Annotated in this window: 77 protein-coding genes, 1 pseudogene and 1 riboswitch (1 of these 79 only partly in view); of the genes and pseudogenes, 68 read left to right on the forward strand and 10 right to left on the reverse strand. The window is 45.8% G+C overall.

What is annotated here, in order from left to right; translation table 11 throughout:
* Positions 1-236 precede the first annotated feature (236 nt).
* Positions 237-415, forward strand: a riboswitch (Lysine riboswitch).
* An 87-nt stretch (positions 416-502) separates the two neighbouring features.
* From MC24_RS04065 to MC24_RS04115, 11 genes are read left to right on the forward strand one after another with little or no spacing between them, the layout of a single operon-like run.
* Positions 503-1480: an aspartate-semialdehyde dehydrogenase gene (locus MC24_RS04065; protein ID WP_038052827.1), complete on the forward strand. Its 978-nt coding sequence runs from the start codon at positions 503-505 to the stop codon at positions 1478-1480.
* A 4-nt stretch (positions 1481-1484) separates the two neighbouring features.
* Positions 1485-2195 carry a diaminopimelate epimerase gene (gene dapF / locus MC24_RS04070; protein WP_038052836.1) on the forward strand — a complete coding sequence of 237 codons (711 nt, stop codon included), beginning with the start codon at positions 1485-1487 and terminating at the stop codon, positions 2193-2195.
* Positions 2180-3064, forward strand: coding sequence for a 4-hydroxy-tetrahydrodipicolinate synthase (dapA, locus tag MC24_RS04075; protein WP_038052839.1), 885 nt, complete (start codon positions 2180-2182; stop codon positions 3062-3064). The genes dapF and dapA overlap by 16 nt, the downstream gene beginning before the upstream one ends.
* Positions 3061-3711 carry a 4-hydroxy-tetrahydrodipicolinate reductase gene (dapB, locus tag MC24_RS04080; RefSeq protein ID WP_011943767.1) on the forward strand — a complete coding sequence of 217 codons (651 nt, stop codon included), beginning with the start codon at positions 3061-3063 and terminating at the stop codon, positions 3709-3711. Before dapA ends, dapB begins: the two co-directional genes overlap by 4 nt.
* Position 3712: 1 nt before the next feature.
* Positions 3713-4414, forward strand: coding sequence for a 2,3,4,5-tetrahydropyridine-2,6-dicarboxylate N-acetyltransferase (gene dapD, locus MC24_RS04085; RefSeq protein ID WP_081953062.1), 702 nt, complete (start codon positions 3713-3715; stop codon positions 4412-4414).
* A gap of 15 nt (positions 4415-4429) precedes the next feature.
* Positions 4430-5635 (forward strand): aspartate kinase, encoded by a 1206-nt coding sequence (locus MC24_RS04090; protein WP_011943769.1) that lies wholly within the window; start codon positions 4430-4432, stop codon positions 5633-5635.
* Between the two features lie 9 nt (positions 5636-5644).
* Positions 5645-6805 (forward strand): diaminopimelate decarboxylase, encoded by a 1161-nt coding sequence (gene lysA, locus MC24_RS04095; protein ID WP_011943770.1) that lies wholly within the window; start codon positions 5645-5647, stop codon positions 6803-6805.
* Entirely contained in the window at positions 6806-7879 is a 1074-nt protein-coding gene (locus tag MC24_RS04100; protein ID WP_011943771.1) for a M20 family metallopeptidase, read from the forward strand.
* 14 nt (positions 7880-7893) lie between these two features.
* The gene (locus MC24_RS04105) at positions 7894-8304 is read left to right on the forward strand and encodes a Fur family transcriptional regulator (RefSeq protein WP_038052842.1); all 411 of its coding nucleotides are present in this window, start codon (positions 7894-7896) and stop codon (positions 8302-8304) included.
* Positions 8301-8693, forward strand: a complete 393-nt coding sequence (locus MC24_RS04110) for a hypothetical protein (protein WP_038052846.1) — start codon at positions 8301-8303, stop codon at positions 8691-8693. Before MC24_RS04105 ends, MC24_RS04110 begins: the two co-directional genes overlap by 4 nt.
* A complete protein-coding gene (locus MC24_RS04115) occupies positions 8690-9967 on the forward strand; it encodes a nucleotidyltransferase (RefSeq protein WP_081953063.1) in 1278 nt (425 codons plus the stop codon). The genes MC24_RS04110 and MC24_RS04115 overlap by 4 nt, the downstream gene beginning before the upstream one ends.
* On the opposite strand, the gene MC24_RS04120 is transcribed toward MC24_RS04115, so the two are convergent.
* Genes MC24_RS04120 through MC24_RS04145 form a run of 6 tightly spaced genes read right to left on the reverse strand, consistent with a single transcriptional unit; the run spans position 9937 to position 15889 of the window.
* Entirely contained in the window at positions 9937-11232 is a 1296-nt protein-coding gene (locus MC24_RS04120) for a 16S rRNA (cytosine(967)-C(5))-methyltransferase (protein WP_038052856.1), read from the reverse strand. The two genes, MC24_RS04115 and MC24_RS04120, sit on opposite strands and share 31 nt — an antisense overlap.
* Complete coding sequence (locus MC24_RS04125; protein ID WP_038052859.1) at positions 11229-11921, reverse strand: zinc metallopeptidase; 693 nt, start codon at positions 11919-11921, stop codon at positions 11229-11231. The genes MC24_RS04120 and MC24_RS04125 overlap by 4 nt, the downstream gene beginning before the upstream one ends.
* Positions 11922-11933: 12 nt before the next feature.
* Positions 11934-13154: a DUF1015 domain-containing protein gene (locus MC24_RS04130; RefSeq protein ID WP_012311099.1), complete on the reverse strand. Its 1221-nt coding sequence runs from the start codon at positions 13152-13154 to the stop codon at positions 11934-11936.
* Entirely contained in the window at positions 13109-13561 is a 453-nt protein-coding gene (gene ybeY, locus MC24_RS04135) for an rRNA maturation RNase YbeY (RefSeq protein ID WP_012311098.1), read from the reverse strand. The genes MC24_RS04130 and ybeY overlap by 46 nt, the downstream gene beginning before the upstream one ends.
* Complete coding sequence (locus tag MC24_RS04140; protein ID WP_038052861.1) at positions 13542-14918, reverse strand: HD family phosphohydrolase; 1377 nt, start codon at positions 14916-14918, stop codon at positions 13542-13544. The genes ybeY and MC24_RS04140 overlap by 20 nt, the downstream gene beginning before the upstream one ends.
* Positions 14915-15889, reverse strand: coding sequence for a PhoH family protein (locus MC24_RS04145; protein ID WP_038034553.1), 975 nt, complete (start codon positions 15887-15889; stop codon positions 14915-14917). Before MC24_RS04145 ends, MC24_RS04140 begins: the two co-directional genes overlap by 4 nt.
* 46 nt (positions 15890-15935) lie before the next feature.
* Here MC24_RS04145 and MC24_RS04150 point away from each other — a divergent pair, with 46 nt between their 5' ends.
* From MC24_RS04150 to MC24_RS04340, 39 genes are all read left to right on the forward strand, one after another.
* Positions 15936-16355, forward strand: a complete 420-nt coding sequence (locus tag MC24_RS04150) for a DUF1893 domain-containing protein (RefSeq protein WP_011943781.1) — start codon at positions 15936-15938, stop codon at positions 16353-16355.
* 121 nt (positions 16356-16476) lie between these two features.
* Positions 16477-16860, forward strand: coding sequence for a 30S ribosomal protein S12 (gene rpsL, locus MC24_RS04155; RefSeq protein ID WP_004081846.1), 384 nt, complete (start codon positions 16477-16479; stop codon positions 16858-16860).
* Positions 16861-16871: 11 nt separating this feature from the next.
* Positions 16872-17339, forward strand: coding sequence for a 30S ribosomal protein S7 (gene rpsG / locus MC24_RS04160; protein WP_011943782.1), 468 nt, complete (start codon positions 16872-16874; stop codon positions 17337-17339).
* Between the two features lie 5 nt (positions 17340-17344).
* On the forward strand, positions 17345-19432 hold the full coding sequence (gene fusA, locus MC24_RS04165; protein ID WP_011943783.1) for an elongation factor G: 2088 nt from the start codon (positions 17345-17347) through the stop codon (positions 19430-19432).
* A gap of 11 nt (positions 19433-19443) precedes the next feature.
* The gene (gene tuf / locus MC24_RS04170; RefSeq protein WP_011943784.1) at positions 19444-20646 is read left to right on the forward strand and encodes an elongation factor Tu; all 1203 of its coding nucleotides are present in this window, start codon (positions 19444-19446) and stop codon (positions 20644-20646) included.
* Positions 20647-20696: 50 nt separating this feature from the next.
* Positions 20697-21005 (forward strand): 30S ribosomal protein S10, encoded by a 309-nt coding sequence (rpsJ, locus tag MC24_RS04175; RefSeq protein ID WP_004081837.1) that lies wholly within the window; start codon positions 20697-20699, stop codon positions 21003-21005.
* 18 nt (positions 21006-21023) lie between these two features.
* Complete coding sequence (gene rplC, locus MC24_RS04180) at positions 21024-21647, forward strand: 50S ribosomal protein L3 (RefSeq protein WP_004081835.1); 624 nt, start codon at positions 21024-21026, stop codon at positions 21645-21647.
* Positions 21648-21667: 20 nt separating this feature from the next.
* Positions 21668-22375 (forward strand): 50S ribosomal protein L4, encoded by a 708-nt coding sequence (gene rplD / locus MC24_RS04185; protein WP_011943785.1) that lies wholly within the window; start codon positions 21668-21670, stop codon positions 22373-22375.
* On the forward strand, positions 22347-22649 hold the full coding sequence (rplW, locus tag MC24_RS04190; protein WP_011943786.1) for a 50S ribosomal protein L23: 303 nt from the start codon (positions 22347-22349) through the stop codon (positions 22647-22649). Before rplD ends, rplW begins: the two co-directional genes overlap by 29 nt.
* Before the next feature lie 13 nt (positions 22650-22662).
* Entirely contained in the window at positions 22663-23493 is an 831-nt protein-coding gene (gene rplB, locus MC24_RS04195) for a 50S ribosomal protein L2 (RefSeq protein ID WP_008194995.1), read from the forward strand.
* Positions 23494-23506: 13 nt separating this feature from the next.
* Positions 23507-23794 carry a 30S ribosomal protein S19 gene (rpsS, locus tag MC24_RS04200; RefSeq protein WP_008194997.1) on the forward strand — a complete coding sequence of 96 codons (288 nt, stop codon included), beginning with the start codon at positions 23507-23509 and terminating at the stop codon, positions 23792-23794.
* 11 nt (positions 23795-23805) lie between these two features.
* Positions 23806-24285, forward strand: coding sequence for a 50S ribosomal protein L22 (gene rplV / locus MC24_RS04205; RefSeq protein WP_038052863.1), 480 nt, complete (start codon positions 23806-23808; stop codon positions 24283-24285).
* 9 nt (positions 24286-24294) lie between these two features.
* Positions 24295-24924: a 30S ribosomal protein S3 gene (gene rpsC, locus MC24_RS04210; protein ID WP_011943788.1), complete on the forward strand. Its 630-nt coding sequence runs from the start codon at positions 24295-24297 to the stop codon at positions 24922-24924.
* 14 nt (positions 24925-24938) lie between these two features.
* Positions 24939-25367, forward strand: a complete 429-nt coding sequence (gene rplP, locus MC24_RS04215; protein ID WP_011943789.1) for a 50S ribosomal protein L16 — start codon at positions 24939-24941, stop codon at positions 25365-25367.
* Positions 25364-25564, forward strand: coding sequence for a 50S ribosomal protein L29 (gene rpmC, locus MC24_RS04220; protein ID WP_004081820.1), 201 nt, complete (start codon positions 25364-25366; stop codon positions 25562-25564). Before rplP ends, rpmC begins: the two co-directional genes overlap by 4 nt.
* 4 nt (positions 25565-25568) lie before the next feature.
* Positions 25569-25892, forward strand: coding sequence for a 30S ribosomal protein S17 (rpsQ, locus tag MC24_RS04225; RefSeq protein WP_008195006.1), 324 nt, complete (start codon positions 25569-25571; stop codon positions 25890-25892).
* Positions 25889-26257: a 50S ribosomal protein L14 gene (rplN, locus tag MC24_RS04230; protein WP_008195008.1), complete on the forward strand. Its 369-nt coding sequence runs from the start codon at positions 25889-25891 to the stop codon at positions 26255-26257. Before rpsQ ends, rplN begins: the two co-directional genes overlap by 4 nt.
* 12 nt (positions 26258-26269) lie before the next feature.
* Positions 26270-26587: a 50S ribosomal protein L24 gene (gene rplX / locus MC24_RS04235; protein ID WP_008195011.1), complete on the forward strand. Its 318-nt coding sequence runs from the start codon at positions 26270-26272 to the stop codon at positions 26585-26587.
* A gap of 13 nt (positions 26588-26600) precedes the next feature.
* Positions 26601-27155, forward strand: a complete 555-nt coding sequence (gene rplE / locus MC24_RS04240; protein WP_008195012.1) for a 50S ribosomal protein L5 — start codon at positions 26601-26603, stop codon at positions 27153-27155.
* A gap of 14 nt (positions 27156-27169) precedes the next feature.
* On the forward strand, positions 27170-27355 hold the full coding sequence (locus MC24_RS04245; RefSeq protein ID WP_008195018.1) for a type Z 30S ribosomal protein S14: 186 nt from the start codon (positions 27170-27172) through the stop codon (positions 27353-27355).
* Positions 27356-27370: 15 nt separating this feature from the next.
* Positions 27371-27775 carry a 30S ribosomal protein S8 gene (rpsH, locus tag MC24_RS04250; protein WP_008195021.1) on the forward strand — a complete coding sequence of 135 codons (405 nt, stop codon included), beginning with the start codon at positions 27371-27373 and terminating at the stop codon, positions 27773-27775.
* A gap of 13 nt (positions 27776-27788) precedes the next feature.
* Positions 27789-28343 (forward strand): 50S ribosomal protein L6, encoded by a 555-nt coding sequence (rplF, locus tag MC24_RS04255; RefSeq protein ID WP_038052865.1) that lies wholly within the window; start codon positions 27789-27791, stop codon positions 28341-28343.
* A 14-nt stretch (positions 28344-28357) separates the two neighbouring features.
* Positions 28358-28726: a 50S ribosomal protein L18 gene (gene rplR, locus MC24_RS04260; protein ID WP_038052869.1), complete on the forward strand. Its 369-nt coding sequence runs from the start codon at positions 28358-28360 to the stop codon at positions 28724-28726.
* Between the two features lie 14 nt (positions 28727-28740).
* On the forward strand, positions 28741-29277 hold the full coding sequence (rpsE, locus tag MC24_RS04265) for a 30S ribosomal protein S5 (RefSeq protein ID WP_038052871.1): 537 nt from the start codon (positions 28741-28743) through the stop codon (positions 29275-29277).
* Positions 29270-29473 (forward strand): 50S ribosomal protein L30, encoded by a 204-nt coding sequence (rpmD, locus tag MC24_RS04270; RefSeq protein WP_008195028.1) that lies wholly within the window; start codon positions 29270-29272, stop codon positions 29471-29473. The genes rpsE and rpmD overlap by 8 nt, the downstream gene beginning before the upstream one ends.
* Positions 29470-29913, forward strand: coding sequence for a 50S ribosomal protein L15 (gene rplO, locus MC24_RS04275; protein ID WP_008195030.1), 444 nt, complete (start codon positions 29470-29472; stop codon positions 29911-29913). The genes rpmD and rplO overlap by 4 nt, the downstream gene beginning before the upstream one ends.
* Position 29914: 1 nt before the next feature.
* Entirely contained in the window at positions 29915-31210 is a 1296-nt protein-coding gene (gene secY / locus MC24_RS04280) for a preprotein translocase subunit SecY (RefSeq protein WP_038052874.1), read from the forward strand.
* Positions 31207-31869: an adenylate kinase gene (locus tag MC24_RS04285; RefSeq protein ID WP_038052877.1), complete on the forward strand. Its 663-nt coding sequence runs from the start codon at positions 31207-31209 to the stop codon at positions 31867-31869. The genes secY and MC24_RS04285 overlap by 4 nt, the downstream gene beginning before the upstream one ends.
* The gene (gene map / locus MC24_RS04290) at positions 31866-32618 is read left to right on the forward strand and encodes a type I methionyl aminopeptidase (protein ID WP_008195037.1); all 753 of its coding nucleotides are present in this window, start codon (positions 31866-31868) and stop codon (positions 32616-32618) included. The genes MC24_RS04285 and map overlap by 4 nt, the downstream gene beginning before the upstream one ends.
* 1 nt (position 32619) lies before the next feature.
* Positions 32620-32844 (forward strand): translation initiation factor IF-1, encoded by a 225-nt coding sequence (gene infA / locus MC24_RS04295; RefSeq protein WP_004081789.1) that lies wholly within the window; start codon positions 32620-32622, stop codon positions 32842-32844.
* A 17-nt stretch (positions 32845-32861) separates the two neighbouring features.
* Positions 32862-32978, forward strand: a complete 117-nt coding sequence (gene rpmJ, locus MC24_RS04300) for a 50S ribosomal protein L36 (RefSeq protein ID WP_004081787.1) — start codon at positions 32862-32864, stop codon at positions 32976-32978.
* Positions 32979-32993: 15 nt separating this feature from the next.
* Positions 32994-33371 (forward strand): 30S ribosomal protein S13, encoded by a 378-nt coding sequence (rpsM, locus tag MC24_RS04305; RefSeq protein ID WP_004081785.1) that lies wholly within the window; start codon positions 32994-32996, stop codon positions 33369-33371.
* Positions 33372-33389: 18 nt separating this feature from the next.
* Entirely contained in the window at positions 33390-33782 is a 393-nt protein-coding gene (gene rpsK / locus MC24_RS04310) for a 30S ribosomal protein S11 (protein ID WP_008195042.1), read from the forward strand.
* Positions 33783-33794: 12 nt separating this feature from the next.
* Positions 33795-34424 carry a 30S ribosomal protein S4 gene (rpsD, locus tag MC24_RS04315; RefSeq protein WP_038052880.1) on the forward strand — a complete coding sequence of 210 codons (630 nt, stop codon included), beginning with the start codon at positions 33795-33797 and terminating at the stop codon, positions 34422-34424.
* 5 nt (positions 34425-34429) lie between these two features.
* The gene (locus MC24_RS04320; protein WP_038052883.1) at positions 34430-35440 is read left to right on the forward strand and encodes a DNA-directed RNA polymerase subunit alpha; all 1011 of its coding nucleotides are present in this window, start codon (positions 34430-34432) and stop codon (positions 35438-35440) included.
* A 3-nt stretch (positions 35441-35443) separates the two neighbouring features.
* Positions 35444-35839, forward strand: coding sequence for a 50S ribosomal protein L17 (gene rplQ / locus MC24_RS04325; RefSeq protein ID WP_038052886.1), 396 nt, complete (start codon positions 35444-35446; stop codon positions 35837-35839).
* Between the two features lie 54 nt (positions 35840-35893).
* Positions 35894-37177 carry a transcription termination factor Rho gene (gene rho / locus MC24_RS04330; RefSeq protein WP_038052889.1) on the forward strand — a complete coding sequence of 428 codons (1284 nt, stop codon included), beginning with the start codon at positions 35894-35896 and terminating at the stop codon, positions 37175-37177.
* A gap of 16 nt (positions 37178-37193) precedes the next feature.
* Positions 37194-38138 carry an ROK family protein gene (locus MC24_RS04335; protein ID WP_038052892.1) on the forward strand — a complete coding sequence of 315 codons (945 nt, stop codon included), beginning with the start codon at positions 37194-37196 and terminating at the stop codon, positions 38136-38138.
* Between the two features lie 4 nt (positions 38139-38142).
* The gene (locus MC24_RS04340; protein ID WP_008195052.1) at positions 38143-39009 is read left to right on the forward strand and encodes a DegV family protein; all 867 of its coding nucleotides are present in this window, start codon (positions 38143-38145) and stop codon (positions 39007-39009) included.
* Here the strand turns inward: MC24_RS04340 and MC24_RS04345 are convergent.
* The 3 genes from MC24_RS04345 to yihA form a co-directional block, all read right to left on the reverse strand.
* Positions 38945-39451: a DUF5317 domain-containing protein gene (locus MC24_RS04345; protein ID WP_008195054.1), complete on the reverse strand. Its 507-nt coding sequence runs from the start codon at positions 39449-39451 to the stop codon at positions 38945-38947. The two genes, MC24_RS04340 and MC24_RS04345, sit on opposite strands and share 65 nt — an antisense overlap.
* Positions 39448-40734 (reverse strand): HD-GYP domain-containing protein, encoded by a 1287-nt coding sequence (locus MC24_RS04350; RefSeq protein WP_008195056.1) that lies wholly within the window; start codon positions 40732-40734, stop codon positions 39448-39450. Before MC24_RS04350 ends, MC24_RS04345 begins: the two co-directional genes overlap by 4 nt.
* Positions 40735-41004: 270 nt before the next feature.
* The gene (gene yihA / locus MC24_RS04355) at positions 41005-41592 is read right to left on the reverse strand and encodes a ribosome biogenesis GTP-binding protein YihA/YsxC (protein ID WP_038052895.1); all 588 of its coding nucleotides are present in this window, start codon (positions 41590-41592) and stop codon (positions 41005-41007) included.
* Positions 41593-41641: 49 nt separating this feature from the next.
* On the opposite strand from yihA, the gene cobO reads away from it, so the two are divergent.
* The 18 genes and pseudogenes from cobO to rpoD all read left to right on the forward strand — a co-directional run bounded on the left by cobO (position 41642) and on the right by rpoD (position 51893).
* Entirely contained in the window at positions 41642-42154 is a 513-nt protein-coding gene (gene cobO, locus MC24_RS04360) for a cob(I)yrinic acid a,c-diamide adenosyltransferase (protein WP_038052897.1), read from the forward strand.
* A gap of 11 nt (positions 42155-42165) precedes the next feature.
* Positions 42166-43023, forward strand: coding sequence for a pseudouridine-5'-phosphate glycosidase (psuG, locus tag MC24_RS04365; RefSeq protein WP_038052900.1), 858 nt, complete (start codon positions 42166-42168; stop codon positions 43021-43023).
* A gap of 52 nt (positions 43024-43075) precedes the next feature.
* Complete coding sequence (gene rpmH, locus MC24_RS04370) at positions 43076-43210, forward strand: 50S ribosomal protein L34 (protein WP_038052903.1); 135 nt, start codon at positions 43076-43078, stop codon at positions 43208-43210.
* Entirely contained in the window at positions 43207-43560 is a 354-nt protein-coding gene (gene rnpA, locus MC24_RS04375; RefSeq protein WP_038052905.1) for a ribonuclease P protein component, read from the forward strand. The genes rpmH and rnpA overlap by 4 nt, the downstream gene beginning before the upstream one ends.
* On the forward strand, positions 43557-43802 hold the full coding sequence (gene yidD / locus MC24_RS04380; protein ID WP_038052908.1) for a membrane protein insertion efficiency factor YidD: 246 nt from the start codon (positions 43557-43559) through the stop codon (positions 43800-43802). Before rnpA ends, yidD begins: the two co-directional genes overlap by 4 nt.
* On the forward strand, positions 43793-45130 hold the full coding sequence (yidC, locus tag MC24_RS04385) for a membrane protein insertase YidC (protein ID WP_081953064.1): 1338 nt from the start codon (positions 43793-43795) through the stop codon (positions 45128-45130). Before yidD ends, yidC begins: the two co-directional genes overlap by 10 nt.
* Before the next feature lie 11 nt (positions 45131-45141).
* A complete protein-coding gene (gene jag / locus MC24_RS04390; protein ID WP_038052914.1) occupies positions 45142-45807 on the forward strand; it encodes an RNA-binding cell elongation regulator Jag/EloR in 666 nt (221 codons plus the stop codon).
* Positions 45785-46129 (forward strand): cupin domain-containing protein, encoded by a 345-nt coding sequence (locus tag MC24_RS04395; RefSeq protein ID WP_038052918.1) that lies wholly within the window; start codon positions 45785-45787, stop codon positions 46127-46129. The genes jag and MC24_RS04395 overlap by 23 nt, the downstream gene beginning before the upstream one ends.
* Positions 46130-46257: 128 nt before the next feature.
* Positions 46258-46572: a 50S ribosomal protein L21 gene (gene rplU / locus MC24_RS04400; protein WP_038052921.1), complete on the forward strand. Its 315-nt coding sequence runs from the start codon at positions 46258-46260 to the stop codon at positions 46570-46572.
* On the forward strand, positions 46569-46853 hold the full coding sequence (locus tag MC24_RS04405) for a ribosomal-processing cysteine protease Prp (protein WP_038052931.1): 285 nt from the start codon (positions 46569-46571) through the stop codon (positions 46851-46853). Before rplU ends, MC24_RS04405 begins: the two co-directional genes overlap by 4 nt.
* Positions 46843-47094, forward strand: a complete 252-nt coding sequence (rpmA, locus tag MC24_RS04410) for a 50S ribosomal protein L27 (RefSeq protein WP_004081742.1) — start codon at positions 46843-46845, stop codon at positions 47092-47094. The genes MC24_RS04405 and rpmA overlap by 11 nt, the downstream gene beginning before the upstream one ends.
* Before the next feature lie 4 nt (positions 47095-47098).
* Positions 47099-47650: an ECF transporter S component gene (locus MC24_RS04415; RefSeq protein ID WP_038052934.1), complete on the forward strand. Its 552-nt coding sequence runs from the start codon at positions 47099-47101 to the stop codon at positions 47648-47650.
* Positions 47643-48092 (forward strand): 50S ribosomal protein L13, encoded by a 450-nt coding sequence (gene rplM, locus MC24_RS04420; RefSeq protein ID WP_038052937.1) that lies wholly within the window; start codon positions 47643-47645, stop codon positions 48090-48092. Before MC24_RS04415 ends, rplM begins: the two co-directional genes overlap by 8 nt.
* 19 nt (positions 48093-48111) lie before the next feature.
* Positions 48112-48516 carry a 30S ribosomal protein S9 gene (gene rpsI / locus MC24_RS04425; protein ID WP_038052940.1) on the forward strand — a complete coding sequence of 135 codons (405 nt, stop codon included), beginning with the start codon at positions 48112-48114 and terminating at the stop codon, positions 48514-48516.
* 92 nt (positions 48517-48608) lie between these two features.
* Positions 48609-48773: pseudogene (locus MC24_RS10025) on the forward strand (IS200/IS605 family transposase); the annotation flags it as partial.
* Positions 48736-48819 (forward strand): helix-turn-helix domain-containing protein, encoded by an 84-nt coding sequence (locus MC24_RS10030; RefSeq protein WP_420794670.1) that lies wholly within the window; start codon positions 48736-48738, stop codon positions 48817-48819. The pseudogene MC24_RS10025 and the gene MC24_RS10030, both read left to right, overlap by 38 nt.
* A gap of 147 nt (positions 48820-48966) precedes the next feature.
* Entirely contained in the window at positions 48967-50664 is a 1698-nt protein-coding gene (gene dnaG / locus MC24_RS04430; protein ID WP_038052943.1) for a DNA primase, read from the forward strand.
* Between the two features lie 5 nt (positions 50665-50669).
* Positions 50670-51893 (forward strand): RNA polymerase sigma factor RpoD, encoded by a 1224-nt coding sequence (gene rpoD, locus MC24_RS04435; RefSeq protein WP_011943816.1) that lies wholly within the window; start codon positions 50670-50672, stop codon positions 51891-51893.
* A 15-nt stretch (positions 51894-51908) separates the two neighbouring features.
* On the opposite strand, the gene mfd is transcribed toward rpoD, so the two are convergent.
* Positions 51909-53694: the 3' portion of a transcription-repair coupling factor gene (mfd, locus tag MC24_RS04440; RefSeq protein WP_038052946.1), read on the reverse strand. It continues 896 nt past the right edge of the window; only the last 1786 of its 2682 coding nucleotides appear in the window; its start codon lies off the right edge, out of view — the gene reads right to left on this strand; its stop codon occupies positions 51909-51911.

Consider the following 53694-nt stretch of genomic DNA (forward strand, 5'->3'; position numbering starts at 1 on the left):
AAATTTTTCGTTACCGGTAATTGCATACTCTGTATCTACCTTCTGATGCTAAATACATACAACACCCACTTTGTGAATGATTGGAACTATCTTGGTTTGTATGCATAAAACACAATCAGTTTTGACAAATAAATTTCTATCTAACTTCAGATCCTGAATCATTGTCACTTCAAAGTTAACCTTTCCTTAATTGTCTTCGGTTTGAAATACTGATACAATTAAGCTAAAATAGTTACTGACCCGACGGAGGCGCGCCCGAGATGAGTAGGCTGTCCCATCAAGGGAGGAATCGGGGGCAGCTGAAAGGCGAGGGCGCCGAAGGGTGCAGGGTTCCTCCCGCTCTGCATGCCTGGGGGTATGGGGAATACCCATACCACTGTCACGGAGGTCTCTCCGTGGAGAGCCGATCGGGTCTGGAATCAGAAAAAGATTTCAGACCTGATTTGGCGTCTCTTCGGGGAGTGAAGAGACGCTTTTTTTATTATGTCAAGGAGGGATGAAGGTGAAAGTAGGAGTAGTTGGTGCTACAGGAGAAGTTGGAAGAACGATGGTGAAGGTACTCGAAGAATTCAACGTTCCCGTCACTGAGCTCAGGCTCTTTGCTTCGGAAAGATCCGTGGGTAAAGAAATTGAATTCAAAGGTGAAAAGTTCAAAGTAGAACTTCTCACGGAAGAATCGATGAAATGGAGGTGCGATTACCTCCTGTTTTCCGCGGGTGCCAGTGTTTCCAAAAAGTTCGCTCCTATTGCAGCTGAAAACGGAGTAACTGTTATAGATAACTCTTCCGCTTTCAGACTGGAGAAGGAAATCCCCCTCGTGGTTCCAGAGGTGAACGCCCATCTTCTCAAGGGATACACGGGAATAATAGCAAACCCGAACTGTTCAACAATCCAGATGATTCTCTCCATTTACAAGCTCCACGAAGTTTACGGAATTGAAGAGATCTTTGTGTCAACGTATCAGTCCGTTTCCGGAGCCGGTCACAAGGGAATCGAAGAACTTTTCGCTCAAGAAAGAGGAGAAAACGTGATGAAGGTCTTCCCGAAACCCATTCACAGAAACGTCATTCCTCTCATAGGTGATATGCAGGAAAATCTTTTCTCCCAGGAAGAGATGAAGATGGTGAACGAAACGCGAAAGATTCTGAACGATTACTCGATAAGGGTGTATCCAACAACGGTAAGAGTACCCGTTCTGTACGGACACTCTGAAGCGGTCATGGTGAGGTTCAAGAAACCTTACGAGTCTCTCGAAAAGGTGAGAGAAATCATAGCCTCTGGAGAAGACGTGGTGGTGACGGACGATCTCGTAACACCGGTGGATGTCGCAGGAAAGAACGAAACTTACGTTTGCCGCCTCAGAGCAGCCGATGAAAGATCTATTCTCTTCTGGAACGTGGCGGACAACATTCGTGTGGGAGCCGCGACCAACGCTGTCAGAATTCTTCTGAAGCACGCTGAGATGAACGGAAAGGTGTGATAGTGTGTGCTATTCGGCCAATGGGAACACCTTCCTCATAGTTGACAACACACAAAAGAGGATACCCGAAGAGAAAAAACCAGATTTTGTCAGGGAAAATGTGGGCGATCTAGATGGAGTCATATTCGTTGAGCTGGTCGATGGGAAATACTTCATGGATTACTACAACCGGGATGGGAGTATGGCTGCCTTCTGTGGAAACGGAGCGAGGGCCTTTTCTCAGTACCTCGTAGACAGAGGCTGGACTGAGGAAAAAGAATTCACTTTCCTTTCCAGGGCTGGAGAAATAAAGGTGATCGTTGACGACGGTATCTGGGTGAGGATGCCGAGGGTTTCAGAAAAGAAAGAGATGAAAGTGGATGGTTACGAAGGATATTTCATCGTTGTGGGTGTTCCGCACTTCGTTCTGGAAGTGAAAGACATCGACGAACTGAACGTGGAAAAACTCGGAAGAGATCTCAGACATAAAACAGGTGCGAACGTGGATTTCTACGAGGTGCTTCCCGATCGTCTCAAGGTGAGAACGTACGAAAGAGGAGTGGAAAGGGAAACAAAAGCCTGTGGAACGGGTGTTACGTCTGTTTTCGTTGTGTATCGAGATAAAACAGGAGCAAAAGAGGTGAAGATCCAGGTGCCAGGAGGCACTCTCTTTTTGAAGGAAGAAAACGGAGAAATCTTTCTCAGGGGGGATGTGAAAAGATGTTCAGAGGAGTAGGAACTGCCATTGTTACACCTTTCAAAAGCGGTGAACTCGATCTTGAGTCTTACGAAAGGCTCGTCAGGTACCAGCTCGAAAACGGTGTCAACGCATTGATCGTCCTTGGAACAACTGGTGAATCTCCAACCGTCGACGAAGACGAAAGAGAAAGGCTCGTTTCCAGAACTCTCGAGATCGTTGATGGGAAAATCCCGGTGATCGTGGGAGCGGGAACAAATTCCACCGAAAAAACACTGAAACTCGTTAAGCAGGCGGAAAAACTCGGAGCGAACGGTGTTCTCGTGGTCACCCCGTATTACAACAAGCCCACACAGGAAGGACTCTATCAGCATTACAAGTACATCTCTGAGAGAACGGATCTTGGGATCGTTGTTTACAACGTTCCCGGAAGAACCGGTGTGAACGTTCTTCCTGAAACCGCCGCGAGGATCGCTGCAGATCTTAAAAACGTTGTGGGAATAAAAGAGGCAAACCCGGACATAGACCAGATAGACAGAACGGTATCACTGACAAAACAGGCAAGAAGCGATTTCATGGTGTGGTCCGGCAACGATGACAGAACGTTCTATCTTCTCTGTGCAGGTGGGGACGGTGTCATTTCTGTTGTGTCGAACGTGGCACCGAAACAGATGGTGGAACTCTGCACAGAGTACTTCAACGGAAACCTCGAAAAATCGAGGGAGATTCACAGAAAACTCAGACCTCTCATGAAAGCGCTGTTTGTGGAAACGAATCCAATACCAGTTAAAGCTGCTTTGAATCTCATGGGATTCATAGAGAACGAGCTGAGACTTCCACTCGTACCCGCCAGTGAAAAGACGATGGAACTTCTCAGGAACGTGCTCAAGGAGAGTGGATTGCTATGAAGTACGGAATAGTTGGTTACTCCGGAAGGATGGGCCAGGAGATCCAGAAAGTCTTCTCGGAGAAAGGACACGAACTCGTTTTGAAGGTGGATGTGAACGGGATTGAAGAGCTGGACTCTCCAGATGTTGTGGTTGACTTTTCTTCACCTGAAGCACTCCCGAAAACGGTGGAGCTGTGTAAAAAATACAGGGCTGGACTCGTTCTGGGAACAACCGCCCTGAAAGAAGAACACTTCCAGATGCTGAGGGATCTTTCAAGAGAGGTACCCGTTGTTCAGGCCTACAACTTTTCCATTGGTATAAACGTTCTGAAGAGATTCCTCTCAGAACTCGCCAGAGTCCTTAAAGACTGGGATGTTGAGATCGTGGAGACGCACCATCGCTTCAAAAAAGACGCACCCTCCGGAACCGCGATTCTTCTGGAGAGCGCGCTGGGAAAGAGCGTTCCCATTCACTCCCTGAGAGTGGGTGGTGTCCCGGGAGACCACGTGGTCGTCTTTGGAAACATAGGTGAGACTATCGAGATAAAGCACAGGGCGATTTCGAGGACTGTTTTCGCTATAGGCGCCCTGAAGGCTGCAGAGTTTCTTGTGGGAAAAGATCCCGGTATGTACAGTTTCGAAGAAGTGATCTTTGGGGGTGAGTGAGTTGGACGCAAGAGAAATCATAGAAATGATAGCCAAAGCCAAAAAGAAAACTCCCATAGTCGCTTACATAAAAGGTGATTTGGCGGGCATAGATTTCTCCAGTTTCAAATTCTTCGGTGATGAAAAGTTCGGAATTCTCTTTGGAGAGTACGAAGATTTCAAAAAGCTTCTCGAAGAGCACAAGGAAAAAATAGAAGACTACCATCTCGAGGTGAAAGCGAGAAACTCCGCGCTCCCTCTGGCAGATCTCACGAAATACAAAGCAAGAATAGAACCGGGAGCGATCATAAGGGACATGGTGGAAATAGGGGAAGGCGCTGTGATCATGATGGGAGCTGTCATAAACGTTGGTGCAGTGATCGGTGAAGGAACGATGATAGACATGAACGCGGTCATTGGTGGAAGGGCGATCATAGGAAAGAAGTGCCACATAGGTGCCGGTGCGGTGATAGCGGGTGTTATAGAGCCTCCGAGTGCAAAACCCGTTGTCATAGAGGACGAAGTGGTCGTGGGAGCGAACGCTGTAATCCTTGAAGGTGTGACGGTCGGAAAAGGTGCGGTTGTCGCGGCCGGTGCGGTTGTAACGAAGGATGTTCCTCCCTACACGGTCGTGGCTGGTGTTCCCGCGCGTGTGATAAAACAAATAGACGAAAGAACAAAAGAGAAGACAAAGATAGTTGATGAACTCAGAAATCTCGAATGAATGGAGGTCTGGGAAATGAACGTGGTGGTTCAAAAGTATGGAGGAAGCTCCGTTGCCACACCGGAGAGAATAAAGAACGTTGCCCAGAGAATCAAGAAGAAAGTGGACGAAGGGTACAAAGTCGTGGTCGTTGTCTCCGCTATGGGAAAGACAACGGACAACCTCATAAAACTCGCAAAGGAGATCTCTCCAAAGCCGGATTCGAGGGAACTCGATATGCTCCTTGCAACGGGAGAACAGGTTTCCGCCGCGCTCCTTTCGATGGCCCTGAAAGATCTCGGAATAAAGGCCAAATCTTTGAACGCGTTCCAGGTGAAAATAAAAACCACTTCACATCACACGAGTGCTCGCATCGTGGATATAGACGACAGTGTGATCTGGGAAAATCTGAAAGATTACGACGTTCTCGTCGTAACGGGCTTTCAGGGTGTGAACGAACACGGTGATCTGACCACGCTTGGCCGGGGCGGTTCGGATACATCTGCCGTGGCGCTTGCAGCAAAACTCAGAGTTCCTTGTGAAATCTACAGCGATGTGGACGGGATATACACCTGTGACCCGCGTGTTCATCCGAGGGCCAAAAAACTCGCTTACATCACCTACGACGAAGCACTCGAGCTCACCGCTCTCGGTGCGAAGGTTCTTCACTCAAGATCCGTGGAAATAGCTAAGAAATACGGGATACCCATTTACTGTGCATCTTCTTTCACCGAAGAGGAGGGAACCATGGTGGTAGAAAGACTTCCGGAGTGGCTGGAAGAACCTGTTGTAACAGGAGCAACGATTTCTCATGGTCAGATAAAAGTTTCCATATCTTTCCTCCCAAAGGATGTGAAGTACATCACGGCCATCTTCGAGGAAGTTGGAAAGAAAGCCCTGAACGTGGACATGATTTCCCTTGTTCCTTCGAACGGCAAGATTTTCCTCTCCTTCACAATTCTCGAAGACCACAAAGAAGATCTGGACGAGGCGCTCAAAGAGGCTCTCAGAGACGTGGAAGGATGGAAATCCACCTACGAAGGAGGTTTTGCCAAACTCTCCATAGTTGGGGTGGGAATGAGAACGAGCCCGGGTGTGGCCGCCAGGTTCTTTGAAGCGCTGGAAAGGGCGGGTGTCACACCGGAACTTGTCACGACGTCGGAGATAAAGATCTCCTGTCTCGTCCCTGAAGAGAAAGCGGAAGAGGCACTGAAATCGGTGATCGAAGAATTCGAACTGTGAGGTGAAGAAATGGACATCTTGTGGAAAGTGGCAGAGATCCATGGGACACCCGCTTACGTGTACTTCGAGGAAACACTGCGAAAAAGAGCACGTCTTGTAAAAGAGGTCTTCGAGGGGGTGAACCTCCTTCCGACGTTTGCTGTGAAGGCGAACAACAATCCTGTTCTGCTGAGGATTCTAAGAGAAGAAGGTTTCGGAATGGACGTGGTGACAAAAGGAGAACTCTTCGCGGCTAAACTGGCGGGAGTTCCTTCTCATTCCGTTGTATGGAACGGCAATGGAAAGAGCGTGGATCAGATGAAACACTTTTTGAGAGAAGGCGTGAGGATCATCAACGTGGATTCGTTCGAGGAGATGGAGATCTGGAAGGAATTGAACCCGGAGGGCGTGGAGTATTTCATTAGGGTGAATCCGGAAGTCGACGCGAAGACACATCCTCACATCTCCACCGGCTTGAAAAAGCACAAGTTCGGAATACCACTGGAAGATCTGGACCTATTCATGGAAAGATTCGGATCAATGAACGTAAAAGGTCTTCATGTTCACATAGGATCACAGATAACACAGGTTGAACCCTTTGTGGAGGCCTTCGACAAAGTCGTCCGGGCTTCTGAAAGGTTTGGATTCGAAGAGATCAACATCGGTGGCGGCTGGGGAATAAACTACAGTGGAGAAGAACTCGACCTGTCCAGCTACAGAGAAAAGGTTGTTCCTGCCTTGAAGAGATTCAAAAGGGTCATCGTTGAAATAGGAAGGTACATCGTAGCACCTTCCGGGTACCTGCTTCTCAGGGTAGTACTCGTCAAAAAAAGAAGTAACAAAACGTTCGTTGTGGTCGATGGAGGGATGAACACCCTCATAAGACCGGCACTTTACTCCGCGTATCACAGGGTTTTCGTTCTTGGAAAACAGGGTAAAGAAGTGAGAGCGGATGTGGTTGGCCCTCTGTGCGAAAGCGGTGACGTGATCGCGTACGACCGGGAACTTCCAGAGGTCGAACCGGGTGACATCATCGTTGTGGAAAACGCGGGAGCCTACGGCTACACCATGTCGAACAACTACAACTCAACCGTACGTCCGGCTGAGGTGCTCGTCGGAGAAGGCGGAGAGATCTCTCTGATAAGAAGGAGAGAGACAGAGATGGACATCTTCAAAGACGTGGTGATGTGAATGAACGAGATCGAACTAAGACACATCCTTCATATGAATCCAGAGCCTTCTTTCAGGGAGTACAGAACAAAAGAGATACTCAGAAAAGCAGTGAGTGATATTGGATACGAGAAGATCATAGAAGTGGCCGGAACAGGCCTGGTGATAGAAAAGAAGGAAACGGAAGATCCGTACGTTGTTCTGAGAGCTGATATGGATGCTTTGCCCATAAAAGAAGAAACGGGTTGGGAGTTCGCATCGCGTAATGACTACATGCATGCATGTGGGCACGACTTTCACATGAGTGTCCTCTACGGTGCTATGAAGAGACTCAAGAACGTGAAAAAGAACTTTCTCTTTGTATTTCAGCCCGCCGAAGAAACGGGTGGTGGAGCAGAAGAGGTTGTGAACTTTCTCAGAGACAGGTACGAAATAAAAGCCGCTGTTGGGTTTCACGTGACTGACGAGTACGATGCCGGAACTGTGGCATCCCGACCCGGAGTGCTTTTTGCCTCAGCCACGGAATTCGATGTATACTTTAAAGGTGTCCCAGCCCATGTGGCGTTTGCCGAGAAGGGAAAAAATGCTCTGAAGGCAGCGGTTTCTTTTCTCAACTGGCTCTACAACAAAAAGTGGAACGCTCTTGTGGGGGTTGGCAAAATCTCGGGAGGACGAGCGAGGAACATCGTTCCGGATGAGGTAAAATTAGAAGGAACGATAAGATCAGAAGCGCTGAGAATAACGGAAGAAGTGATATCCGATATGGTAAAACAACTTGGGGAACTGAAGGAAAAAACGGGGGTTGATTTTGCTGTTGAAAGGGGCAGTGTCTATCCTGAAGTGAGGGTGGATCAAAACCTCTTTGAAACTCTCAGAGAAACCTGTCAGAGGTTGGGTTTTTCTTTCGTTGAATGTGAGATGAAGTGGACTGGAGAGGACTTTGGGTATTTCTCGCAGATCTTTCCTTCTCTCTCTTTCTGGTTTGGCGTGGGAGAAGGGGAGCGTTTTGGGCTGCACCATCCGCGTTTTTTGCCGAATGATAGGTATATACCCATGGCGGCGGATCTTTTGACTGGGCTCGCTATGGTCGTTTGAGGAGAGTGAACACTATGACCACAGAAGAGATAATTGAACGTTTGAAATCGAAAAAGGTAAAACTCACAACCCAGAGGATGGAAATTATAAAATTCGTATCCGAAATGAAGGAAGGCCATTTTGAGGCAAAGGAGCTTTTTGCCATCCTGTCAAAGAAAGTTCCTTCGCTTTCCATAGCCACTCTTTACAGTGTTCTTTACCTTCTAACGGATTTTGGTGTTGTTTATGCCTTCAGTGATGGTCAGAAAACGGTCTTCGATTTCAATCCGGAGCCACATGGGCACTTCGTTTGCAAAGAATGCGGAAAGATTGAAGACGTAGAAATAAAGGAACTGAAACTTGGAGAGATAAAAGGCAAAAGAGAAAAAATCGAACTGGTGATAAAAGGTGTCTGTGAGGAGTGTTTGAAGAAGGTGAAAGATTGAAGTACCTTGCGCAACTTTTTTCTCTCCTTCTCGTGATCATAGGAATTCTGGGTCTGGTTGTCTGGGCAGGATTGTACTTTCTGGCGCCTTACATTGAGGGATTTGTAGGAATAAAACTCCCGGAAAATATTTCGAATGTTCTTCTGGGGTGTTTTCTGCCAATACTCGGCTCGGGTGTTCTCCTCAACTTCTACATTTCTTCCGGGATCAAGTGGCTTGTTGTATTTGGCTTTGTTGTTCTTTCCGTTTCTTTTGTGAGCGAGATTTATGGGCTGTACATCCTCAGGGGGATCTTTTTGAAGATCGCTCCCGATTATCTTATCTTCCTTCTCTTCACAATGGTTTCCCTTGCCTATTTTCTCACGATCATCAGGAGGGATGAAGACTGAGGGTTCTCGGCGTTGTTGTGGAGTACAATCCGTTCCACAACGGACATCTCTATCATCTGACTTCGGCCAAAGATCTCGTGAAGCCGGACTACACGATCGCTGTGATGAGCGGTAATTTCTGCCAGAGAGGTGAACCAGCCGTCATAGATAAATTCGCGCGGGCAGAGATCGCTCTCAGAATGGGAATAGATGTTGTTCTGGAACTACCCGTTGTTTTTGCCACACAGGATGCCGGAGGATTTGCTTTCGGTGCGGTGAGCGTGTTGGATGCAACGGGTGTTGTCACAGATGTGGTCTTTGGAAGCGAATCAAACGACATCGGGTTTCTTCAAAGAGTGGCGCAAATTCTTTACGAGCAACCCGACGAATACCAGAAGTTTTTGCATGAAGAGTTGAAAAAAGGCTACTCTTTCCCCAATGCCAGGAAGTACGCTCTGATGAGGTATTTTTCCATGAAAGGTTGGAACGAGGAAGAAGTCCTGAGACTCGAAAAGTCGAACGATATCTTAGGGGTGGAGTACATTCATTCTGCTCTGAAGATAGGTTCTAACATCAGATTCCACACGATAAAAAGGGTAGGAGCGGAGGAGAAAGACACCAGCTTCAGGGGACGATTCTCCAGTGCAACGGCGATAAGAAACCTTATAAGAGAAGAAAGGTGGGAAGAAGTGAGAGATTCTCTTCCAGAAGATTCTTTTGAGATCCTCATGAGGGAGATAAACGAAGGGCGTGGACCCGTTTTCCTCGAGAACATGGGAGATTTTCTCCTTTCATTTTTCAGACTGAAAAACATGGAGTTCTTCGAGAGAATCCATGGTTTTTCCGAGGGACTCGAAAAGAGGTTTCACATCTGTGCCAGACAAACAGGATCTTACCAAGATTTTCTGGAGTGTGTCAAAGCCAAGCGTTTCACCTTTTCTCGAATAAGAAGACTCGCTCTCTTTTCGGTGTTCGAGGTGAACAAAGAATTCGTTGAAAAAAGCAACGCAAAGGGGCCTCAGTACATCAGGATCCTTGGATTCACAGAGAAGGGAAGGAAAATCCTTTCTCTCATGAGAAAGAAGGCAAAACTTCCGATCGTAACGAACATGTCCCTCTACAGGAAAGTTCTGGAGAAAACAGACCTACCAGTTGATAAACAACTCTTTTTTGAACAGATCGATCTCGACGTGAGGACGACGAACTTCTACTCGATGTTCTTTCCAGCGGTGGAACAGCGCTGTGGAGAACGAGACTTTTCCATTCATCCCATCTTTCTGAGAACGGAGACATAGAAGGGAATTATCGTCTCGTCAGGAAGCATCAGAAAGCCGTAACCATCCCAGATTCCTTCCACTTCGAATTCTTTCATTTTGTCTCTGGTATCGATCACTTCAACGTCTTTCCTCTCGGAGACGAATCTTTTCACCACTTCGGTGTTTTCTTCTTTCGTCACAGTACAGGTGCTGTAGAGGAGGATACCACCCTTTTCCAGAAGCTGCCAGGCCTGCTGTACCATCCTCAGCTGAATTTCTGAGAACTTCTTGAAATCCTCTTTGTTCACTCTCCTCAAAACCTCCGGATGGTTTCTTGCCGTACCCAGCGAAGTACAGGGAGCGTCCACCAGAATCCTGTCGAATGTGTCCTGTACGTACTCTGTGAGTCTTTCGGCATCGGCGATTTTTGTCTCTATCGAAGAGAGTTTCAGGCGTTTCGCGTGTTTTTCGACAAGCTGTGTCTTCTCTCTGCTTATATCAACGGCCAGTATCTTTCCCTGGTCTTTCACCAATTCGGCGATAGCGGTGGTCTTGCCACCCGGTGCCGCGCAGGTGTCCAGTACTCTCAGTCCGGGTTTCAGTTCCATGAAAAAGGGCACAAGTTGTGAAGACTCTCCCTGAACACTTGCGAGTCCATCCTTTATCACTCTGGAGTCGTTCATCGAAATTCCGAGTTTCCTTACAACCAGAGAAAACGGGGCGTGTTTCCCCGGAACTGCCTCCGTGCCCTCTTCGGCGAGAATTTTGATGACTTCCTCTTTAGTGGTTGCAAGTGAATTCACGCGGAGCATGACAGGGAGAGGTTCCTGGTTCCACTTCATAATTCTCAAAACTGCCTCTTCGGGAAGAAAAGATCTCCAGTAGTTCACGATCCACTCCGGATGTGAGTAGATGAGGTGAAGCTCTTTTGGTTCGGGAACAGTTCTCAATCTCCTCAGCACGGCGTTCACCAGTTTTTTGAAGTTTTCGCTCTTCACCAGTTTCACAGTTTCGCTGACCGCCGCGTAATCTGGAACACTGTTCATGAAGAGGAGCTGATAAGCCCCCATCCTCAACGCAACCCTGACAGCGGGTGGGATGTCTTTTTTCTTCAGAAGTTGGTTTATGTACCAGTCCAGAAGCTCTTCTTTCCTCACAACTCCCCACACGAGTTCTTTGAAGAATCTTCTATCTTTATCGTCCAAAAAAGAGAGGACGCTGTCCACGTCCTCTCTCAATATGAATTTTTCCTTCTCGTACTTTCTCAGAAGTCTGTAGGCGAGCAGTCTTACGTTTGTTTTCATCTTCTATCACCGAACAGACCAGCAAGTGCTATCATTCTGAGAAGCTGGAGAAATGCCATCAGTGAAGACGCGACGTAAGTGAGAGCCGCGGCACCGAGTACTTCTTTCACTCCCTTTAGTTCGTACTCCGGCATCAACATCGTTGTTTCAAGGAGCTTCACAGCACGCCTGCTGGCGTTGAACTCAACAGGAAGTGTGATGAGAGTGAAGAGTACCACTAAGGAGAACAAAAGAATTCCCAGTCTTATCAAAAACGGTGTCTGGAAAAAGAGACCAAGAATGAAAATGATCCAAGCAAGCTGAGAACCCGTGACGGCTGCTGGTACCATCAGATTTCTCAGTGCAAGCAGCGGGTATTTTTCTACGTCCTGAAGGGCATGTCCCACTTCGTGGGCTACAACTCCGAGTGAAGCAACGGAAACACCTCTGAAATTCTGTGGAGAGAGCCTGAGCACCTTCCGGTATGGGTCGTAATGGTCAGACAGGAAACCGGAAACGACCTCTATCTTCACGTTGTAGATTCCCGCGTTCTCAAGGAGTCTTTTTGCAAGTTCATATCCTGTGAGTCCAAGAGAGGACCTTACCCGTGAGTACTTGTTATAGGCAGACTGAACCCGTGCCTGCGCCCAGAGAGCCAGAATAATGCCGGGAATCAGAATGATGAACGTTGGCTCGAAAAAGAAGAACATCGTATCACCTCCTCAGCCGAACACGTGCACTACCAAACCACTCAAAAGTTTTGGCTCAAACCATGTTGATTTCGGCGGCATGATCTTTCCTTCATCTGAGACTTTCATAAGCGTTTCTATGTTCACCGGATACATCGCGAAGGCCACATCGAACTCTCCCTTGTCCACCATTCTTTCCAGTTCGCACAGGCCCTTTATTCCACCAACGAAGTCTATTCTCTCATCTTCGCGAGGATTGGAAATACCGAAGATGGGTTCCAGAACCTCACGCTGAAGAATGTTCACATCGAGGCTCTCAACGATTTCCTCCGGCACTCTTTTTGGAATCAGGACGTACCATTTTCTGTTGCCCACGTACATGGTTATTTCGTGTTCTCTGGATGGTCTTGCAGGTACCTTGTAGGATCTGTACGTTTCGAATTTTTCCTGGAGTTTTTCGAGTAATTCCTCTGGCGTGAGTTGAGATTTCACCACTCTGTTGTAGTCGAATATTCTGAGCTGGTTGTGGGGGAACGCTGTGGCCATGAAGTAATTGTGAGGTCCTTTTCCTATCTTCTCGTCCAGTATGTCGCTGACCCTGGCTGCAGCCGCTGCCCTGTGGTGACCATCCGCTATGTAGAGTTCCTCCACTCTCTCAAAGAGCTTCTTTATTTCATTCACTTCGTTTTCATTCTTGACAACGAAAAACTCATGGATGACATCGAGATCATCGCGTATTCTATAGACAGGCTCCTGAGAATCAGCAATTTCGGAGAGTTTTCTATCGAATTCTTCAAAGGCTCTGTAGAAAAGAAAGACCTGTCCTGTGTGTGCACGTGTTTTCAGAATGTGTTGAACTCTTTCCTCTTCTTTCTTTTTTCGGGTAAGCTCGTGTTTCTTTATTCTACCCTTTTTGTACTCCTCCACAGGAAAGAGCGCTACTATTCCTGTTTGTGTGTGGTCGCCCATCCTCTGACGGTAAATGTAGAACGCTTCTTTTTCTTCTTGAATAAGGATGCCATCCTCTATGAACTTTTCAAGATTTATCCTGGCTTTCTCCATGTCTTCGGGTGTAGGATCCATCTCTATTTCGTGTGTTTCTGCTTCAACGCGAGTTACTCTGAGAAAGCTGAGTGGGTTTTTCTTTATCGTTTCTTTGGCTTCAAGAAAGGAAACCACATCGTAGGGTTTGGCCACGAATTTTTCGGCTATCTCTTCCCTGGGTCTGAATCCTCTGAAGGGTTTGATCTCCATTCACCCCATACCTCCTCAACGTATTTTTTCTGTTTTTCGAACATCTCTTTGGAGTTTCTGTCTTCGAACTCGTGATCGTATCCTGCAAGGTGAAGTATCCCGTGGATCACCACTTCCAGCAATTCCTTTTCGAAGGTGTTGTTGAACTCCCTCGCATTTTCTTCTACGATCAGAGGACAAACGTAAATTTCTCCATAGACGTCTTCTTCCATGAGGGGAAAGGTGAGCACGTCTGTGGGAAGATCCTGACCTCGAAACTGCTGGTTGAGCTCCTTAATTTCATCTTCACTCACAAGAATCACGTTTACATGTACGTCTCCTATCTCTTTCTTTACGATTTCTTCGAGTTTTTCTTTCAAATTTTCGAGAAGTTTCGATCCTTTACCTTCACCCAGTATTCTTATCATTTATCTTTACCACCTTCTGAATTTTTTCTTCCTCGGGGTATTCAATTCTGGAACTGAACAGGTTCACGAGAACCTGAAGGAACGCGTCGGAAATCTCTTCGAGCTCACTCAGAGTGATGCCTGACTCATCGAGTTGCCTCTCAAAGAATATGGAAGATATGACATCTTCGACACATTCCTTGATCTGAGAAACAGAGGGTGATTTCAAGCTTCTTGAAGCGGCTTCCACGGAGTCGGCGAGCATGATAATGGCTGCTTCTCTGAACTGTGGCTTGGGGCCCGGATAGCGGAATTCCTCTTCGGGAATGTCCTCAAACTGTTGTTTCGCCTTGTAGTAGAAATACTTCTGCGATCTTGTACCGTGATGCTGGGGAATTATGAATTCAACGAGGAGGGGGAGTCGGTATTTTCTTGCAAGTTCCACACCGTACTTCACGTGCTCGTTCAAAACGAGGTGGCTGAGAGAGGGGGTTATGTCTTCGTGGGGATTTTTACCGTCTCTAATGTTTTCAGTGAAGAAGTGAGGGCGTTTCATCTTCCCTATATCGTGATAGTAAGCTCCTATTCTTGCCAGAATGGGGTTTGCGCCTATTTTCTCCGCTGCAGTTTCTGCTAAGTTTGCGACGATCACACTGTGATAATAAGTTCCTGGAGCTTTAATGGAAAGCATCTTGAGCAACGGATGGTTCAGATTTCCAAACTCTACGAGCCCAAGATTCGAGTAAAGGCGACTTGTGTATTCCACGTAAGGCAGTATTCCAAGAACCAGAATACCTGAAAAGATCGGATTCAAAATAGCAGCTACCAGGTCGTACGGCGTGTACTCGATTTTCAGTCCAAACTTCATGAACAGAGATGTTCCCATAAGAGCAAGAGATGTAAAGGCAGAAGATTTCACCACATCCAGTCTTCTGTTCGCTTTGGAGAGAGTCACTGCCGCAACAAAGGTTGTTGAAATGAACGGCAGAAGAAGAAAGATATCGTAACTCCATCGATACAGAGCAAGCAAAGCCATCAAAAATCCACTTGTTATGGCTATTTCTGGGGAAAAGAACACGAGTTCTATGAGGGCAACCGGTATGTATACAGGTGTCACGAAAGGGCCTATCTCCGGGAAAGAAAATCCAATGAAAGAAGCTCCGAGCAGGATCAGAGCCAGATGAGTATAGGTGAACACTTCACTGAGCCAGTACTTTCTGTAATATCTGGTGCTCATCTCCACCAGAGCGAACCAGACAACGAGGGCGACCAGTGCCTCAAAGGTGAAATTCAAAGGTCGGATTCCTGTACGAACGTGCACCAGCATCAGAGAAAGAATCACTGTAATCGTTACCAGGAGGAAACGCTTTCGATTCATGGCTTCCTCGACCTTTCGTACTCTTCGTAGGCCTTTATGATCTTCTTCACGAGAGGATGCCTCACAACATCGCTTTCGTTCAGATACACGAATTCTATACCAGAGATTCCTTCTAAAATTTTCTGACACTCTATGAGACCGGACTTTTCTTTCTCGATATCCACCTGGGTGATGTCTCCCGTTATGACCGCCTTGGAATTGAATCCGAGTCTGGTGAGGAACATCTTCATCTGCTGGTATGTGGTGTTCTGGGCTTCGTCCAGAATGATAAAGGAGTTATTCAAAGTCCTTCCTCTCATGTAAGCGAGCGGTACGATCTCTATGATGCCTCTTTCACGGTAGCTGTTGAATTTGTCCGGGGATGTGATATCTATGATGGCGTCGTAAAGAGGTCTGAGATAAGGTTCCACTTTTTCAGACAGATCTCCCGGCAAGTATCCAAGCTTCTCTCCGGCTTCAACGGCTGGTCTTGTGAGGATGATTCTGTTCACCTTTCCCATTTTCAGATAGTCTAAAGCAACGGCCACTGCCAGGTACGTTTTTCCTGTACCGGCTGGACCTATCACGAACACCACGTCGTTCTTTTCGACTGCTTCCAGATACTTCTTCTGGCCGAGTGTCTTCGGCTTCACTTTCTTGCCGATGATCAATCCTCTGCTGTCGTTTGAGAACACTTCTTTCACACTTTCTGAGTTCGAAACTCTCTCCACGAGATACTCGAACTCAGTCCAGTCCAGAAGGTGACCGTCCCGTGTTATGGATATGATCTCATCGAGCACCCGATGGGCTGCATCGACACTTTTCTCATCCATGCCTTTTATAAGAATCTCACTGTCTCTCACCGCGAATTCCACGTTGAAGAGTTTTTTCAGATACCTCGCGCGCTTGTCGTACTGTCCGAATATCTCCAAAACGGCCACATCTTCTGGAATTCTTATTCTTCTAACTGCAACCGTGGGTTTCACCTCCACACTGGTATACTTTCTAAGGAAATTATACTACGAGGAGCGTGGTGAAATGGAGGAAACTCTTTTGAAGACAGCTTTGAAAATCTTTGAGGAGAAGAAGCTGAGTTTGCTGGTTTATAACGGTCGGACGATCTTCGAAAGCAAAGGCAGTGGTCTAAAACCATTGATAGAACTCTACCGAAGCTTCGATAATCTGGAAGGAAGTCTGGTGATCGACAAGATGGTTGGAAAGGCTGCAGTTTCTTTTCTGTTGAAAATGAGACCCGACCACATCCACGCAAAAATTATAAGTGAGCCGGCTTTAAAATTACTGAATGGATACGGACAGTCTTTCAGCTACGATAAAAAGATACCTTTTGTCCTCGCAAGAAATGGCAAAAGTATGTGCCCATTCGAAAAACTGGTTCTGGAGATGGACAACCCGGAGGAAATCATAAGGATTGTTCTTTCAAAATTCACGTCACTTTAAATGAAGTTTTAAACTACTTATGATAAATTGATGAGAGGTGCTTGCTTTCTTTGTTGACAATATACAAATTGAAGAGTAAAATTAAACTTCGGCTTGGAGTAAAACGGAAGGGAGGATGAAGATGCCAACGATCAATCAATTAATCAGGTACGGCAGGAAACCGAAGAAGAAAAAGTCAAAAGCTCCTGCTCTTCAGGGAAACCCTCAAAAGAGGGGTGTGTGTATAAAAGTTTCTACGATGACACCGAAAAAACCGAACTCCGCTCTCAGAAAGATCGCAAGGGTGAGGCTTTCAAATGGAATAGAAGTCACTGCGTATATTCCTGGAATTGGTCACAACCTGCAGGAACACTCTGTTGTGCTCGTCAGAGGTGGTAGGGTCAAGGACCTACCTGGTGTCAGGTACAAGATCATCAGAGGGGCTCTGGACGCTGCAGGCGTCGAGGGAAGAAGACAGTCCAGAAGTAAGTACGGTGCGAAAAGACCCAAGGATCAGAAGAAGTGAGGTGACTGTGGGTGCGTAGAAGGAGAGCTGAAATAAGACAGGTACCACCTGATCCGGTGTACGGAGATGTGCTTGTTGCAAAGTTGATAAATAAAGTGATGTGGGATGGCAAAAAAACAACCGCTCAGAAGATCGTCTACGGTGCTTTCGATATCATCAGAGAAAAGACAAAGAAAGATCCTCTTGAAGTTTTCAGGCAGGCTGTAGAAAATGTGAAGCCTGTTCTTGAAGTAAGACCGCGAAGGGTTGGTGGTGCAACTTACCAGGTTCCCATCGAAGTTCAGGAACCGAGGAGGACCTCTCTTGCTCTCAGATGGATAGTTGAAGCTGCAAGAGCCAGAAAAGGAAGGCCAATGAAAGAGAAGCTGGCCGAGGAGATCATAGCAGCATACAACAACACAGGTACGGCCATTAAGAAGAAGGAAGACACTCACAGAATGGCGGAAGCCAACAGGGCATTTGCTCATTACAGGTGGTGATAAGTATGGAAAATGTGGAAGCGAGGTATGTTGACCTGGATAAGCTTAGAAATATCGGTATAATGGCCCATATCGACGCCGGAAAAACTACGACAACAGAGAGAATTCTCTATTACACGGGAAGGAAACACTTTTTGGGAGACGTCGATGAAGGAAACACAACCACTGACTGGATGCCTCAGGAAAAGGAAAGAGGCATTACGATACAGTCTGCTGCCACAACGTGTTTCTGGAAGGGCTATCGAATCAACATAATTGATACACCCGGACACGTTGACTTTACGGCCGAGGTTGAAAGGGCGCTCCGCGTTCTCGATGGAGCAATAGCTGTTTTCGATGCCACGGCGGGAGTCGAGCCTCAGTCAGAAACCGTCTGGAGACAGGCTGACAAGTACAATGTCCCGAGGATCGCTTTCATGAACAAGATGGACAAAGTGGGAGCAGATTTCTACATGGCCGTCGAAACTCTTGTAACAAAACTCAAAGCAAATCCCATTCCAGTACAGATGCCGATCGGTAGTGAGAAAGACTTCCAGGGTGTGATTGACCTCATAAAAATGAAGGCGATCTACTGGGTTAGCGAAGACGGATCGGTGTACGAGGAGAGAGAGATCCCAGAAGAACTCAGAGAAGAAGCGGAAATGAGAAGGGAAGAGATGCTTGAAAAAGTTGCAGAGCTGGACGAAGAAATTCTTGAAAAATACCTCGAAGGTGAAGAGATTTCCGAAGAAGAAATAAAGAGAATCTTGAGAAAAGCAACCATAGAAAACAGGGCAGTTCCCGTTCTCTGTGGAGCGGCGAAAGCCAACAAAGGAATACAACCGCTTCTGGACGCGGTTATAGACTATCTGCCGTCGCCCCTTGATCTTCCGCCGGTGAAGGGCTGGAGGGTTTCCGACGGAGAGATTGTCTACAGAAAACCCGATGAGAACGAACCTTTTACAGCTCTGGTCTTCAAAGTGCAGGTGGATCCATACATAGGAAAGCTCGTGTACTTCAGAGTGTACTCTGGAAGGCTGGAGAAAGGAAGTTACGTTTACAACTCCACAAAGGGCCAGAGGGAGAGAATATCGAGGATCGTCTTCATGCACGCAGACAAGAGAGAGGAAGTTGACTACGTCAGACCCGGTGATATAGCGGCAGGGGTCGGCCTCAAAGTTTCTCAGACTGGAGATACACTCTGCGACGAAAAAGAGCCTGTAATCCTCGAAAAGATCGACTTCCCAGAACCTGTTATTTCTCTTGCTATTGAACCGGCCACGAAAGCCGATGAGGAAAAACTCGTGAAGGCACTGCTTGCTCTCTCTGAAGAAGACCCCACTCTTCAGGTGAGGGTTGACAAAGAAACGGGAGAAACCATCATTTCAGGAATGGGTGAACTCCATCTTGAAATAGTTGTGGACAGGTTGAAGAGAGAGTTCGGCGTCAACGTGAGAGTCGGACAGCCTCAGGTGGCTTACAGGGAAACCATCAAGAGGCCTGCTGAAGCCGAAGGAAAATACATTAGACAGACCGGTGGTAGAGGTCAGTACGGTCATGTGATTCTCAGAATAGAACCCATACCCGAAGAGGAAGGAAAGAACTTCGAATTCATTGACAAGACGGTCGGTGGTGTGATACCGAAGGAATTCATGCCCGCTATCGAAGCAGGTATCAAGGAGGCTATGATGTCTGGGCCTCTTGCGGGATATCCCGTTGTGAGAGTGAGAGCAGTTGTGCTTGACGGATCTTACCACGAAGTTGACTCCTCAGAAATGGCGTTCAAGATAGCTGCTTCGATGGCATTCAAAGAGGCCATGAAAAAAGCGCAACCGGTTCTTCTTGAACCTATCATGAAGCTTGAGATCACTACACCGGAGGAATACATGGGCAACATCATTTCCGATCTCAATTCCAGAAGGGCTAAGATTGAATCTCTCGAAACAAGAGGACATTTGAAAATCGTTGTAGCGAAGATCCCGCTTTCTGAAACTTTTGGATATGCCACAGTGTTGAGATCGCTCAGTCAGGGTAGAGCGAGCTACATCATGCAGTTCTCGCACTACCAGGAAGTTCCGGAGAAAATCGCCGAGAAAATCATCAAGGTTGTTTAAGGAGGGAGAACATGGCGAAGGAAAAATTTGTAAGAACAAAACCGCATGTTAACGTTGGAACGATTGGACATATCGACCACGGAAAGTCCACACTGACAGCCGCTATAACAAAGTACCTTTCTCTCAAGGGACTTGCCCAGTATGTTCCTTACGACCAGATCGACAAGGCTCCTGAGGAAAAGGCAAGAGGAATCACCATCAACATCACACACGTTGAGTATCAGACCGAAAAGAGGCACTACGCTCACATTGACTGTCCTGGTCACGCGGACTACATCAAGAACATGATCACCGGAGCGGCTCAGATGGACGGAGCCATCCTTGTTGTCGCTGCAACCGATGGTCCCATGCCTCAGACAAGGGAACACGTGCTTCTTGCAAGGCAGGTTGAGGTTCCCTACATGATCGTCTTCATAAACAAGACGGACATGGTTGACGATCCTGAACTCATCGACCTCGTCGAGATGGAAGTGAGAGACCTTCTGAGCCAGTACGGTTACCCTGGAGACGAAGTGCCAGTCATAAGAGGTTCTGCTCTGAAAGCCGTCGAAGCTCCTAACGATCCGAATCACGAAGCTTACAAACCTATCCAGGAGCTCCTCGACGCTATGGACAACTACATTCCTGAGCCTCAGAGAGAAGTTGATAAGCCGTTCCTCATGCCTATTGAGGACGTGTTCTCAATCACAGGAAGAGGAACGGTTGTTACAGGAAGGATCGAAAGAGGAAGAATCAAACCCGGTGATGAAGTTGAGATCATAGGTCTCAGCTACGAAATCAGGAAAACCGTTGTTACAAGCGTGGAAATGTTCAGAAAGGAACTCGATGAAGGAATCGCAGGAGACAACGTTGGATGTCTGCTCAGAGGAATCGACAAGGACGAAGTTGAGAGAGGACAGGTTCTCGCAGCTCCTGGAAGCATCAAACCACACAAGAGATTCAAGGCTCAGGTTTACGTCCTGAAGAAGGAAGAGGGAGGAAGACATACACCGTTCACAAAAGGTTACAAACCCCAGTTCTACATAAGAACCGCTGACGTTACAGGGGAAATCGTAGGACTTCCTGAAGGTGTCGAAATGGTTATGCCTGGAGACCACGTCGAAATGGAAATAGAACTCATCTACCCTGTCGCTATTGAAAAGGGACAGAGATTCGCTGTAAGAGAAGGTGGAAGAACAGTTGGAGCTGGTGTGGTCACAGAAGTCATCGAGTGAGGGGGACGCTTCCCCCTCCTTTTTGAGAAAAGAGGGAGGGTGCTTAGAATATGCCTGGACAGAAGATAAGGATAAAACTCAAAGCCTACGATCACGAGTTACTCGACGAATCGGCGAAAAAGATCGTTGAAGTCGCTAAATCCACGAATTCCAAAGTGTCCGGTCCCATTCCCTTGCCAACGGAGCGGACACTCTATTGTGTCCTGAGATCTCCCATGAAACACAAGGACTCCAGAGAACACTTTGAAAAGAGAGTACACAAAAGGCTAATAGATATCATAGACCCATCTCCAAAGACCATCGATGCTTTGATGAGGATAAACCTCCCAGCAGGTGTCGACGTTGAGATCAAACTGTAATCCCTGGAGGTGTCTTTGATGAAGATGATAATTGGAAGAAAAATCGGTATGACGAGAGTATTCGTTGGAAATGATTCCGTTCCCGTTACAGTCATAAAGGCGGGGCCCTGTGTGGTTGTCCAGAAAAAAACCGTTGAGAAAGACGGATACAACGCTGTGCAGCTTGGATTCGAGAAGGCTAAGAAGGTCAACAAACCTCTCGCAGGACACTTCAAAAAATTCGGTGTGGAACCGATGAAAATACTCAGAGAGTTCAGAGTAGAAAATCCCGACGAGTACGAACCCGGACAGGTAATAAAGGTTGACGTGTTTGAAAAAGGTGAGTACGTGGACGTTACTGGCTGGACAAAAGGAAGAGGATTCGCTGGTGCGATGAAAAGATGGGGATTCAGCGGTGGACCGAAGAGCCACGGTTCCAAATTCCATAGAGAACTCGGTTCTGTTGGTCAGCACACGGAACCTGCCAAGATATGGAAAGGTAAGAAAATGCCCGGAAGATATGGAAACGAGAGGGTAACTGTCAGAAATCTTCAAGTTGTGGATATCGATCCTGAAAACGACCTTTTAGTGGTCAAAGGTGGAGTCCCTGGAGCGAGGGGCGGGCTCGTTTTGATCAGGAGCGCCAAGGCCCCGAAAAAGTAACAGTGGAGGAGGAATAAAAGATGGCTCAGGTGGATCTGTTGAATGTGAAGGGAGAAAAAGTAGGGACCCTGGAAATCAGTGATTTCGTTTTCAACATCGATCCCAACTACGACGTGATGTGGAGATACGTGGATATGCAGCTCTCCAACAGGAGAGCTGGAACTGCCTCTACGAAAACAAGAGGAGAAGTCTCCGGTGGTGGCAGAAAACCCTGGCCGCAGAAACACACCGGAAGAGCAAGACACGGTTCCATAAGATCCCCCATCTGGAGGCATGGAGGAATTGCACACGGACCTAAACCGAGAGACTGGAGCAAAAAGCTCAACAAGAAAATGAAGAAGCTCGCTCTGCGATCTGCTCTCTCTGTGAAGTACAGAGAAAACAAACTCTTCGTACTCGATGATCTGAAACTCGAAAGGCCGAAGACGAAATTTCTGAAGGAAATCCTCCAGAACCTTCAGCTTTCCGACAAGAAAACACTGATCGTCCTTCCATGGAAAGATGAAGGATACATGAATGTGAAACTCTCTGGAAAGAACCTTCCCAACGTGAAGGTAATAATTGCGGACAATCCGAACAACAGCAAAAATGGTGAGAAGGCAGTAAGAATAGATGGACTCAATGTTTTTGACATGCTCAAGTACGATTACCTTGTGCTCACCCAGGACATGGTTTCCAAGATAGAGGAGGTGCTCGGAAATGAAGCAGGAAAAGCTCTCACTGAATGATGTTCTAATCAGACCCATCATCACAGAAAAGGCTCTTATCCTCCGCGAACAGAGGAAATACGTATTCGAGGTCAATCCACTTGCAAACAAGAACCTGGTAAAAGAGGCTGTTGAAAAGCTCTTCAATGTCAAAGTAGAAAAGGTGAACATTCTCAACATGAAGCCCAAGCCGAAAAGAAGGGGTATCTTTGAAGGAAAGACCCGCAGCTGGAAAAAGGCTGTTGTAACTTTGAAGGAAGGTTACACAATCAAAGAACTGGAAGGCGAACACTGAGAGGGGTGAAGTCATGGGACTCAAAAGATTCAAACCGGTTACCCCGGGAAGGCGTTTTATGGTTATCTCCGATTTTTCGGATATCACAAAGACAGAACCTGAAAAGTCGTTGCTCGCACCTCTCAAGAAAACAGGTGGAAGGAATCATCACGGAAGAGTTACTGTAAGGCACAGAGGTGGCGGGCACAAGAGAAGATACAGAATAATAGATTTCAAGAGATACGACAAAGCTGGAATTCCTGCGAAAGTGCTGGCCATTGAATACGATCCCAACAGATCAGCCAGAATAGCGCTTCTCCTTTACGCTGATGGAGAGAAAAGATATATTCTGGCACCCAAAGGTGTGAACGTGGGAGACACTCTCATGAGCGGACCCGATGCGGAAATAAGGCCAGGAAACGCACTTCCTCTTGAGAAGATACCCGTCGGTACCCTTGTCCACAACGTGGAGTTCACACCGGGCAAGGGTGGTCAGATCGCAAGAGCAGCTGGTACATACTGTCAGATCATGGCGAAGGAAGGGAATTACGCTCTGCTCAGAATGCCTTCTGGAGAACTGAGAAAGGTACACATCAAATGCTACGCCACCGTCGGTGTTGTGGGCAACGAAGATCACAAGAACGAAGTCCACGGAAAGGCTGGAAGAGTGAGATGGCTCGGTAGAAGACCGCATGTCAGAGGAGTTGCCATGAATCCGGTGGATCACCCGCACGGTGGTGGTGAAGGAAGAGGTAAAGGTCACCATCCAACGAGTCCATGGGGCCTGCCAACCAAGGGCTACAAGACGAGACGTGGAAAGAGACCTTCTGACAAATTCATCGTCAGGAGAAGGAATGAAGCGTAAGGAGGTGAATTGAATGGGTCGTTCCAGTAAGAAAGGACCCTATGTAGATAAAAAATTACTCGAAAAGATCAGAAAACTCAACGAAACTGGTGAAAAGAAAGTTATCAAAACATGGAGCAGAGCCTCTATGATCATTCCTGAGATGGTAGGGCACACGATCGCAGTTTACAATGGTATGAAACACATACCGGTGTACATTACTGAAAACATGATCGGACACAGACTTGGAGAATTTGCACCAACCAGAAGGTTTGGAGGTCATGCCGACAAAAAAGCGAAAAAAGGTGAATTGAAGAAGTGAGGAGGGAAAGAATGAAGCTCCAGGTACCCAGAAGCAGTTTGAAGCGTTCAATTTTTCATAAAAAGAGAAAAGAGCTCCTGTCTTCTCTTCCGAAGATTGAAGCTAAGGCTGTGGCAAGATACATAAGGATCTCTCCAAGAAAAGCCAGAGCCATAGCAAACACAATAAGAGGGAAATCCGTCGAAGAAGCTTTCCAGATTCTTGCTTTTTCACCGAAGAAGGCCGCAAGAATAATGGAAAAGGTATTGAAGTCGGCTGTCGCGAATGCCGAAAATAACTTTGGGTTGAGTGTTGAGAATCTCTATGTTTCCGAGTGTTACGTTAACGATGGACCAAGGATGAAAAGGATCTGGCCCAGAGGAAGAGGCAGGGCGGATATCATTCAGAAGAGAATGTCACACATCACAGTTGTAGTGAGAGATCGCAGTAAAGAAGATGAATACAGGAAGGCTCTTGAGGAATTACAAAAGAAGATATCATCCGAAGAGTGAGGTGATACGGTGGGTCAGAAAGTGCATCCCCGCGGCTTCAGGTTGGGTCTGAGTGCCGACTGGCAAGCAAAATGGTTCAACGAAAAGAATTACAAAGAGTGGCTCCTCGAGGATGAAGAGATAAGAAAGTTCATAAAGAACAGGTATTACCATGCTGGGATTAGCGAGATATACGTAGAAAGACCTGACGCTGAAAGGATCAACATAACCGTGAAAACAGCAAGACCTGGAATCATCATAGGAAGGAAAGGTGCGGAGATAACGAGTTTGAGAGAGGAGCTGGAGAGGAAGTTCAACAGAAGGGTTGTTATTAATATTGAAGAGATAAAAACGCCCGAACTCGATGCACAGCTTGTTGCCGAGTCTATAGCTTCCCGTATAGAAAAGAGGGCATCTTACAAAGTGGCAATGAAGAGAGCAATAATGAACGCCATGAGAAAGGGTGCACAGGGAATAAAAGTGATGGTCGCTGGAAGGCTCGGTGGAGCTGAGATCGCCAGAAGAGAATGGTACCTCAGAGGAAGACTGCCTCTTCAGAAATTGAAGGCGATCATAGATTATGGAACGGCCACTGCGTGGACCAAGTACGGTACTATCGGCATCAAAGTGTGGATCTACAAAGGAGATGCTGATATCTAAGGGAGGTAATTGCCATGTTGATGCCAAGAAGGGTCAAATACAGAAAACAACAAAGAGGAAGAATGAAAGGAAAAGCCAAGGGAGGAACATTTGTTCAGTTCGGTGAATGGGGTCTCAAAGCACTCGAACCAGCTTGGATCACAGCCCAGCAGATAGAAGCTTGCCGAATTGCCATGCTGAGGGCTATGAAAAGATCCGGAAAGATCTGGATAAGAATATTCCCTGACAAACCTTACACGAAAAAACCACCTGAATCCAGGATGGGAAAAGGTAAGGGTAACGTTGAAGGATGGGTCGCCGTTGTGAAACCCGGGAAGATTCTCTTTGAAGTGGCGGGAGTCGATGAGGAAACAGCCCATGAAGCTCTCAGGTACGCTGCGAGTAAACTTCCCATAGCTACTAAGGTAGTTCCCCGTCACCATATTGGGGGTGAGGCAGTATGAAGGCTTCCGAACTCAGGAATTACACAGATGAAGAATTGAAGAATCTTCTCGAAGAAAAGAAGAGGCAGCTTATGGAACTCAGATTCCAGCTTGCAATGGGACAGCTGAAGAATACTTCTCTCATAAAGCTCACTAAAAGGGATATCGCAAGGATAAAGACCATTCTCAGAGAGAGGGAGTTAGGCATAAGGAGGTGAAAACATGCCAAGGAAACGTTTGACTGGAATAGTTGTGAGCGATAAAATGGACAAGACAGTAGTTGTTGCCGTTGAAAAACTCGTACAGCACCCGATTTACAAGAAATACGTGAAGAGGACGAAAAAATATCACGCACACGATGAAAGAAACGAGTGTAAAATAGGAGATGTTGTCGAAATAGAAGAAACTCGACCTCTCAGTAAAACGAAGAGATGGAGAGTCGTTAGGATCATTCAAAGGTTTGAACCCGAAAGAGTCCTGAAAGAAGAAGAGGACATACAGGAAGAGATAGAAGCAGTCGAGGGCAAGGGAGGGGTTGAATCATGATACAGCAAGAGACCTATCTCAATGTGGCCGACAACTCTGGTGCCAAAAAGCTCAGAGTCATAAGAGTTATCGGTGGGTTTCATAAAAAGTACGGAACAGTTGGAGATATAGTTGTGTGTTCAGTCAGGGAAGCCATCCCGAATTCTGATGTGAAGAAAGGAGACGTAGTCAGAGCGGTGATTGTGAGAACAAAGAAAGAAATCAGAAGAAATGATGGTACTTACATCAGATTCGATGACAACGCGGCTGTTCTCATTGATAAGTTCAACGCTCCCAGAGGCACCAGAATCTTTGGTCCGGTTGCGAGGGAACTCAGGGAAAAAGGATTCATGAAAATAATATCCCTCGCACCAGAAGTTTGGTGAGGTGATACGGAGATGAGGATAAAGAAAGGTGATCTTGTCGAAGTGATTTCTGGAAAAGACAGAGGAAAAAGGGGAAAGGTTCTCAGAGTGATCCCGAAAGAAAACAAAGTCATCGTTGAAAACGTGAACATGGTGAAAAGACATCAAAGACCCATCCCCCAGCTTCGTGAGGGTGGAATCATAGAGAGAGAAGCACCGATCTACGCTTCCAAAGTTATGGTTGTCTGTCCTGCTTGTGATAAAAGAACGAGAGTCGGCTACAGGTTCACCGAAGATGGGAAAAAGGTAAGATACTGCAAGAAGTGTGGTGAGATCATTGACAAGGATTGAGGGAGGAATCGGTATGAGATATGAATACGTTCCTCTGAAAGATCAGTACGAGAAGGAAATAGTACCTGCTTTGATGAAAGAGTTCAACTACAAGAACATTCATCAGGTTCCGAAGCTGGTCAAAATCGTTATAAACATGGGAATTGGTGAAGGTTCCAGAAACTACGATCTCATAGAACGCCACGCGAACGAACTCGCAAAAATCACGGGACAGAAACCAATCGTTACAAGGGCAAGAAAGAGCATTTCCAACTTCAAGATAAGGAAGGGAATGCCGATAGGTTTGAAAGTAACCCTCAGAGGAGCAAGGATGTACAATTTTCTCTACAAACTCATAAACATCGTGTTGCCCAAGGTGAGGGACTTCAGAGGACTCGATCCCAACTCCTTTGACGGAAGAGGGAATTACTCCTTTGGTCTTTCAGAACAGCTGGTTTTCCCTGAACTGAGTCCAGATGAAGTCAGAAGGATCCAGGGAATGGACATCACCATCGTCACAACTGCAAAGACAGATCAGGAAGCCAGAAGGCTTCTTGAGCTCTTTGGAATGCCTTTCAAGAGAGGATAACGGAGGTGAGATGAATGGCCAAGAAGGCAATGATAGAAAGATGGAAGAAACCGAAGAAGTACAAGGTACGTGAGTACACAAGGTGCCACATCTGTGGACGCCCGAGAGCGGTGTACAGAGAATTCGGACTCTGCAGGGTTTGTTTCAGGAAGCTTGCTCTGGAAGGAAAGCTCCCTGGAGTTCGGAAGGCAAGCTGGTAAGGGAGGGATGGTGCTGTGTGGAGCGATCCGATTGCCGACATGCTAACAAGAATCAGAAATGCCAATATGGTTTTCAAAGAATACACGGATATACCTGCTTCCAACCTCAAGAAGAAGATCTGTGAGATCTTGAAAAGAGAAGGATTCATAGCGGACTACAAATACATCGAAGACGGAAAGCAGGGAATACTGAGGGTTTACCTCAAATACAAAGGCGGAAGGAAGAACAGAGAAAGAGTCATTCACGGTATCGTCAGAGTGTCTCACTCAGGTAGGAGAATCTACGTCGACAAGGACCACATCCCGAAAGTGAAAAACGGCCTTGGAATAGCCATACTCACTACTTCAAAGGGTGTTCTAACAGATAAAGAAGCACGTCAACTTGGAGTCGGCGGAGAAGTAATCGCTTACGTCTGGTGAGGAGGTGTTTTGAATGTCTCGACTTGCAAAAAAGCCCATAGTCTTACCACAGGGTGTTACGGTTGAAATAAAAGACAACATTGTTAAGGTGAAGGGACCAAAGGGAGAGCTCAGTCAGGAATTTCTCCCTTACGTGAAAATAGAAGTTGAAGGTAACGAGGTCTGGGTAAAACCCAACGAAAGTCAGATCATAAGAAAGTCTGACTGGAGAAAGATAAAGATGTTCCAAGGAACTTATTGGTCTCTCATTAGAAATATGGTTGTTGGTGTAACAGAGGGCTACAGGAAAGAGCTGGAGATTGTGGGAATCGGTTACAGAGCGCAGCTTCAGGGGAATACAGTAGTGATGAATCTTGGATACGCTCATCCCGTTGTTTATGAGATACCCTCAGATGTGAAGGTCGAAGTTCCAGCACCAAACAGAATAGTTGTTTCTGGCATCGATAAACAGAGAGTAGGACAGGTTGCTGCTGAGATCAGAGCGTTCAGGCCACCAAATGTCTACACTGGAAAGGGAGTCAGGTACGTTGGTGAAGTGGTGAGACAGAAAGAAGGTAAGAAAGCATAAAGGGGGTTGTTGAAATGATAAAGAAGGAGTCAAAAAAAGAACAGCGACTCAGAAGGCATAGAAGAGTTAGAAAAAAGGTGTTTGGAACTCCTGAAAGACCAAGGCTCTGTGTTTTCAGAAGCAATAAACACATATACGCCCAGATCATAGATGACACGATAGGTCATACCCTTGTTTCCGCTTCTACTCTTGACCCCGAACTGAGGGAAAAGCTCCAGAAAACGTGGAACATAGAGGCAGCTAAAGAAGTAGGACTTCTCTTAGGAAAAAGAGCCCTCGAAAAGGGAATAAAGAAGGTCGTGTTCGATAGAGGCGGATATAAGTACCATGGTAGGGTTAAGGCACTGGCGGATGGAGCCAGAGAAGCTGGACTCGAATTCTGAAGGAGGGTGGTACTGTGGAAACACAGGGAGTTATAAAGGAGATACAGTACGAAGAATTCGAAGAGAAGATAATAGAAATAAGGAGAACCTCTAAAGTTACAAAGGGTGGAAAGAATCTGAGCTTCAGGGTTGTGGCCATTGTTGGAAACAAAAACGGTAAAGTGGGACTGGGAATAGGAAAAGCAAGAGAGGTTCCCGAAGCGATCAGAAAGGCCATATCTGCTGCAAAGCGAAACATCATAGAAGTTCCTGTGATCAACGGAACCATTCCACACGAAGTCGTAGGAAAACAGGACGCTTCCAAAGTGCTTTTGAGACCAGCCGCACCGGGTACAGGTATCATCGCCGGTGGTACTGTCCGAGCCGTTGTTGAGCTCGCAGGAATCCAGAACATACTCACGAAATCTCTCGGGTCCACCAATCCTTTGAACCTTGCTCTTGCAACGATGAACGGTTTGAAGAACCTTCTGGATCCAAGAAAAGTTGCAAAACTCAGGGACATATCGGTCGAAGAAGTGTTCAAAGGCGTGGGGAGGGAGAACAATGCCTAAGAAGCTGAAGATAAAACTGGTCAAGAGTCCCATTGGTTATTCCTGGGATCAAAAGGATACAGTGAAAAGACTTGGACTCAGGAAGCTCAACCAGGTGGTCGTAAAGGACGACTTGCCACAGATCAGGGGTATGATCAGAAAGGTGAAACATCTGGTAGAAGTAGAGGAGATCGAGGAAGGGGGTAACAACGCATGAGGCTTGAAGATCTGAGACCAACTCCTGGGGCGATGAAGAAGAGAAAGAGAGTCGGTAGGGGTCCCGGATCCGGGCACGGAAAAACCAGTGGAAGGGGACACAAAGGACAGAAAGCCAGGGGAAGTGGAAAGGTCCACATCTGGTTTGAGGGTGGACAAACTCCTCTGCACAGAAGACTTCCCAAGAGAGGATTCAACAATATAAACAAAAAAGTTTATGCAGTTGTTAATGTCAAAGTTCTCGAAGAAAGGTTCGAGGCCAACGAAGAAGTGACTCCAGAAAAACTCATCGAAAGAAAAATCATAAAAGATCTGAGAGATGGAGTAAAGATCCTCGGCGATGGAGAACTCACCAAACCACTAGTAGTCAAAGCACATGCTTTCAGTAAGAGCGCTGTAGAGAAGATAGAAAGTGCTGGTGGTAAGGCTGAGGTGATATAAAATGTGGCAAGCTTTCAAAAACGCTTTTAAAATACCAGAACTTCGCGACAGGATTATTTTCACACTCCTTGCTTTGATCGTTTTCAGGATGGGGATTTACATCCCCGTTCCTGGGTTGAACCTGGAAGCGTGGGGGGAAATCTTCAGGAGGATAGCAGAAACCGCTGGTGTCGCTGGAATTTTGAGTTTCTACGATGTGTTCACTGGAGGAGCTTTGAGTCAGTTCTCTGTTTTCACCATGAGTGTCACTCCATACATAACCGCGTCGATCATCCTTCAGCTTCTGGCATCTGTTATGCCTTCGCTCAAGGAGATGCTCAGAGAGGGTGAAGAGGGAAGAAAGAAGTTCGCAAAGTACACAAGGCATCTCACACTCTTGATAGGTGGTTTTCAGGCTTTCTTTGTTTCCTTTTCGCTTGCAAGATCGAACCCGGACATGATAGCTCCCGGTGTTAATGTGCTCCAGTTCACCATTCTCTCCACCATATCCATGCTTGCCGGAACCATGTTTCTGCTCTGGCTCGGTGAAAGGATCACAGAAAAGGGTATAGGAAACGGTATTTCGATCCTGATCTTCGCGGGAATAGTGGCAAGATACCCAAGCTACATTAGACAGGCATATCTCGGTGGTCTGAATCTTTTGGAATGGATCTTTCTCATAGCTGTTGGCCTTATCACGATATTTGGAATCATACTCGTTCAGCAGGCAGAGAGAAGGATAACCATACAATACGCAAGAAGGGTCACAGGAAGGAGAGTGTATGGAGGAGCCAGCACGTATCTTCCTATAAAGGTGAACCAAGGTGGTGTGATCCCCATCATCTTTGCGAGTGCCATAGTTTCAATACCTTCTGCGATCGCTTCAATAACGAACAGTGGAACTCTTCAAAATCTCTTCAAAGCAGGTGGATTCCTCTACCTTCTCGTTTACGGATTGCTGGTGTTCTTCTTCACTTACTTCTATAGCGTTGTGATTTTCGATCCTAAGGAAATCTCTGAAAACATTCAGAAGTACGGAGGTTACATCCCGGGCTTGAGACCTGGAAGATCAACGGAGCAGTATCTCCACAGAGTTCTAAACAGAGTGACATTTATCGGAGCCGTCTTCCTCGTAGTCATAGCCCTTCTTCCCTACTTGGTTCAGGGAGCCATAAGAGTGAACGTCTGGATCGGAGGAACTTCTGCTTTGATCGCTGTGGGAGTCGCTCTTGACATCATTCAACAGATGGAAACCCATATGGTGATGAGACACTACGAAGGATTCATCAAAAAGGGTAGAATAAGGGGGAGAAGATGATGGCATATCTCGTCTTTCTGGGACCTCCGGGTGCGGGAAAGGGAACTTACGCAAAAAGATTACAGGAAGCGACTGGTATTCCACATATATCTACCGGTGACATTTTCAGAGACATTGTAAAAAAGGAGAACGACGAACTTGGAAAGAAGATAAAGGAAATCATGGAGAAAGGGGAACTCGTTCCAGATGAACTTGTGAACGAAGTTGTGAAAAGAAGGCTCTCAGAAAAAGATTGCGAAAAAGGATTCATACTGGACGGTTATCCAAGAACTGTGGAACAGGCAGAATTCCTTGACGTCTTTTTGAAAACTCAAAACAAAGAGCTCACAGCCGCTATACTTTTCGAGGTTCCTGAGGAAGTGGTTGTTCAGAGGCTCACATCCAGAAGGATCTGTCCAAAGTGTGGAAGAATTTACAATTTGATTTCACTTCCTCCAAAAGAGGATGAACTGTGCGATGATTGTAAAGTGAAGCTCGTTCAGAGAGAAGACGACAAAGAGGAAACAGTGAGGCACAGGTACAAGGTTTATCTCGAAAAGACACAGCCGGTGATTGATTACTACGATAAAAAGGGTATTCTCAAACGAGTGGACGGTACCATAGGAATAGACAACGTGATCGCCGAAGTGTTGAAGATAGTAGGGTGGAGTGATAAATGATAAGGATAAAGACACCCTCTGAGATCGAGAAGATGAAAAAAGCAGGAAAAGCGGTTGCAACGGCTTTGAGGGAAGTTGGAAAAGTGATCGTTCCGGGGAAAACCGCATGGGACGTTGAAGTTCTTGTCCTGGAGATCTTCAAAAAACTCAGAGTCAAGCCGGCTTTCAAGGGATACGGTGGTTACAAGTACGCAACGTGTGTTTCCGTAAATGAGGAAGTGGTGCACGGTCTTCCCCTCAAGGAGAAAGTTTTCAAGGAAGGAGACATAGTCTCTGTAGATGTTGGAGCGGTGTATCAGGGACTTTACGGTGATGGAGCCGTCACATACATAGTTGGAGAAACTGATGAAAGAGGAAAAGAACTGGTGAGAGTAACAAGAGAGGCACTGGAAAAAGCTATAAAAATGATAAAACCCGGCATTAGGCTTGGAGATGTTTCGCATTGCATTCAGGAAACGGTTGAATCAGCAGGTTTCAATGTGATCAGGGATTATGTGGGTCATGGGGTGGGAAGAGAACTCCACGAAGATCCTCAAATTCCAAACTACGGAACGCCCGGAACGGGTGTGGTCTTAAGAAAAGGTATGACGCTGGCCATAGAACCTATGGTGAGTGAAGGAGACTGGAGAGTTGTTGTAAAAGGAGATGGATGGACAGCCGTTACTGTGGACGGTTCCAGATGCGCTCACTTCGAACACACGATTCTGGTAACAGAAAACGGGGTGGAGATATTGACCAAGGAGGGATGAAATGGGAAAGGAAGATGTCATCCGAATGGAAGGGACTATAATAGAGGCTTTACCTAACGCTATGTTTAGAGTAGAATTAGACAATGGGCACAAAGTGCTCGCTCACGTTTCTGGCAGAATGAGAAAAAATTTTATAAGATTGGTCCCCGGAGATCGGGTTATTGTTGAGCTCTCTGTGTACGATCTCACCCGAGGACGAATCGTTTATAGAAAAAAACCAGAGTAACGAAAGGAGTGGGAAAAATGAAAGTACAGGCTTCTGTGAAGAAGAGATGTGAACACTGCAAAATAATCAGAAGAAAGAAGAGAGTCTATGTTATCTGTAAGGTTAATCCAAAACACAATCAGAAGCAAGGCTAAGGAGGAGGGAAATGAATGGCTCGTATCGTAGGTGTTGAGCTTCCAAACAACAAAAAGGTCTGGGTGGCGTTGACCTACATCTACGGGATTGGAAGGAGCAGATCCTTCGAAATTTTGAAAAACACTGGTATAGATCCGGAAAAGAGAGTGGGAGACCTCACCGATGAGGAGATCAGCAAGATCACCAAGTACATTCAGGATCACTTCAAGGTAGAAGGAGAACTCAGAAGCGAGGTTGAAAGAAACATCAGACGGCTCATAGAGATAGGGTGTTACAGAGGTATCAGACACAAACTTGGGCTCCCCGTTAGGGGTCAAAAGACCCGATCAAACGCAAGGACAAGAAAAGGACCCAGACCGAGCAGAATAAAGACCAAAAAGAAATCTTCATAAGACAAGGGAGGGAATTGAATGGCAAGAAAAAGAGGCAGTTCTTCAAGAAAACAGAAAAAAGTTAGCTTCGATTACGGAGTGGTGCATATAAAATCTACTTTCAACAACACCATAATCACTCTCACCGACAAAGATGGAAACACGCTCACCTGGGCCAGTGGAGGAACGGTGGGATTCGAGGGAACAAGGAAGGGTACACCTTATGCCGCTCAGCTGGCGGCCGATAAAGTGGCACGAGAAGCCCTCAGAATGGGCATCAAAAAAGTCGATGTTCTTGTGAAGGGACCTGGTCCAGGAAGGGAACCTGCGATAAGAACGCTTCAAGGTGCAGGTCTTGAAATCAACCAGATAAAGGATGTTACTCCCATTCCATTCAACGGTTGCAGACCCAAGAAAAGAAGAAGAGTGTGAGGAGGGAACGAAATGGCGAGATATACAGGACCTCTTTGCAGACTTTGTAGAAGGGAAGGAATGAAACTGTACCTTAAAGGGGAAAGGTGCTACACCGACAAGTGTGCTTTTGACAGAAGACCTTACGCACCGGGTCAGCACGGACAGAGAAGAACCAAACTCACGCAGTACGGTATACAGCTCAGAGCGAAGCAAACTGTCAAGAGAATCTACGGTATACTCGAAAGACAATTTGAAAGGTACGTTGAGAAGGCTATGCAAAAAGCGGGAGATACTCGAGAAAACCTGATCCAGATCCTTGAAGCCAGACTGGACAACGTTGTGTATAGAATGGGATTCGCTATAAACAGAAGACAGGCGAGACAGCTGGTCAATCACGGCCACTTCCTTGTGAATGGAAAGAAAGTGAATATACCGAGTTACCTTCTGAGACCGAACGATGTAGTTGAGTTGAGAGAAAAAAGCAGAGATCTCGAAGTGATCAAAAAAGCTGTGGAAGTCAACAAAGACAGAAACGTTGTGCCTTGGATAGAGGTTGATTACGAGAATTACAGAGGTACTTTCATGAGATATCCAAGCCTTGAGGAAGTTACCGATCTTCCAGTTGATCTCCAGACTGTTATCGAATTCTACTCGAGGTGATGTGAATGATAGAGTTTGTTATACCGAAAAAATTAAAGGTGGAGGAAGAGAGAGAGGAAAAGGATTATTACTACGCAAGGTTTTCGCTTTCTCCACTTGAAAGAGGATACGCTATCACAATAGGAAACGCGTTGAGGAGAGTTCTGCTTTCTTCAATACCTTCGCTCGCAATCATTGGAATAAGGTTCATAAAACCCGAAAAGTATCACGAATACGACTATATCGAAGGAGTAAAAGAAGATATACTGGATATAATCCTGAACCTGAAGAAAGTTCAGTTTCGGGTCAATGTGACTGTGAAAGATACAATAAAGATGGAAGTAGAAAAGAAAGGACCGGGCGAACTCGTCGCAGGTGATATAAAGACACCAGCTGGCATTGAAGTGGCGAATCCAGATCTGCACATTGCCACCTTGAATTCCAAAGCAGACCTTTTCTTCGAAGTTTACGCAGAAGTGGGAAAAGGATTCGTTCCTGTATCTGAAAGAGAAGAAAAGCCTGAAGTTGGATGGATTCCAATAGACGGTGTTTTCAGCCCTGTGATTAAAGTGAATTTCCTGACAGAAAACGTTCGTGTTGGAAAAAGGACGGATTACGATAAACTCATTCTTGAAATCTGGACAAAGAAGTCGATAAGACCTGAGGAAGCTCTCAAAAAGGCGGCGGACATCCTGATAAATCATTTCAAAATTGTGACGGAAGGACTGCCTGAACTGAAAATCTCTGAGGAATACATCATCGCATCTGAGGAAGAAGAAGCAGAAATCCCCATCGTTGAGCATGAAGAAGAAAACAGAGAGAATCTGGATGTGTACAACAAAAAGATTGATGAACTCGAACTCTCGGTCAGGTCTCTCAACTGTTTGAAGAGAGCTAAAATAGAAACGATCGGAGATCTTCTCAGCAAAACAGAAGAAGAACTATTGAAGATAAAGAATTTTGGTCAAAAATCTCTCGATGAGGTCAAGGAGAAACTGAAAGAAAAATTCGGTCTTGAGCTCAGGAAGGGGGAATGAAAGATGAGACACAGAGTGAAAAGACACAGACTCGGAAGATATGGGAGCCACAGAAAAAGTCTTTTGAGAAACCTTTCAAGGGAGATCGTCGAACACGGCTCGATAGTTACCACAACGGCGAAAGCAAAAGCCCTGAAGATATTCATGGACAAACTTGTCAGCAAAGCTATTGAAGCCGCCATAACTGATGATAGAGCCAAGAGTGTTCACCTGAGAAGACAGATAAACGCTGTGCTCGGAGACAGACGATTGACAAATAAGCTTGTGGATGAAATAGCGAAGAACTATATTGGAAGACGCGGAGGCTATGTGAGGGTCCTGAGGATAGGTTTCAGAAGAGGAGATGCTGCTGAGATGTCGCTCGTTCAGCTTGTGGAGGCATCCAGTCAGGAAGGCTGATGCCTCCTTTTTCTTTCCCGCCCCTGTTGCCTTCCATCAGTAGGAGGTGAAAAATTGACAGAAGAACAGAAAGCCATTAGCATATCAGAGCTGGAATCCATGAACATAAAACAGCTCTACGAGATAGCGAAATCTCTGGGTATTCCTCGATATACTTCTATGCGAAAAAGAGATTTGATTTTTGCCATTTTGAAAGCGCAAACCGAATCTACCGGTTATTTCTTTGGGGAAGGTGTACTGGAAATCCATCCTGAAGGTTTTGGTTTTTTAAGAAGACTCGAGGACAACCTTCTTCCAAGCAACGACGATATATACATATCCCCTTCTCAGATAAGAAAATTCAATCTGAACACGGGAGATATAATTTCCGGGGTTATAAGAAAACCAAAAGAAGGGGAAAAGTATTTTGCCATGATAAAAATCGAAGCGATAAATTATCGACCAGTCGAAACGGTCAATGACAGAGTGAACTTCGACAATCTAACACCCGATTACCCCAGAGAACGTTTCATCCTTGAAACCAATCCGAAGATATATTCCACCAGATTGATAGACCTTTTCGCCCCTATTGGGAAAGGTCAAAGAGGAATGATCGTGGCACCTCCAAAAGCTGGTAAAACAACCATCCTCAAAGAAATAGCGAACGGTATCGCTGAAAATCACCCGGATACAATAAGAATAATCTTGCTGATCGATGAGAGGCCAGAAGAAGTTACGGATATAAAAGAGTCAACGAATGCGATCGTCATAGCGGCTCCTTTTGACATGCCGCCAGACAAGCAGGTGAAGGTTGCCGAGTTGACCCTGGAGATGGCAAAGAGGCTGGTGGAATTCAATTACGATGTTGTTATACTCCTTGATAGTTTGACGAGACTCGCACGAGTGTACAACATAGTTGTTCCTCCCAGCGGGAAACTTCTAACGGGCGGTGTGGATCCAGCTGCCCTTTACAAACCCAAGAGATTCTTTGGAGCGGCGAGAAACACCCGTGAAGGCGGAAGCCTCACGATCATTGCTACTGCCCTGGTGGAAACAGGTTCGAAAATGGATGAGGTCATATTCGAGGAATTCAAAGGAACAGGTAACATGGAGCTAGTTCTTTCGAGGCAGCTGGCAAACAAAAGAATTTTCCCGGCCATAAACCTTCTGCTTTCCGGAACAAGAAGGGAAGAATTGTTACTCGACGAAGAAACTCTCAAGAAAGTGTGGCTCTTGCGAAGGATGCTTTCTGCGATGACAGAAGAAGAAGGTTTGACACTCATACTGAACAAACTTTCAGAAACTTCTTCGAACGAAGAATTTCTGAAATTGATAGACAAGGAAAAAGCAAGATATTGAGCAGGAGGTGCCGAAGTTGAAGCTCATAGGAGTTGATCTTGGAGGAACTACCTTCTCGGTAGGGCTTGTGAGTGAAGATGGAAAAATATTGAAAAAAGTAACTTGTGATACTCTCGTAGAGAATGGAAAAGAGGATGTGATAAGAAGGATCGCCGAAGCGATTCTGGAGATATCTGATGGAGAAGAAACGCCCTATGTTGGTATTGGATCTCCAGGTTCAATAGATAGAGAAAATGGAATCGTCAGATTTTCTCCAAATTTTCCAGACTGGCACAACGTTCCTCTAACCGATGAACTGGCAAAGAGAACTGGGAAAAAGGTTTTTCTTGAAAACGATGCGAACGCGTTTGTTCTTGGAGAGAAGTGGTTCGGTGCTGGAAGGGGATACGATCACATAGTGGCACTGACTCTTGGAACTGGTATTGGTGGAGGAGTTGTCACTCATGGGTACCTCCTCACGGGAAGGGATGGAATAGGAGCAGAACTTGGACACGTTGTCGTTGAGCCCAATGGACCCATGTGCAACTGTGGCACAAGGGGCTGTCTTGAAGCTGTGGCATCCGCAACGGCGATAAGGAGGTTTCTCAGAGAGGGTTACAAGAAGTATCACAATTCACTGGTGTATAAACTTGCAAGTTCACCTGAAAAGGCGGATGCCAAACATCTCTTCGACGCTGCAAAGCAGGGAGATAGATTCGCTCTGATGATAAGAGACAGAGTGGTGGACGCCCTGGCACGAGCCGTAGCGGGCTACATACACATATTCAACCCGGAGATAGTGATCATAGGTGGAGGAATTTCAAGAGCGGGAGAGATTCTGTTTGGTCCCCTGAGAGAGAAAGTGGTGGATTACATCATGCCATCCTTTGTGGGAACCTACGAAATAGTGGCGAGCCCTCTCGTCGAAGACGCCGGAATCCTCGGAGCGGCTTCCATAATAAAGGAGAGGATAGGGGGGTGAACTGATGAAGGTAAAGATTCTCGTTGACAGCACAGCCGATGTTCCTTTTTCCTGGATGGAAAAATACGATATGGACAGCATTCCACTGTACGTGGTGTGGGAAGACGGAAGATCCGAGCCTGACGAAAGAAAGCCGGAAGAGATAATGAACTTTTACAAGAGAATAAGAGAGGCAGGCAGTGTGCCAAAAACTTCCCAACCGAGTGTGGAGGATTTCAAGAAGAGATATCTGAAGTACAAAGAAGAGGGTTACGATGCTGTTCTGGTTCTCACTTTATCGTCGAAGCTTTCCGGAACTTACAATTCCGCCGTTCTCGCATCCAAGGAAGTGGACATACCCGTTTACGTTGTGGATACCCTTCTTGCTTCGGGTGCGATACCCCTTCCAGCTCGTGTGGCTCGTGAAATGCTCGAAAATGGTGCCACCATCGAGGAAGTACTGAAAAAACTCGATGAGAGAATGAAGAACAAAGACTTCAAAGCGATCTTCTATGTTTCAGATTTCGACTACCTTGTCAAGGGAGGAAGGGTGTCGAAGTTCCAGGGATTCGTGGGAAATCTTCTCAAGATAAGAGTGTGTCTTCACATAGAGAACGGTGAGCTCATCCCTTACAGAAAGGTCAGAGGAGACAAAAAGGCAATAGAAGCCCTCATAGAAAAACTGCGTGAGGATACTCCTGAAGGTTCGAAACTGAGAGTGATAGGCGTTCACGCGGACAACGAGGCCGGAGTCGTGGAGCTTTTGAACGCTCTCAGAAGAAGTTACGAGGTTGTCGACGAGATCATATCGCCGATGGGAAAGGTGATCACGACTCATGTGGGACCCGGGACGGTTGGGTTTGGAATCGAGGTTTTAGAGCGAAAAAGATGAAAACACCGACGAACACGAGTATGTCTCCCACACTTATAACGAACTTCCTTCCCCACGGAAGATAAACTGGTATGTAGTCTGCGAGGAAAGTTTTCCAGGAAAATTCAGTGAATGCAATGTGTTTGAAATCGAGATCCAGATTGAGAAGTTTAAGGGTGGGCTCCCATACTGGCATCCTTCCACCGTTGACGCTCATGGTGAAGCCGTTCAGAACAGCACCGACTGCCATCGGTTTGAAGCCGGGAATATCTCTGTTCCAGATAAAGAAAAGAAAGAGCATCACAAACGATAGGGGAACGAGAATTTCCTTCCATGGAAGAAGCTGAAGCACAAAAGGAACGGCGAATAGATAGAGCCCTTTGTAGTTGTATTTCAAAACGTTTTTGATGTTTCCCGTCAGTATCGAAAGAAGCAAAGCTATAAGAAAAACATCGATCATCATGTTTCTTCTTCCTCCTTTTCTTTTTCGAGGATCTCAAAGAGCAGATCGACGAGTCTGGGATCGAGAACGGTTCCCTTCATGTTTTTCATCATGATTTCCTTTGCCTCTTCGTGACTGAGTGCTTTTCTGTAAGGTCTGTCACTTGTGAGCGCTTCGTACACATCGGCAACGGATATTATCCTGGAAGGCAGAGGGATCTCTTCTCCTCTCAGACCATCGGGATATCCTTTCCCGTCCCACCTTTCATGGTGGTGCCTTACCCATTTGCTCTCTCTGTTGTTGAATATGTCAACTTCCCTCAGTATGTCTTCACCCATGATAGGGTGGTTTTTCACCATCATCATTTCTTCTTTTGAGAGGATGGTGGGCTTCTTCAGAATGTGGTCTGGAATTCCTATTTTTCCTATGTCGTGCAGGAAAGCGGCGTTGTAGATTCTTTCAACCATCTTCGGTGAAAATCCAAGTCTTTTGGCCATTTTCTTTGCAAGTTCTGCCACTTTCTCGCTGTGACCGCGGGTGTATTCATCTTTTTCTTCAAGACTCTTTGCAAGGAGTTTCAGGTGTTCCAGTTTTGCTTCGTAGTACTTGTACCTGTAGTAGTTTCCTACCTGAATGGAAAGAACGGCTGCCAGAGATACGGGAATGGCTACGAACCCGATGTACTGATAAAGAATGTAAATGACTGCTATGACAGGTATCATGAGGGCCATGCTCGTGACAGGACCTGACAGAACCTTGGAAGCGGTTTCACGGATATCACCTTTGGTGAGGATGTAAACTCCAAAAAACACAAAGACGTTGTTGATTAGAAAATAGACAACGGTACTCAGTAGAATAGCGAGAATATTTTGAAAGGTGTTTGTTCCGGATAGACGGTGGAAGAGGAGGCTTGTTATATAAGTGGTCACAGCCAGCTGAGAGAAATTGAAAATATAGCGGCTGACAGGATAACGCTCTCCGAAGAAGAGCTTTATCATCTTGAAGGTAATAGCCGATGATGCTGCCACAAGGGAAGCTTCTAACGGATTCAAAAGAGCTGCCGTGAAGATGTTTACAATGAAAACAGCAGAAGTTTCCACTTTTCCCCGTGTGAATTCAAGAGTTTTTATATTGACAGCATCAAAAAACAGGTTTGTGAGAAAAAAGAGAATTATCAAACCCCAGTTGTGAGGACTCTGAAAAAGATTCTCCAGGTCCGGAAAGAATAAGAACAAGAACCCCATGAGTATTAGAAAAGAATAGATAAGGAAATTTTTTTCAGCCAAGTCCTTTTTCTCTCTCATATACTCACTCCTTGTGAGGGATACGAGGGCAGGGGACAATTATACGCTGAGTATTTAATGCCAAACTTTTACCAGATTTTGTTAGCCCCAACAACTGCCATCAGTGTTCCGAACAGGCTCCCAAGAACGAGGACTATTTTCATGAGCTTTCTCATGGTTTCCCCCCTTTCGTTGCTTTATTTCAAAGCTTCGCTCGTTACCGGATCTTCGCTGACCACATCTCGTGTCTCTCCGCTCAAAAATTGCCCCTGCCCTCATAATTCTATTTTATCAATTTTCTTTCAACAGTGTTGATATCAAATCCAGAAGTTCACTTATTCCCTCTCCAGTGACTGATGAGGTCGGTATGATCGTGTACTCCCCGTATCTTGAGAACACCTTTCGATGTTCCTCGAGCTTTTTTGCCCTCTCTGACATCTTCACTTTATCCATCTTAGTGAGAACGATGGTAAACGGAATGTTCAGGCTTTTCATCCACTCTATCATCATGAGGTCGCTGTCCTGAGGAGGGAGCCTTCCATCCACGAGGAGAAAGACCATCTGAAGGGACCATCTGTTCTTGAAATAGTCCTCTACGAGTCGCTTCCAGAGCATTCGTTCTTTTTTGGAAACTTTCGCGTACCCATATCCCGGAAGATCCACGAAGTAGTATTTTGAGTTAACAAGATAGAAATTTATCGATCTTGTTTTTCCGGGAGTTTTGCTCACAAAAGCGATCTTTTTGTTAAACAGCGAATTGAGAAGGGAAGATTTACCCACGTTCGATCTTCCAACAAAAGCAACCTCACCTTTCAAGGGAGGAGGATAATCACCTGGAGTTCTGGCTACTTTAACTAGTTCTACATCCCGAATAATCATATTTTCTCACCCTTTTTCATGCTAACATACGAGTGAGGAGGGATGCAAGTTGAAGGGATACATCCACGTCTACACGGGCAACGGAAAAGGAAAAACAACGGCAGCACTCGGACTTGCAACAAGAGCAGCATGTGCGGGGATGAAGGTGTTCTTTGGACAGTTTCTGAAGGGAAGAGAAACTTCTGAGCTCAAAATAAGCGAGTTCTTTCCAAATTTTGAAATCGTTCAGTACGGAACTCCTGAGTTCATCGTGGGAAATTCTTCGGAGGAACAGATAAAAAAGGCGAAAGACGGTCTTGCCGACGCGAAAGAAAGGCTTGTCTCCAGAAAATACGATGTGGTTGTACTGGACGAACTCTGTGTGGCCATACATCTTGGACTTTTCTCAAAAGGGGAGATAGAAGATCTTTTGAACGTCAAACCGGAAAGTGTGGAGCTCGTGATAACGGGAAGATACGCTCCTGAATGGTTGATAGAGAAGGCTGATCTTGTTACAGAAATGAAAGAGGTAAAACATTACTATAAGAAGGGAGTTGCAGCGAGGAAGGGAATCGAGTATTAGGAGGTGTTTCTGTGATCATAGAAAGCAGGATAGAAAAGGGGAAGCCCGTTGTAGGAATGGAAACCACAGTGTTCGTTCATGGTCTGCCCAGAAAGGAAGCCATAGAGCTGTTTAGAATGGCGAAAGAAATATCCAGAGAAAGAGATTTCCAGCTTGCGGTTATAGGCATCCTGAAAGGAAAGATCATCGCTGGTATGAGTGAAGAAGAACTCGAGATAATGATGAGAGAAGGTGCCGATAAAGTAGGCACGCGAGAAATTCCCATTGTGGTGGCTAAAGAAAAAAACGCTGCGACTACTGTGAGTGCTACCATCTTTCTCTCTAGACGAATCGGAATAGAGGTCGTTGTAACCGGAGGAACTGGGGGCGTTCATCCCGGATGTGTAGACGTTTCTCAGGATCTCACTGAGATGGCTTCTTCACGTGCTGTTCTTGTATCCAGCGGGATAAAGTCCATTCTCAATGTGAAAGCAACTTTCGAGATGCTTGAAACCCTGGAGATTCCTCTGGTTGGTTTCAGAACAGACGAGTTTCCGTTGTTCTTCTCGAGGAAAAGTGGCCGAAGGATTCCGAGAGTTGAAAATGTAGAGGAAGTCCTGAAGATATACGAAACCATGAAAGAAATAGAACTTGAGAAAACCCTCATGGTGTTGAATCCCGTGCCAGAGGAGTACGAAGTACCACGCAATGAAATAGAACATCTCCTTGAAAAGATCGAACTGGAAGTTGAGGGGAAAGAAGTGACTCCTTTTCTTCTCAAAAAACTCTTGGAGATGACAAACAGAAGAACTCTGAAGGCGAATCTTGCTCTTCTCGAAGAAAACGTGAAACTCGCGGGAGAGATTGCGGTAAAACTCAAACGCTCGTGAATATGATATACTAATGAGAGAATAGACACTGTTGAGGAGGAGGTCAAGCAGAATGAAAAGAACGTACCAGCCTTCTAGAAGGAAGAGAAAGAGAACACACGGATTTCTAGCACGCAAGAGAACACCAGGTGGAAGAAAAGTTCTCAAGAACAGGAGAAGGAAAGGACGCTGGAGACTGACTGTATGACAGAAAGTTTCACCAGCAGAGAACGCCTGAGGCTCAGGAGAGATTTCCTGCTAATATTCAAAGAGGGAGAAGGCCTTCAAAACGAGTACTTTGTGGTTCTTTTCAGGAAAAACGGGCTTGATTATTCCAGATTGGGAGTAGTTGTGAAGAGAAAGTTCGGAAAGGCGACCAGAAGAAACAAACTGAAAAGATGGGTAAGGGAGATCTTCAGAAGAAACAAAGGCGTAATTCCAAAGGGTTTTGACATAGTAGTGATTCCCAGGAAAAAATTGTCAGAAGAATTCGAACAAGCGGATTTCTGGACGGTACGTGAAAAGCTTTTGAATCTCTTGAAGAGGATAGAAGGATGAAAAAACTGCTTATAATGCTTATAAGGTTTTATCAAAGATACATTTCACCTCTCAAACCTCCAACCTGCAGGTTCACTCCAACCTGTTCGAACTATTTCGTACAGGCCCTGGAGAAACATGGGCTCTTGAAGGGGACATTCCTGGGCCTCAGGCGCATTCTCCGATGCAATCCCCTATCAAAAGGTGGTTACGATCCTGTTCCCGAGGAATTTTCATTCAAACCAAGGAGGCGATGGTCTTGAGAAAAGTTGTAGCAATACTGCTCGCCGTACTTCCAATCTTTTTGTTTGCTGTGGAACCAATCAAGGTTGTTCGCTCCGAGAAAGAAATAGTTGTTCTTACCAGGTTTGAGGAGTATCACTTCGATCTGGAAAAGGGCATACTCAAGGACTTTTACACCATCTTCGATGGTCGAAAGCACGTTTTCACCTATGGAAACGATGGCTTCGATGTACTCGATGAAGGAACACCTCTGACGGTGATTGAAGAACCGATAGTAACCGGTGTGGGGAAAATATCCGAGGGTTTCTCTGACGAGGTAAGTATCGTGTACAACTACGGTTACGTCAAGAAGATTTTCACAATAAAGAACGACGAGAATTATACCTTCTTCGTTGATATAGAAAGCTCAAAACCAGTTGAGATGACGGTGCCAAGAGTTTCTATCGATACCTCCACGGATAGATACCTGGAAAACTATTTCGCGTCCTTCAATCCCGGAACGCGAACTCTGGTACTTTTAAAACATGACGAAGGTCTCCTCTTTGAAGGTACTTTGAAGGTAAACAGACACAAAAGTTTCACCGTTTTCATAGGACCGAACAAGAGAACTCTCATAAAGAAAGCCTTTCCAGAGGATTACGATGTTCTCATAAAAGCCCTTGTGAAAATACCGGGATTCAACAAATGGTACGATTCTGTGTTCTACGGTCTGGTCTGGTTCTTCTGGTGGCTGAAAGATCTCACAAAGAATTTTGGATGGGCGATTGTGCTCTTCACTCTGATCGTGAGGTTGATACTTTATCCTCTCTACCACGCTCAAACGAAATCTCTCATAAATATGAGAAAGTTACAGCCACAGATAGAAGCCATCAAGAAGAAGTACAAGGACCCGACGAAACAGCAGGAAGCCCTCTTGAAACTCTACAGAGAAGCGGGAGTGAACCCAGCCAGCGGTTGTCTCATGCTCCTTATACAGCTACCTATCTTCATGCTTTTGTGGTCGGTCATCAGATATTACGTCGAAGAATTTGCCTACAGCGGAAATTTCCTCATCTGGAAAGATCTCTCCTCGGGTGGTTTTTCTAACAACTGGCTGTTTCTGATAATCACCATAGTGGCGAGTTACTACTCGACTCTTCTCACGAGCCAGGACGCAAGAACAGCCTGGCAGGGTATCATCATGTCGGTGATCTTCCCGTTCCTGTTTGTGGGACTTCCAAGCGGACTGTTTCTATACTATGCAACTAACACCCTGATTCAACTTGCGGTGACTTACTATACCTACAAACGCTACAAAATAAAAGGTCTCACAACGAGAGAACTTCTCGGTCTTCCGAAAAAGGCATGAGGGGGGATTAGATGAAGAAAATAGTAGAAAAAGCTCCTACAGTAGAGGAAGCGGTTGAAAAGGTGGTTGAAAAATACGGTCTCGGAGAAGGAGAGTATACGGTCAACGTGCTGGAAAAAGGATTTCATGGAATATTCGGTCTCTTTTCAAAAGAAGCGGTTGTTGAGGTGCAGATCAACAAAGCTTACTTCGAGAGAAGGTTGAAGGAATTTCTGACTGAGATTTTGCAGGTGGTAGATCCTGAAGTCAAAATAACTGTAAAATCTTCTGGAAGGAGTTTCTTTGTTGACGTGGAGAGCGAAAACGTAGGAAGGCTCATAGGTAAACACGGAAAAACCATGGGCGCACTTCAACACATAGTGATGATCTTCCTCAACAGATTGAGTGATACAAAGCTAAACGTGATTCTGGATATGGGAGATTACAGGGAAAAGCGGAAGAAATCTCTTGAAAAGATAGTAGAAGAAGCCGTCAAAAAGGCCATTTCTGAGAAGACCAAAGTGGTACTGGATCCCATGTTTTCATTCGAAAGGAAAATGGTTCACAAGCTTGTGAGAAAATACAGAGGTGTGATAAGCTACTCGGTTGGTGTGGAACCCTACAGAAGAGTTGTGATAGAGTATTCTGGAACAAGGCGAGAGGGGAGAAGAAAACATGATATTAAGGAAAGCATATGATGTCACTCCCCAGGAAATTTCGACTGATAAAGTACGAGGAGTTCGTAAAAGAGTCCTCATAGGCTTGAAAAACGCTCCGAACTTTGTCATGAGACTTTTCACGGTGGAACCTGGTGGTCTCATTGACAGACATGATCATCCATGGGAACACGAGATATTCGTTTTGAAGGGAAAACTCACGGTTTTGAAAGAGCAAGGGGAGGAGACGGCAGAAGAGGGTTTTTGCATCTTCGTGGGCCCCAATGAAATACACGGTTTCAGAAACGATACAGATTCCGAGGTGGAATTTCTCTGTTTGATACCTAAGGAAGGCGGAGAGTAATTCTTCTTTAAAATATCCGAAAAGAAAGAGTAGTAAAATACTCTTCGCTGGTGCGTGGGGTGCGTTTCAAATCCCTCAAGGGTACGTACCTCAGCATCTGTATACCATGTGATTGGGAGGTGAAGGTGTTGTACGCCATCGTGGAAACGGCTGGCAGGCAGTACAAGGTCGAGGAAGGAAAGATTCTCTACACTGAAAGGCAGAAAGATTACTCCCCGGGTGACGAGATCGTCTTTGACAGAGTTGTGTTCCTCAGGAAAGATGGAGAAGTGCTTGTCGGAAAACCTTATGTTGAAGGTGTCAAAGTCATTGGAAGGGTCTTGGAACACGCAAAGGCCAGAAAAGTGAAAACCGTGAAGTACAGACCCAGAAAGAGCAGCAAGGTGGAAAAAGGACACAGACAGTGGTACACCGCCATCAGAATTGAAAAGATTGAACTATGATAAAGGTGACTGTGACTAATACTTTTTTTGAAGTAACAGGACATACACCAGACAAAACACTGTGCGCTTCAGTTAGTCTTTTGACACAACATGTGGCGAACTTCCTGAAAGCCGAGAAAAAAGCGAGAGTAGAAAGAGGATCCGGTTATCTGAAAGTGAAATTTGAGAAACTCGAAAACTGTGAAGTGAAAGTACTAGCAGCTATGGTGAGATCTTTGAAAGAACTCGAACAAAAGTTTCCTTCTCAGATCAAAGTGGAGGTGATCGATAATGGCTCATAAAAAGAGCGGTGGTGTTGCAAAGAACGGTAGAGATAGCCTTCCAAAATATTTGGGAGTCAAAGTGGGTGATGGCCAGATTGTCAAGGCAGGAAACATCCTCGTGAGACAGAGAGGGACAAGATTTTATCCTGGAAAAAACGTTGGTATGGGAAGAGATTTCACCCTGTTTGCACTGAAGGATGGCAGGGTGAAGTTTGAAACGAAAAACAACAAAAAGTATGTGAGTGTTTATGAGGAGTGAAAGAGTGAACAGCATAAAGAAAATCTCCTTCGTGGGTATTTTCTCGGCTCTTGCAACCCTGGTGATGTTTTTGGAGTTTCCAATATTCCCACAGGCGAGTTTCCTGAAATACGATCCCAGTGAAATACCGGCTCTCATAGTGAGTTTCTTACTGGGACCCGGGGTTGGTATGTTTGTTATCCTGGTGAAAGATATTCTCTTCTTCCTCATGAAGTCTGGTGATCCTGTGGGAATCGCGATGAACGCTGTGCTGGGAATGTCCTTTGTGGGAATAGCCGGTCTCATTTATCACAGAAACAAGAACAGAGTAACGGCGATAAAAGGCATGATCGTCGCTACACTTTTCACCACGGCGTTCGCCCTAGGATTGAACGCTCTCATCGTGCCGCTTTACTTCAAAGCTCCGTTCGAACTTTATCTGAAATTTTTCCCGTTCATACTGGCTTTCAATCTGGTGAAATTTGGAGTCGACTCGGTTGTGACGTTTTTTGTTTACAAGAAAGTTTCCAGTATCTTTAAACTGGAAACAGTGGAAGGGAGGAGCAACAATGGCTAGGTACTTTCCTGTTCAGAAGACAACTATGATAAAACCTGAAGAGGTTGAAAGAAAATGGTACGTGGTGGACGCTTCCGGAAAGGTTCTCGGAAGACTCGCGACGCGCATAGCAAAGATACTGATGGGAAAACACAAGCCCAATTACACTCCGCACGTTGACACGGGGGATTACGTCATCGTTGTGAACGCTGACAAGGTGGTTCTCACCGGAAAGAAGCTCGATCAGAAGGTTTATTACTGGCATTCTGGTTATCCCGGAGGTTTGAAGTCTCTGACAGCAAGACAGATGCTGGAAAAGCATCCCGAAAGGCTCATATGGCTCGCTGTCAAAAGGATGCTTCCGAAGAACAGACAGAGCCGAAAAATGCTCAAAAGGCTCAAAGTTTATGCGTCACCCGAACATCCACATCAGGCGCAGAAACCTGAGCCTATTGAACTGTGAAAAATGAGGAGGGAGAAGGATGGCTGAAGTGATAGGATACTACGGAACAGGAAGGAGAAAGACCGCTGTTGCGAGAGTTTACCTGAGACCGGGAGAAGGAAAAGTGAAGGTCAATGGAAAAGAGTACGACAGCCTGAATGACTATTTCAAAAATCCCGCGTGGACAAAGCACGCGATAGAACCCCTCGAAGTAACCAACACACTTGGCAAATTCGATCTTGTCATAAGGGTTAACGGTGGAGGTTTGTCTGGCCAGTCCGGTGCCGTGAGGCTTGGCATCGCCAGAGCCCTCCTTCAGTACGACCAGAAGCTGAGGCCTGTTCTCAAGAAATACAAGATGCTCACAAGGGATCCAAGAGAAGTGGAAAGAAAGAAGTACGGCTTGAAAAAGGCAAGAAGAGCTCCTCAGTTCTCCAAGAGATGATTTTGCTGGCAGCAGACAATCGCGGGGTCCGGTTCTCCCGGACCTCTCTTTTTCTGTTTATCGAACAAAGTGCAAAGAAAGCACCATAACGCAAAAGTGCCTCGTCTAAACTCATCAAGAAAGAGTTCCCGCAAATCAAAGATAAACTTTTCTGCTTTGAGGTTCTTAGGGAGCAATCTCAAAGGAAGGATAAGGATGCTCAAAACCTACAAATTTTGTATCTACCCCACGAAAGAACAAGAAAAAAAACTGGCTAAACATTTTGATCACACCTTGCGAAGAATTTGGCCAGGTATGGCTTGATGCCATCAGTAGGGGGGAGCCGTTCGAATTCATGCCCGTGGACCGTGCTCTGGCGGAACCCAAAATGGGTCTACGAGCCATCACGGGTTGAAGCGGGAAGCGCACCTTATGTAAGGTGTGGTAGTTTACCAACCGAGGAGTGAGAGTGTGATTCCTCGAGAGGTCATCGAGGAAATAAAAGAAAAAGTTGACATCGTAGAAGTCATTTCAGAGTATGTGAATCTCACCCGGGTAGGTTCTTCCTACAGGGCTCTCTGTCCCTTTCATTCAGAAACCAATCCTTCTTTTTACGTTCATCCGGGTTTGAAGATATACCATTGTTTCGGCTGTGGTGCGAGCGGGGATGTCATCAAATTTCTTCAGGAAATGGAAGGGATCAGTTTCCAGGAAGCGCTGGAAAGACTTGCCAAGAGAGCTGGGATTGATCTTTCTCTCTACAGAACAGAAGGGACTTCTGAATACGGAAAATACATTCGTTTGTACGAAGAAACGTGGAAAAGGTACGTCAAAGAGCTGGAGAAATCGAAAGAGGCAAAAGACTATTTAAAAAGCAGAGGCTTTTCTGAAGAAGATATAGCAAAGTTTGGCTTTGGGTACGTTCCTAAGAGATCCAGCATCTCTATAGAAGTTGCAGAAGGCATGAACATAACACCGGAAGAACTTGTCAGATACGGTATCGCGTTAAAAAAGGGTGATCGATTCGTTGATAGATTCGAAGAAAGAATCGTTGTTCCAATAAAGAACGACAGTGGACATATTGTGGCTTTTGGTGGGCGTGCTCTCGGCAACGAAGAACCAAAGTATTTGAACTCTCCAGAGACCAGGTATTTTTCGAAGAAGAAAATCCTTTTTCTCTTCGATGAGGCGAAAAAAGTGGCAAAAGAGGTCGGTTTTTTCGTCATCACTGAAGGCTACTTCGACGCGCTCGCATTCAGAAGGGATGGAATACCAACGGCGGTCGCTGTTCTTGGGGCGAGTCTTTCAAGGGAAGCAATTCTGAAGCTTTCGGCGTATTCGAAAAATGTCATACTGTGTTTCGATAATGACAGAGCAGGCTTCAGAGCCACTCTCAAATCCCTCGAAGACCTCCTTGAATACGAATTCAACGTGCTTGTAGCAACCCCCTCTCCTTACAAAGATCCGGATGAACTCTTTCAGAAGGAATGGGAAGGTTCGCTGAAAAAGATGCTGAAAAACTCACGTTCGTTCGAATATTTCCTGGTGACTGCTGGTGAAGTCTTCTTTGACAAAAACAGCCCCGCGGGTGTGAGATCCTACCTTTCTTTCCTCAAAGGTTGGGTCCAGAGGATGAGAAAGAAAGGATATTTGAAACATGTAGAAAATCTCGTGAAGGAAGCTTCGGCTTCTCTCCAGATACCAGAAAACCAGATTTTGAACTTTTTTGAGAGTGAAAAGTCTAACACTATGCTTGTTCATGGATCCAGGTCGTCAAAGGTTTACGATGAGGGAAGAGGACTTGCTTACCTGTTTTTGAACTACGAAGATTTGAGGGGAAAGATTCTGGAGCTGGACTTAGAGGTACTGGAAGATGAAAACGCGAGAGAATTTTTCAAGAGGGTTTCATCCGATGAAGATTTAAGCGAAGCTATAGAAAACTTTCCAAAAGAGTTGAAAGATTGGGTTTTTGAAACGATAGAAAGCATTCCTCCTCCAAAGGATCCCGAGAAATTTCTCGCTGACCTCTCCGAAAAGTTGAAAATCCGGCGGATAGAGAGACGTATTGCAGAAATAGATGAGATGATAAAAAAGGTTTCAAACGATGAGGAAAGGCGTCTTCTTCTCTCTATGAAGTTGGATCTCCTCAGAAAAATAAAGAGGAGGTGATCGGTATGGCGAAGAAGGAAAAAGTCACAATGAACGAAGAACAGCAGGTTCTTCAGGAACAGCACCAGGAGCAGACGCAGGAGCAGACACAGGAACAGAAAGAAACGCTTCCTCCTCAGGTAGAAAAACGTATAAAAAAACTCATCAGTTTAGGAAAAAAGAAAGGTTACATAACATATGAGGATATAGATAAAGCTTTTCCTCCAGACTTCGAAGACTTTGATACGAATCTGATAGAGAGAATACATGAAGAACTGGAAAAACATGGAATAAACATTGTGGAAAGTGAATCTGAGGAAGAAGAAATGAGTGTTCCCGGTGACGAACAGGAACTAGAAGAACTTTTGGAGAGAGAATCCCCTGAGATACACGATTCGAGCAACGTAAGGGATTCCATCAAGATGTATCTCAAAGAGATAGGAAAAATACCACTTCTAACACCAGCTCAAGAACGTGAACTCGCAAGACGAGCACAGATGGGCGATAAAAAGGCCAAAGAGAAACTAATAACATCGAATCTGAGGCTTGTTGTCAGTATAGCTAAGCGCTACATGGGACGCGGTCTTTCTTTCCAGGACCTCATACAGGAAGGAAACATAGGACTTCTGAAGGCGGTAGAGAAGTTCGACTGGAGGAAGGGTTACAAATTCAGTACGTACGCTACCTGGTGGATCAGACAGGCAATCACAAGAGCGATAGCGGATCAGGCAAGGACCATCAGGATACCTGTCCACATGGTGGAAACTATAAACAAACTGAACAGGTTGAGAAGAGAGTACTATCAGAAACACGGTGAAGAACCATCCATAGAAGAACTCGCAAAGATGATGGGCAAACCCCCAGAAAAGATAAAGGAAATACTCGAAGCAGCGAAGGAAACCATATCCCTGGAATCTCCTATAGGTGAAGATGAAGATTCTTCCATCGAAGACTTTGTGGCTGACGATTCCATAGCCTCTCCAAAGAAAGAGGCCATGAGGATGCTCATGAGGGAAGAGCTCGAGAAAGTCTTGAAAACTCTGAGCCCGAGAGAAGCGATGGTTCTGAGAATGAGGTACGGCTTGCTCGATGGAAAACCAAAAACGCTTGAAGAAGTTGGCCAGTATTTCAATGTCACAAGAGAAAGGATCAGGCAGATAGAAGTCAAAGCACTGCGGAAGTTGAGACATCCATCGAGGAGCAAGTATCTGAAATCACTGCTCTCTCTGATGGATGAAAACGAAGGGTGAGCCCTGCTCACCCTTTCATTTTTTCAGTAAGTCCATGAGAAACTCCACCGGATTCTCCCTGGTGTAGAGAACAACACTTCCCGACCGTCTATTGTATCTCGGATGATTCAAAAACGGCGAGTCTCTGTTTGGAAAGATTTCCACCATTGAGTGATCGAATCTGATCTTCTTTACTCCCAGCTTCGAAGCTCTGATCCTCAATCTGAAGTAATCAACGAGTAACTTCACTTCTTCGGGTGGTTCTCCGAATCTATCCCTCATTTCCTCCAGTATTTCCTCGAGATCTTCCTCATCAAGAGAGGATGCGAGTCTTCTGTAAAGTCTCAACCTCTCTACAGGATTCTGCACGTAATCTTCCGGTATGAAAAATCTGCCCGGGGGATTTTCTATTTCAACGTTCACAGAGTGTTTCTTTTCGATTCGTCTTTCTTTGAATCTCGTGATGGTCTCTTTCAAGATTTCGTTGTACAGTTTCAAACCAACGGACACAACGTTTCCATGTTGTTCCAAACCGAGGACATCTCCCACACCTCTCAGTTCCATATCTTTCAGTGCTATTTGAAGACCGCTTCCAAAGCCTGTGTAGGATTTAAGCACCTTCAGTCTTTCAAGAGCGCTTCTTGGAGTACCCTTCGGGTACAGGAAGTACGCAAAGGCCCTTCGGTCGCTTCTACCCACCCTTCCTCTGAGCTGATAGAGCTGTGAAAGGCCGTATCTCTGTGCGTCATCCACTATGAGTGTGTTTGCATTCGGTATATCAACACCATTCTCGATAATTGTGGTACACAGAAGAACATCGATGTTCCCGCGGTAGAACTCGTGGACAATTCTCTCCATGGTTTTTCTGGACATCTTTCCGTGGGCAACCGCTATTTCCAACTCCGGAAACATCCTTTTCAGTTTTTCGAAAACCTCCGGTAGTTCTTCCACGCGGTTGTGAACGTAGATCACCTGACCTCCCCTGTTTATCTCCCTGATCACCGCTCCCTTGACGAGATCATCGCTGTACTCTGCGACATAAACGTATACTGGTTTTCTTCCAGGGGGAGGAGAATTTATCACAGAAAAATCTTTCATTCCAGAGAGGGCCATGTGGAGGGTGCGTGGAATAGGTGTAGCACTCAGGGTTAGCACGTTCACCGAGAGTCTCAGTTTCTTGAATCTTTCTTTTTGCTCAACTCCAAACTTTTGTTCTTCGTCGATGATGACAAGACCAAGATCGGAGAATTCGATCCGTTCGTTCAGCAGAGAGTGTGTACCTATGATGATGTCTATTTCTCCCTTCTTCAGCTTTTCGATGATCTCCTTCTTTTCTCTCGCTGTTCTTGAACTGTCCAGGAGTTCCACTTTTACACCGAACGGTTCCATTCTCTCTTTGAAGTTCTCGTAGTGTTGTCTTGCCAGAACGGTGGTTGGGACGAGCACCGCTACCTGCTTACCAGATGCGACTGCACGAAACGCAGCTCGCAGAGCTACTTCTGTTTTTCCAACACCCGCGTCTCCGCACAGGAGCCTGTCCATTGGTTTTTCAGAGGCAAGATCGCTTAGTACTTCTTCTATACTCTGCTGCTGATCAGGAGTTTCAATGTATGGAAAAGATTCCGCGAATTTTTCTTCCAGTTCTGGGTCACCTGGAAGAGAAAGACCCTGGGCCTCCTGTCTTTTCATGTAAAGTTCAACGAGTTCTTTGATCTTTTTCTCGATGTCTTCTCTCACTTTCTTCAGTGTTTGTTTCCATTTTCCGCGGTTCATCCGGTCGAGTTTAACCTGCGAAGGATCACCTATATATTTATGAACTCTG

It is taken from the genome of Thermotoga sp. Mc24, from assembly GCF_000784835.1.
GTDB lineage: Bacteria > Thermotogota > Thermotogae > Thermotogales > Thermotogaceae > Thermotoga.

Bases quoted from the DNA above. Each gene is read 5' to 3' on its own strand.
- rplF (WP_038052865.1), top strand. From the start codon at position 27,789: ATGTCTCGACTTGCAAAAAAGCCCATAGTCTTACCACAGGGTGTTACG.
- MC24_RS04405 (WP_038052931.1), top strand. From the start codon at position 46,569: ATGATAAAGGTGACTGTGACTAATACTTTTTTTGAAGTAACAGGACAT.
- tuf (WP_011943784.1), top strand. From the start codon at position 19,444: ATGGCGAAGGAAAAATTTGTAAGAACAAAACCGCATGTTAACGTTGGA.
- infA (WP_004081789.1), top strand. From the start codon at position 32,620: ATGGGAAAGGAAGATGTCATCCGAATGGAAGGGACTATAATAGAGGCT.
- rpsJ (WP_004081837.1), top strand. From the start codon at position 20,697: ATGCCTGGACAGAAGATAAGGATAAAACTCAAAGCCTACGATCACGAG.
- MC24_RS04340 (WP_008195052.1), top strand. From the start codon at position 38,143: ATGAAGGTAAAGATTCTCGTTGACAGCACAGCCGATGTTCCTTTTTCC.
- MC24_RS04395 (WP_038052918.1), top strand. From the start codon at position 45,785: ATGATATTAAGGAAAGCATATGATGTCACTCCCCAGGAAATTTCGACT.
- rpmJ (WP_004081787.1), top strand. From the start codon at position 32,862: ATGAAAGTACAGGCTTCTGTGAAGAAGAGATGTGAACACTGCAAAATA.
- rplW (WP_011943786.1), top strand. From the start codon at position 22,347: ATGAAGCAGGAAAAGCTCTCACTGAATGATGTTCTAATCAGACCCATC.
- jag (WP_038052914.1), top strand. From the start codon at position 45,142: ATGAAGAAAATAGTAGAAAAAGCTCCTACAGTAGAGGAAGCGGTTGAA.
- MC24_RS04125 (WP_038052859.1), bottom strand. From the start codon at position 11,921: ATGTTCTTCTTTTTCGAGCCAACGTTCATCATTCTGATTCCCGGCATT.
- rpmH (WP_038052903.1), top strand. From the start codon at position 43,076: ATGAAAAGAACGTACCAGCCTTCTAGAAGGAAGAGAAAGAGAACACAC.
- fusA (WP_011943783.1), top strand. From the start codon at position 17,345: ATGGAAAATGTGGAAGCGAGGTATGTTGACCTGGATAAGCTTAGAAAT.
- rplN (WP_008195008.1), top strand. From the start codon at position 25,889: ATGATACAGCAAGAGACCTATCTCAATGTGGCCGACAACTCTGGTGCC.
- MC24_RS04150 (WP_011943781.1), top strand. From the start codon at position 15,936: ATGGAGGAAACTCTTTTGAAGACAGCTTTGAAAATCTTTGAGGAGAAG.
- rplO (WP_008195030.1), top strand. From the start codon at position 29,470: ATGAGGCTTGAAGATCTGAGACCAACTCCTGGGGCGATGAAGAAGAGA.
- MC24_RS04120 (WP_038052856.1), bottom strand. From the start codon at position 11,232: ATGAAAACAAACGTAAGACTGCTCGCCTACAGACTTCTGAGAAAGTAC.
- rplQ (WP_038052886.1), top strand. From the start codon at position 35,444: ATGAGACACAGAGTGAAAAGACACAGACTCGGAAGATATGGGAGCCAC.
- lysA (WP_011943770.1), top strand. From the start codon at position 5,645: ATGGACATCTTGTGGAAAGTGGCAGAGATCCATGGGACACCCGCTTAC.
- MC24_RS04130 (WP_012311099.1), bottom strand. From the start codon at position 13,154: ATGGAGATCAAACCCTTCAGAGGATTCAGACCCAGGGAAGAGATAGCC.
- rplP (WP_011943789.1), top strand. From the start codon at position 24,939: ATGTTGATGCCAAGAAGGGTCAAATACAGAAAACAACAAAGAGGAAGA.
- MC24_RS04140 (WP_038052861.1), bottom strand. From the start codon at position 14,918: ATGAATCGAAAGCGTTTCCTCCTGGTAACGATTACAGTGATTCTTTCT.
- MC24_RS04090 (WP_011943769.1), top strand. From the start codon at position 4,430: ATGAACGTGGTGGTTCAAAAGTATGGAGGAAGCTCCGTTGCCACACCG.
- rpsQ (WP_008195006.1), top strand. From the start codon at position 25,569: ATGCCAAGGAAACGTTTGACTGGAATAGTTGTGAGCGATAAAATGGAC.
- rplC (WP_004081835.1), top strand. From the start codon at position 21,024: ATGAAGATGATAATTGGAAGAAAAATCGGTATGACGAGAGTATTCGTT.
- rplB (WP_008194995.1), top strand. From the start codon at position 22,663: ATGGGACTCAAAAGATTCAAACCGGTTACCCCGGGAAGGCGTTTTATG.
- MC24_RS04345 (WP_008195054.1), bottom strand. From the start codon at position 39,451: ATGATGATCGATGTTTTTCTTATAGCTTTGCTTCTTTCGATACTGACG.
- yidD (WP_038052908.1), top strand. From the start codon at position 43,557: ATGAAAAAACTGCTTATAATGCTTATAAGGTTTTATCAAAGATACATT.
- rpsK (WP_008195042.1), top strand. From the start codon at position 33,390: ATGGCAAGAAAAAGAGGCAGTTCTTCAAGAAAACAGAAAAAAGTTAGC.
- rplD (WP_011943785.1), top strand. From the start codon at position 21,668: ATGGCTCAGGTGGATCTGTTGAATGTGAAGGGAGAAAAAGTAGGGACC.
- rplE (WP_008195012.1), top strand. From the start codon at position 26,601: ATGAGATATGAATACGTTCCTCTGAAAGATCAGTACGAGAAGGAAATA.
- ybeY (WP_012311098.1), bottom strand. From the start codon at position 13,561: ATGATAAGAATACTGGGTGAAGGTAAAGGATCGAAACTTCTCGAAAAT.
- rpsL (WP_004081846.1), top strand. From the start codon at position 16,477: ATGCCAACGATCAATCAATTAATCAGGTACGGCAGGAAACCGAAGAAG.
- rpoD (WP_011943816.1), top strand. From the start codon at position 50,670: ATGGCGAAGAAGGAAAAAGTCACAATGAACGAAGAACAGCAGGTTCTT.
- rpsM (WP_004081785.1), top strand. From the start codon at position 32,994: ATGGCTCGTATCGTAGGTGTTGAGCTTCCAAACAACAAAAAGGTCTGG.
- MC24_RS04320 (WP_038052883.1), top strand. From the start codon at position 34,430: ATGATAGAGTTTGTTATACCGAAAAAATTAAAGGTGGAGGAAGAGAGA.
- secY (WP_038052874.1), top strand. From the start codon at position 29,915: ATGTGGCAAGCTTTCAAAAACGCTTTTAAAATACCAGAACTTCGCGAC.
- MC24_RS04350 (WP_008195056.1), bottom strand. From the start codon at position 40,734: ATGAGAGAGAAAAAGGACTTGGCTGAAAAAAATTTCCTTATCTATTCT.
- rplV (WP_038052863.1), top strand. From the start codon at position 23,806: ATGAAGCTCCAGGTACCCAGAAGCAGTTTGAAGCGTTCAATTTTTCAT.
- rpsD (WP_038052880.1), top strand. From the start codon at position 33,795: ATGGCGAGATATACAGGACCTCTTTGCAGACTTTGTAGAAGGGAAGGA.
- MC24_RS04285 (WP_038052877.1), top strand. From the start codon at position 31,207: ATGATGGCATATCTCGTCTTTCTGGGACCTCCGGGTGCGGGAAAGGGA.
- MC24_RS04100 (WP_011943771.1), top strand. From the start codon at position 6,806: ATGAACGAGATCGAACTAAGACACATCCTTCATATGAATCCAGAGCCT.
- MC24_RS04105 (WP_038052842.1), top strand. From the start codon at position 7,894: ATGACCACAGAAGAGATAATTGAACGTTTGAAATCGAAAAAGGTAAAA.
- rnpA (WP_038052905.1), top strand. From the start codon at position 43,207: ATGACAGAAAGTTTCACCAGCAGAGAACGCCTGAGGCTCAGGAGAGAT.
- rpsS (WP_008194997.1), top strand. From the start codon at position 23,507: ATGGGTCGTTCCAGTAAGAAAGGACCCTATGTAGATAAAAAATTACTC.
- map (WP_008195037.1), top strand. From the start codon at position 31,866: ATGATAAGGATAAAGACACCCTCTGAGATCGAGAAGATGAAAAAAGCA.
- yidC (WP_081953064.1), top strand. From the start codon at position 43,793: ATGGTCTTGAGAAAAGTTGTAGCAATACTGCTCGCCGTACTTCCAATC.
- rpmD (WP_008195028.1), top strand. From the start codon at position 29,270: ATGCCTAAGAAGCTGAAGATAAAACTGGTCAAGAGTCCCATTGGTTAT.
- rpmA (WP_004081742.1), top strand. From the start codon at position 46,843: ATGGCTCATAAAAAGAGCGGTGGTGTTGCAAAGAACGGTAGAGATAGC.
- yihA (WP_038052895.1), bottom strand. From the start codon at position 41,592: ATGATTATTCGGGATGTAGAACTAGTTAAAGTAGCCAGAACTCCAGGT.
- dapB (WP_011943767.1), top strand. From the start codon at position 3,061: ATGAAGTACGGAATAGTTGGTTACTCCGGAAGGATGGGCCAGGAGATC.
- rpsI (WP_038052940.1), top strand. From the start codon at position 48,112: ATGGCTGAAGTGATAGGATACTACGGAACAGGAAGGAGAAAGACCGCT.
- rplX (WP_008195011.1), top strand. From the start codon at position 26,270: ATGAGGATAAAGAAAGGTGATCTTGTCGAAGTGATTTCTGGAAAAGAC.
- dapA (WP_038052839.1), top strand. From the start codon at position 2,180: ATGTTCAGAGGAGTAGGAACTGCCATTGTTACACCTTTCAAAAGCGGT.
- rplR (WP_038052869.1), top strand. From the start codon at position 28,358: ATGATAAAGAAGGAGTCAAAAAAAGAACAGCGACTCAGAAGGCATAGA.
- rplM (WP_038052937.1), top strand. From the start codon at position 47,643: ATGGCTAGGTACTTTCCTGTTCAGAAGACAACTATGATAAAACCTGAA.
- rpmC (WP_004081820.1), top strand. From the start codon at position 25,364: ATGAAGGCTTCCGAACTCAGGAATTACACAGATGAAGAATTGAAGAAT.
- MC24_RS04245 (WP_008195018.1), top strand. From the start codon at position 27,170: ATGGCCAAGAAGGCAATGATAGAAAGATGGAAGAAACCGAAGAAGTAC.